Raw genomic sequence first — 55,482 nt, forward strand, 5'->3', positions numbered from 1 at the left:
ACGACCCGGCGATACTTCAAAAGCGGCTTGCGGGTCTTGGTCATCTTAGAGGTTCTCCTCGCCGAAGCCTTCACCAGCCTTGGCGGCGACGATGACGCTGCGCAGCGCCCTCAGCGCCTCGGTCATGCCCTTTCCGACGGCGGCGGAGAGCAGAAGGGGCTGTTCGCCACAGGCCTTTGCCAGCGCCTTGGCCTTCACCTTCAATTCGTCCTCGTCGAGCACGTCGATCTGCGACAGCGCGACGATCTGCGGCTTGTCCTCGAGGCCGCCGCCATAGGCTTCGAGCTCGTACTTCACCGTCTTATAGGCCTTGGCGACATCTTCTTCCTGGGCGGACACCAGATGCAGCAGCACGCGGGTGCGTTCGACATGGCCGAGGAAGCGGTCGCCGATGCCCACACCCTCATGCGCGCCTTCGATCAGACCCGGGATATCGGCGATGATGAATTCGTTGCCGTCAATGGTCGCGACGCCGAGATTGGGATGCAGCGTCGTGAAGGGGTAGTTGGCGATCTTCGGACGTGCGCGGGTGCAGGCGGCGAGGAAGGTCGATTTGCCGGCGTTCGGCAGGCCGACGAGACCGGCATCGGCGATCAGCTTCAGCCGCAGCCAGAGGGTCTTCTCATCGCCTTCGAGGCCTGGATTGGCCCAGTTCGGCGCCTGGTTGGTGGACGACTTGAAGCGGGCGTTGCCGAAGCCGCCATTGCCGCCAGCGGCCAGCCGGTAGCGCTGGCCCTCGGCCACCATGTCGACGATCAGCGTCTCGTTGTCTTCCTCGAAGATCTGGGTGCCGACCGGCACCTTCAGCGTCACGTCGTCGCCGCCGGCGCCGGTGCGGTTGCGGCCCATGCCGTGCTGGCCGGTCTTGGCCTTGAAGTGCTGCTGGTAGCGGAAGTCGATCAGGGTGTTGAGACCGTTGACGGCCTCCACCCAGACATCGCCGCCGCGGCCGCCATCGCCTCCGTCCGGTCCACCGAACTCGATGAACTTCTCGCGCCGGAACGAGACGGCGCCCGCGCCGCCGTCGCCGGAGCGGATATAGACTTTCGTTTCGTCGAGAAATTTCATTGGGCTGCCATCTGTTCGGTGTAGGTGCGCGGTCTTAATTTGCCGCCATCGATATAGGCGGTTTATTCGGAGGTCAAAGAATATCGTGCGGTTCGTCAGCTACAACATCCAATACGGTATCGGTCTCGACGGCCGCTTCGATCCCGAACGCATCGCGGCCTCGATCGGGGACGCCGACATCATTGCGCTGCAGGAAGTAACGCGCGGTTTTCATCGCAACGATCACGTCGATCTCGTCGCCCGCTTCGAAAAGTTGTTCCCGGCTCATTTCGCGGCCTTTCACGCGCCCTGCGATATCGACATCGGCTCGGCGGTCGAAGATGGCCGCGCCGTCAGCCGCCGTTTTCAGTTCGGCAACATGATCCTGTCGCGCTGGCCGATCCTTGCGACGCGGCTGATCCCCCTGCCACGCACCCGCACGATCAGCCCGATGAACCTGCAGCGCGGTGCGACCGAAGCGTTGATCGCGACACCTGATGGTCCGCTCCGGGTCTATTCCGTGCATCTCGATCATGCGTTTCCCGCCGAGCGCATCGCCCAGATCCGCTACCTGAAGGACCGGTTACTCGGCTATCCGCTCGAAGGCGGCGCGATTACAGGGGCGGCCGATTTCGGCCTTGCCGAGCCGCCGCACCCGGAGGATTTCGTCGTCATGGGCGATTTCAACATGGAGCCGGAGACGCTGGAATACAACGCCATGGTCGGTGCGCGTGACGCCTACTACGGTCGTTCGCTGCGGCTTGAGAATCCGGTCGACGCGCTTGCCCATCTCGAACGTCTGACGCCGGAAAGTTATAGCTGGATTCATCCCGAAAACCCCGAAAAACGCATGCATCTCGACTATTGCTTCTTAAGCGCCGGCCTCGTTCCGCGGTTGACGGACGCCTGGACGGATTATGAGGCCAAGGGCTCCGATCACATGCCGGTCGGCTTCACGCTTTCATGAAAAATCCCCCGCGAAGTCGAGCGTCGCGGGGGATGTCTTTCAATGCGGTCGGTGCAGATCCGCCGCCGTCAGTCGCGTTTCGATATGCGCGACCATCGCATTGCGGGCGAGCGCATAGACCTGGGTGCAACCGGTGACCTTAAAGCCGATCTTCTCCTGCACCTTCAACGACCCCGGATTGTCGGCAAAGACGCCGGAGTGCAGCGTCGTTTCCGGCATGCGGCGGAAGAAGCGTTCGACCGCGGCATAGACCGCCTCGGAGGCAAAACCCTTGCCCCAGTAGAAGCGGTTCAGCCAGTAGCCGACATGCCATTGGCCGTGCCTGAGCTCGATGCCAATGCAGCCGATGTGCACGTCGTCGCCTGACGTGATGGCGAGCGTCCAGTCGGGCGTCAGGCCTGAGGTCTGCGCCGTCAGCCAGTCGAGCGCGTCCTGCAGGTCGTAGGGCGCCGGCACGCGCGCAAGCATGCGCGCTACCTGGAAATCGCCGAGTGACTGGGCGATCGCCTCGGCGTCATTTCGCCGATGCGGGCGCAGCACAAGACGCTTGGTCTCGATGACCGGGCAGGGGCCGGGACCGGGGCGGGCGATGATCCGCTGGCGTTCGGAAACGAGCGCGTTCATCGCATGCCTCCCCAGCTTCTCAAGGACACCCAGGTCTTGCGGTCGAGCCGGTACCACTCGACGGCGATCGAGCCGCCGAGCGCCAGGCTGCCGACCATGCCGCTTCCCTGAAACTGGAAGCCGCACTTCTGGATGACCCGGCGGGATGCCAAGTTCATGACCCGGCAGCGCGCATCGATTTGGTCGATGTCGCGGGTGCGGAAGGCCATGTCGGTCAGGACCTGTGCGGCCTCGGTGGCATAACCCTGGTTCCAGTAAGGTTCGCCCAGCCAATAGCCGAGTTCCGCCGTCTTGCCGTCGGGATGCGGTTCGATACCGCAGCAACCGAGAAATGCGCCATTGTCCGCCTTGGTAATCGCGTAGACGCACTTGCCAATCGTGCCGGCTTTCGCGCGTCGCACGAAGTCGGCGGCATCGGCCGTCGTATACGGGTGCGGCATGCGCGAGACCATGGTCGCGACATTGGCATTGTTGGCAAGATGGGCAAGGGCGTCGATATCGTCTTCATGGGGGGCGCGCAGAACGAGCCGGGGTGACAACAATATCGGGCAATCGGTCCTTGACCGTTGGGGCCTCAGCCTCTGCTCGGGAGACCGGGATTGGTCTTCCCTCAACAATTCGGTTTGCATGGTTTCCTCCAGAAACGAAAAAGGGGAGTTGGGTATTGCCCCATCTCCCCTTTGAAGTCTGGCTTGGAACCATCAGGTGCGTCAGCCGGGTCGATGAGACGCCGGCTGTTTTAGAGCGCTACCGGCTTATTCCGCTGCTTCGGCTTTCGGCATTACAGACACGTACACGCGGCCATTGGCCTTCGTACGGAAGTCCACGTTGCCGGCCGTAAGTGCAAAAATCGTGTGGTCCTTACCGAGGCCGACATTGGCGCCCGGATGCCACTTCGTGCCGCGCTGGCGCACGATGATGTTGCCTGCAACGACGTTTTCGCCGCCGAACTTCTTCACGCCAAGGCGCTTGGACTCAGAATCGCGACCGTTACGCGACGAACCGCCAGCTTTTTTGTGTGCCATTGGTGTTCTCCTTTAAACCTTAGATCCCTGAACTCAGTTTGCAGCGGCTTCAGCGGCGGCTTCGGTCTTCTTCGAAGCCTTCTTCGCCTTGCCACCGGCAGCAGCGATGTCCAGGATGCGGACGGTCGTCTGGTGCTGGCGGTGACCGCGCGAGCGCTTGGAGTTCTGGCGGCGACGCTTCTTGAAGGCGATAACCTTCTTGGCGCGGCCCTGTTCCACAACTTCAGCGCTGACAACGGCGCCTTCGACAAACGGAGCACCGATGGTTGCATCGGCGCCAACGCCGACCATCAGGATCTCGGTGAATTCGATCTTGTCGCCTGCAACGCCTTCCAGCTTTTCGATGGTGAGGACGTCGTTGGCGGCCACGCGGTACTGCTTACCGCCGGTCTTGATGACTGCGAACATTTTTTATCCTTTCATGTTCGATCCGGCTCTCTGTCCGAGGACAAGGCCGTCTTTTTGTCAGTCGACAGTTGAGTGGAATTCCCAAAAGGATATCCACCGGTGAAAGGGCGCAAATCACACCCGATGCGGGATGGCCAGGCCACACCACTTCATTGCGCGGATTACAAGGAATCGCGCGGGTGTGTCAAGGCGAAAGCAACAGGGCCGTTACATATTCTTCAAACAGGCACTTGCCAGCACCCGAATCTGCCGCTATGAACCCGACCGCGCTAACCAAGCGCCGACCAGCAAAGCGGAGAGGTGGCTGAGTGGTCGAAAGCACCGCACTCGAAATGCGGCGTACGGGCAACCGTACCGTGGGTTCGAATCCCACCCTCTCCGCCATATCTTCTTCGACTCGATCGTCGCAATCATGCCGCAGTTCGTCAAACGGCCAGATGGCGGCGCGAATTTCGTAGTTCCGTCAAGTGCCCGTTGAACGACGGTCCTGTTCCGGCAGTGCCTGCGTCAGGCGACTTTCAGAGCTGCCGATATTTCCGACAAGGTGGCTTTCTCCGCGTCGCTCACCGCGACTCCACCGAATCCCATGAAGCCACCTTCCTTGGCGGCTTCCGCGACCTTCTGGCTGATCTGGTACAGCCATGCGGCGAATGCCCCGGCATCGCCGGGCGCCTTGGTCTCGACGGTGGTTCTCGCCTGTTGCAGTGTCTCTATGCATCTGGCCTTCATGTCCTCAGGCTTTGCGCCCTTGAGTTTTGCCTGCAGCCCGTCGCGCGCGGCGGTCCGCCCTTCCGAGGTCTCGAAGTCGGCGACCAGCGCTTTGACAAGCGGGCTTGCCGCCGCATCCGATTTTGCCTGCAGAAGCGCGCTGCTGTTGGCGATGCCCTCCTTCAGCATACCCCAAAGGCCGCTCGGCTCGGCGGCCGTCACGGCAATGCCGGCCATCATCACGCTCTCCAAGAGCAACGTCCATTCGTCCGGGGTGAATGTCGATTTGTCGGCCATGGCTGATCCTCCTTCGTTCGATTTTGTCGATGACAATTGCCGCCGGTCCGCGCAGCGCGCAAAAGGCCGGCGGTCTCTCTATCAAGTCGATCCGTCAGGCCGACAGGCCGGCGAGCTTGGCCTTCAATGCGTCGATCGTCGGCTTCAGGATGTCCGAAACGCCGGGGATGGCCAGCACTTTGTCGAACAGCCCGTTGAGCGTCGGCATCATCGGCCCGACCAGTGCCGAAAGCGCTGCCTTTTGCTCGGTAGACAGTTGCCCGGCCGTGCTGCTTACCTTGTCGAACCCGCCTGAGATCTCCTCCAGTTTCGGCAGCGCCGCCGTGGCTGACGCCGCGTCGGTAATGCCGGTCAGGGTTGTCTGCAGGCCGGCCATGCCGTCCTTGACCTGTTGGCCGATGTCGACCCCGCCGACTGTCAGTCCTTGCCCTGCCGTGCCGGCCTCGGGCGCGACCTCCCCGCTCGGCCTGCCGAACAGATAGAATAGCACGGCCGCAAGCGCGAGCACGGCAATCACCCAGTAGAGCCAGTTGCGCGACCCGGAAGGCGTGGCCGTCGCCGCGGTCCGCTGTGCCGCAGTGCCGACGGTTGCCGCTGCATCGCGCGCCGCCTGGCCGGCGGCGGTCGCGGTCGCCTGCGCAGAGCCGCCGAGCGCGCCAAGAAGGCCGCTGCCGCCCAAGAGCTCCCTGGCGCCGGCTGGCAATGCGGCCGCGATGTTGTCCTTCTGGCTCGCGAGCAGTCCGGCGATGCCGTTGGCGCTGAGATCCCCGCCGCTCTGCCGGGCAAGGCCGCCTATCACGAGGGGAGCGAGTGTTGCCAGCAGCGAACCGCTCGCCCGCTGGTCCATGCCGGAAACCCCGCCGATGGCGCTTGCAAGCGCACCGCCATCCTTGGCTCCGAACAGCGAGGAGATGATCTGCGCCCCGCTCTGGGCAAGCGACGCCTGATCGCCACCCGAAAGCATCCCGAGGAGATTGTCGAGTGATCCGCCCTGTTGCCTGGCGGTGTCGGCGATCCTTTGCGCGCCGCCTGGTTGCGCCGCAATACCTGTCAGTCCCGCCAGTACCGCAGGAATGGCAGCGCTGACGGCGCCTTGCACCTTGCTGCTATCGAGCCCGAGCGCCGAAGCGATGCGTGCGATCATGTCAGGGGTAAGCATCTGCGCGATATAGGAAACAAGATTGCTGGCCATTGGCTTTTCCTCCACGTTGATGTCGTCGAACATCGACAGCACTCATGGAGCGGTCGTCCGACGGCGCGGCAATTGGCTGCAAGCAATTCGCGTTTATCTGATTATCGTCTGCGAGACCGGTTCGTCTGGAACCCTCGGCGCAAAAATATTAGCACTTGTGGATGTATTTGCCCAGTTCACGGCAACTTGCGGAAACTGCGGCCCCGGCGGATGCATGGGACTCGACGCGATATGGGTTAGGGGCAGAAGCAGCCGCAGCGCGCCGGTGCTTCAAACGGGTTTGCGAACATCCTCGAACCTCAGGCCGAAGCGGGTCAGGTACTTGGACAGGCGGTCGGCGTCGTTGCTGCTCTTCTTTTCCAGACGCGAATGCGCAAACAGTGTCCGGCCGGCTGCGCTGGCAGTCGCGTGGCTGCGGCATGTCTCGATCACGGCGGCAAGCTGGGCCTTGTCGAAAAGATCGAGTTTTGCGGCAGCCGTGCTCCCCAGGCATTCGACGAGGAGATCATCGCTTTGGAACGCCAGGCGGGTCTCGCCCCATGCGGCCCGCAGGCGAATGATTTCCTGATCGACGACGTCGGTGGTGATGCGTCCCTGCGGGGCGAGCGTTGCCATACGGGTCACGGAGGCAGAAAGGTCGCGGAAGTTGGCGCTCCAGGCGGCGTCCGGGCCGGTCGCGAAGGCAAGGTAACGTTCTCGCGCTTCCTTGTTGAAGGTGATGTTCTGGCCCTCGCGCTCCAGAAAGCGGCGAAGCTCGAAATCCAGGTTGGGTTCGATATCCTCCTGGCGCTCGCGCAGCGCGGGAAGTTTAAAGGTCCACAGGTTGAGCCGCGCGAACAGGTCCTCGCGGAAGCGCCCGTTGCGTACGTCTTGCCGGAGGTCGCGATTGGTGCCGGCGAGAAGCTGGAAGTCTGCCGAGGCCTCCCTGTCGGCGCCCACAGGCAGGAAGCGCTTTTCTTCGATGGCGCGCAGGCACATCGCCTGTTCGTCGAGGCCAAGCTCGCCGATCTCATCGAGGAAGAGGACGCCCTTGTCGGCGGATTTCAAGAGGCCGGCCCTTTCACCGGCGGAGCCCGTGAAGGCGCCTCTGACGTGGCCAAAGAGCGCCGACATCGCCTGGTCGCCGCGAAGTGTCGCGCAGTTGACCTCGACAAAATCGCCACTCACTTTGCGCTGCGCCTTCTTCAGTTCGTAAATGCGCTTCGCAAGCTGCGACTTGCCGGCGCCTGTCGGTCCGGTCAGGAGCACCGGTGCGGTCGAGCGGATGATGACGCGCTCGATTTCGTCGATCATGCGGTTGAAGGCGGCGTTGCGTGTCGAAATCCCTGATTTCAGGAACGAGCGGGCGTCATCGCGTTCGGAGGCGAAGCGCTTGGCAATCTCATCATAGCGCGAGAGGTCGAGGTCGATGATCCGGTGGGTGCCTGCGAAATCCTGGCTGGGCTCGCGGTCCCGCGGTGGTGAAAGCTGCAGCAGGCGGCCGGGAATGATCCGGGCCTCGGCCAGCAGGAACCAGCAGATCTGGGCCACGTGGGTACCCGTGGTGATATTGACTAGATAGTCTTCCATATCCGGATCGAAGTCATAGGCGCGGGCGAAGTCCCGCAACTTTGTGTAGACTTCGGAGAAATCCCAGGGATCACCAAGATTGATGACGTGCTGGCGCACCTCGGTCGCCGGCGATACCGTTTCGATGTCCTTTATGATGGTGTTCGCCAGGTGGCTCGCGTGGTTGTCGTGAATGAGTTCCAGGCGATCGATGAACAGGCCCTGTTGCTGGGCGAGGCCGACATTGGGTCGCCATCGCCTCCATCGATCTTCGCGGCGCCCCGTGTCGAGCGTTGTGCCGAGGATGCTGATGGCGATACGACGCTTCATATTTATATTTTTCTATAAGTTCCTATAATCCTGGATAGACTACACGCTTTGCTTGCGGTGCGCAAATTCATGTCCGTATCGAGACATGAATTTTTTCTCTTTTTAAATTCAATCAGATACCGGAAAATTTCGCGAAAAATCGTGGAGCGCTGCGCGTTTGGCACGCGGCTTGAAATGTATCTGGCATGAACAACCATCGAGGTGCAGCCATTGTGAACAAGGCGATCTTCAAATCCTATTTCGGCAAGCTCATCGCGGGCACGAATGCCGTAAATCGCGAAGGGGCCGCAAGCTATCAGCTCACGGCGCGCGAAGCACTTGCTCAGTATGCCGTGACGGGCACCTTCAACGATACCTTCTACGCGGATGCCGGAGAGCAGCTGGAGGCCGTCGCAAAACTCGCTCTTGAGGTTGAGCCGGCGTTTCTGGCGAAAGTGGCGATCTACGCCGCCGAGAAGGGCCATATGAAGGATATGCCGGTCACGCTGCTGGCAATGCTCTCGGCCATCGAAAGCGATGCTTTTGCACGCGCCTTCCCGAAGGTGGTGAAGAGCGGCAAGATGCTGCGCGGCTTCGTGCAGGTGATGCGGTCCGGCGCGGCCGGGCGCAAGTCGCTTGGAACACGTCCGAAGAAGATGGTGCAGGCGTGGCTCGAGCGGCTCACCACCGAGCAGTTCCTGCAGGCGATGGTCGGCAACGATCCCTCGCTCGCCGACGTCATCAGGATGGTTCATCCGAAGCCTGCGGATGCCGAGCGCGCAGCGCTCTATGCCTGGACGATCGGCAGACCATACGACCTTGCTGCGCTGCCTGCGAAGGTCGCGGCTTTCGAAGCGTTCAAGCGGGACACGCGCCTGCCGTTGCCGGCGGTCCCGTTCCAGATGCTGACTTCGCTCGGCCTGAGCAAGGAACAGTGGGCGCAGGTTGCGCTCGCAGGATCCTGGCAGATGGTGCGCCAGAACCTCAACACGTTCGCACGAAAGGGTGTGTTCGAGGTTGACGGCGTCTCCGAGCGGCTGGCGGCGAAGCTCGCCGAGCCCGAAGCGGTACGGAAGGCCAGGGTCTTCCCGTACCAGCTGATGGTGGCGTGGCAGATGGCGGACCCGTCCGTTCCGGCGGTGGTTCGGGATGCCTTGCAGAACGCGATGGAGGTCGCGATCTCAGTGGTGCCGATGGTCGCCGGCAATGTCGTGGTCTGCCCGGATGTGTCCGGTTCCATGTCGTCGCCGGTTACCGGTTATCGCAAGGGTGCGACGTCGGTCGTGCGGTGCATAGACGTCGCCGCGCTTGTCGCCGCTTCGTTCCTGAGGAGCAACCGACACGCACGGGTTCTGCCGTTCGAAGAGGATGTGGTGAATGTTTTGTTGAACGGACGCGACAGCGTCATGACCAACGCCGCCAAACTCGCGGCGGTCGGTGGCGGCGGCACGAACTGCGCCGCGCCGCTCCGCCTGCTTGTCCAGGAGAAGGCCAAGGTCGATGTCGTGATCTTTGTCTCGGACAACCAGTCCTGGATGGATGCGCTAGGACAGGGGCAGGCAACGGCGATGATGGCCGAATGGTCGCGGATCAAGAGGGTGAACCCGGCCGCAAAGCTGGTCTGCCTCGACATCCAGCCGTATGTCGAGACACCGGCGACGGGCGAGGACGTGCTGAATATCGGCGGCTTCTCGGATGCCGTCTACGGCGCCATCGCCAGCTTCGCGGCCGGAAAGTCCGGCCCGGACGCATGGATCCGCAAGATCGAGGCGATCGATCTTTGAAAGACGTCTCGCGGCGCTCACAGGCGGCGCGAGACACCGTGACGAATGCCGGATGGAACTACAGACTGTTAATCTCCAGGTCGCGGGTTCAAATCCCGCCGGGTCCCCCAAAGGACCCGTAGCTCAGCGGACAGAGCGGGCGTTCCACCACCCTTGTCGTCACGGACGAATGACTGAGAATACCATGGCGAATGCCGGGGAAACTACATCGGTAACCCGAAAGGGGAGCGGGTTCAAAGCCCGCGCCGCCGGCGATCCCATAAGGGAGAACCAGCGGATGTTTCCCTCCTTTTGTCGCCATGGCCGGAATACAGCGGCGAATGCCGGACGGAACTACAGCCACCACTGGATGGCCTGGCAGGTTCGACTCCTGTCTTTGGCGACGCTCTCTGGCACGGGCGGGGCCATCTGCGTTTCGTCCAACCTCGTCGCCGCTGCTGAAATACACGACCGCCTGGCGAATACCGGCGGGACGACAGGATAGAGCGTCCCGCCAGAACGTCGTCGCCGGGCGACTTAGGCGAACCCGGGTGAACGTCGCCCTCCATGACTGCGACGTCGTCCGGGGTATGACAAGAGCAAAACACAGAAGGACTGCAGACGCAGAAAAGATGATGATACAGGTAGTTAGCGGACAGGATCTGATCGACGCCGGCATGCCGCAGGGCAAGTGGTTCCGTCCGGCGCTCGATGCCGCCAACAAGCTTCTGAGCGAGGGCCGGTCGATGGAAGAGGCGCTGGCGGCCGCACTGGCTCTTCAGCCCGGCCCGACGCTCGCACTCCAGATGGACAACGACGTCGAGATCTATTCGAACATCCGCGCTGAAGACGCTTTTGAGCAGGACAACGTCGCCAAGGTGAATGCCACGATGCGCGCGCTCGTTCGCACGCCGGTCGTCCGCGCTGCAGCGATCATGCCGGACGCCTGCCCTTCCGGGCCGGTCGGAACCATTCCCGTCGGTGGTGTGGTGGCGTCTGAGGCGATCCATCCGGGCATGCACTCGGCGGATATTTGCTGCTCCATGGCGATCTCCGTGTTTCCGGGGGTGGACCCGAAATCGCTGCTGGACGCCGTTCATGCGGTTACCCATTTCGGTCCCGGTGGACGTCCGCGCGGGGCGCAGATCAAGCCGTCGGAGGCGACGCTCGCTGCGTTCCAGCAGAACGCCTATCTGCAGGAGGGGCCGCTTAGCGCCTGCATCGAGCATTTCGGAACGCAAGGGGACGGCAACCACTTCGCCTATGTCGGAACGATGAAGTCGAGTGGCGAGACGGCGCTCGTTACCCATCATGGATCGCGGGCACCGGGCGCCCGGCTCTATGACCGGGGCATGAAGATCGCCAATCGTTTTCGCGAGTTGCTTTCTCCGGAAACGCTGCGGGACAACGCCTGGATTCCAGCCGAAAGCGAGGAGGGCGAGACCTATTGGTCGGCGCTCCAGATCGTGCGCCGGTGGACGAAGGAGAACCACTACGTCGTGCATGACATGGCGGCTGAAAAGTTGTCGGCGAAGGTTTCCGACCGCTTCTGGAACGAGCACAACTTCGTGTTCCGGAAGTCGGACGGCCTTTTCTACCACGGAAAGGGGGCGACGCCGGCCTTCGACAAATGGGCCGAGGATGCGACCGATCTGACGATCATTCCGCTCAACATGGCGGAACCGATCCTGATCGTGCGTGGTTCGAACGCTGTCCACGGTCTCGGCTTCTCGCCGCACGGTGCGGGCCGCAATTTCTCGCGCAGCGCCCACATGCGGCGTCTCGCCGAGGAATATGGTGCGGATGCCCGGGGTCTCAGCCCGAACAACATCGCCGACATCATGGCGAAGGAGACCGCGGGATTGGACGTCCGCTTCTTCTCCGGTGCTGCCGACGTCTCGGAGTTGCCGGGCGCCTACAAATCGGCCGCCAATGTGCGGGCGCTGATCGACCACTACGGCCTCGCCGAAGTGGTCGACGAGGTGATCCCCTATGGAAGCATCATGGCCGGCGATTGGCAGCGCGATGCGCCCTGGAGGAAGCGGCGCCGATAAAAGGAGGGAAGGCGGAGGTCCGCCTTCCCTCAACTCTTTGCAGGAGTGCGATCCGGGCTCTAACGTCCCGTGCCGAAGGTGAGTGTTTGCCCTTTCCCGGCCCTGGATGGTCGAGGACCAGGTCGGATCACGTCATTTCGTTGGCGATTTTTCCGCAGGTGCCGGGGCCTGCAGGTCGCCGAGTAGCGAGGAGATGGCGTTTTCGCCATTGAAGCCGGCCTCCTTCAGCAGCTGGTCGAGGACCGGCTTGTTGGCCTGGTAGGCGAGCAATTGGCCCGCAAGGCCGTCGCCGAGGCCGATGCCGTTCTTGGCGCCTTCGCCGCCTGCACCGCGGCCGAGCATGCCGCCGGTGTCGAAGATGCGGATATCCGAGATCTTCTCGATCGGCTTGACCGCTTCAGCCAGCGCTTCCGGAATGATGCGGATGCGTTCGCGCAGGATCTCGAACTCGATGATGGCGGAGCTCAGCTTGTTGCGGGCTTCGTTGAGCAGGGCCTCGCTTTCGGCTGCCGCCTTGCCGGTTTCGAGTACGCCCTTGGCCTTGATGATGGCCGCCTCGGCTTCGGCGGTTGCGAGCGTCTTGATCGCATCCGCCTGATCGAGGGCCGCCTGCTTTTCGGCTTCGGCGCCGACGGTCACGGCCGTCGCTTCGGTTTCGGCATTCTTGCGGGCGTCGATGACGGCGATCTGGCGTTCGCGTTCGGCGATTTCCACGGCCTTCGCGGTCTCGACCTTTTCTTCCGCCGCAATGGCGAGGGCGCGTGCGGTTTCAGCCTGGGCCTTGGCTTCCGATTCCTCACGGCTCTTGTTGGCGACGGCGATCGCGCTTTCCTGCGAAACGATCTGCAGGTCGCGGCGAGCCTCGGTGTCGCGCTGCTGGACGGCGCGGGTGGCGTCGATGTTGGCGCTTTCGCGCGCCTGCTTGGCAAGCGCCTCGCGTTCGGCGATCGCCTGTTCGGCGGCGATGCGGGCCTCTTCCTCGGCGCGCTTGGCCGCCTGTTCCTGCTGCGCGGTTTCGGCACGGGTGGCGGCCGACTTGTTGGCGATGTCGCGTTCCTGGTTCAGTTCCGCCTCGCGCTTGGTGCGCTCGATCGTCAGCGATTGCTGGCGGGCTTCCAGGTCCTTCTGGGCGATGGCGACTTCGGTGTCGCGGACGATCTCGTTGCGCTCCTTCTTGCGGCCCTCGGTGATGCGGGTCAGCGCCGCAAGGCCGTGGGCGTCGAAGAAGTTGTTGGCGTTGAAATGCTTGATATCCGTCTGGTCGAGACGGGTCAGCGAAACGGATTCGAGCTCGAGACCGTTCGACTGCAGGTCGGCGCCGACCGCCTCCTGCACCGCCTTGACGAAATCCATGCGCTGCTCCTGCAGCGCGTCGAGGCTCATGGTGGCGGCAACCGAGCGCAGGCCGTCGACGAACTTGGCCTCGATCAGCACGCGCAACTGTTCGGCGTCGTTGGTGCGGTCGCCGAGCGTCTGAGCCGCAAGCGCGATCGAGGAGGCATCGGGTTTCACGCGGACGTAGAACTCCGCGCCGATATCGACGCGCATACGGTCCTTGGTGATCAGCGCATCACCTTCGCCGCGGCGGACTTCGAGGCGGAGCGTCTTTAAGTTGACGCGGGCGATCGAGTGGAAGATCGGCAGCACGATGGAGCCTCCGTCGAGGACCACCTTCTGGCCGCCGAGGCCGGTGCGCACATAGGCCTCGTCGCGGCTCGAGCGGGTATAGAGCGATGCAAGTACAAAACCGATGCCGAGGATCAGGACAATGCCGATGCCGGCCGGCACCAAGAGGTCGTAAAACATGGTTGCTCCGATGAGGAAGGATTAAGGGTTTGGCGGCGTCAGCAGGTCCGACGGCGCGGATATCGCAATAAAAATGTCTGATGCGCGATCAACGATCAGCACCTGCGCGCCGATGGCGATCGGCTGCTCGTTGCGAGCGGCCCTTGCCCGCAGCACATGCCAGTTGCCGTGGCGATCCTTGAGACGGATGCGTCCCGGCAGGCCCTGGTCAAGCGGACCGACGGTGACTTCGCCGCTGCGGCCGACGAAATCGCCGAGGTCGACGACATAGCTTTCGTCACGCGGAACGATCTTCGCCACCCACCGGCTCGAAACGCGAACCGCGGGGAGCGAGAAGGCGAGCGCCGGCAGGGCTGCGGCAAGCGCCGGCAGCGGCGCCCACAGGGCTCCTGCCACCGCCTGAATGACAAAACCGGTCATGGCGAAAAGGCCAAGGAACAGCATCAGCAGAACAAGCAACGGCACGCCGCCGACATTGAACCAGGACATCAGTCCGCCCAGCGCGTTGTGGTCGTCCAGCCAGGCTTTGTCGATCGCCTCGCCCAGCGAGAAGCCGAGCAGCAGGCAGAGGATCTCGATGCCGGTGAAGGCGGCCAGCATCACCGCCGCAATCGCGAATGGCAGGGATTCCGGGGCGAGGAAGAACAGCATGGGCGTTAGTGCTGCTTTGCCTTGAACTCGGCCAGCCTTGCCTCGATCGCCCTGTCGCGATGCAGGCGATCGAGCTCATCCAGTTCGGCGCTGTCGCTGTGATCTCCGCTCGGAACTCCCGTAGCGCGGGAGACGGCGGCGGCGGCACGGGCCGCACCTTCCACGGGGCTGGCCTTTGCCAGGCCTGAAGCTTTGCTTTCGGGGAACTGGGCGATGCTGCGCTTGAGATCGGCGAGCCGCGCTTCGGCTTCGCGGCGGGTGGCGAGGACCGCCTGGAGCGCCTGCTGGCCCTCTTCGAGATCGGTGCGGGCGCCGGCCAGCGCCTTGTCCAGAGCGGCAAGCTGCGATTCCAGATCGATCTGGCGTGCGACGCCGGCCTTGGCGAGGTCCTCCCGGGCGGCGGAGATCGCGGTCCGGATCTTTTCGTCCAGCTTCTTGAGATCGGCGCCGATTTCGTCGTGGCGGCTGAGGATGCGGTATTCCTCGGCACGCGCCTGACCGATATCGACCCGGGCCTCTTCGGCGGCCGCGTCGATTTCGCGGAGCGCCTGTTCGACGATCACGATCTTGTTGCTGCCTTCCGCCTTGTCGACGGCGGCATTGGCGAGACCGGCGATCAAGCGGCCCATGCGGGATAGGATGCCTTCATTCGTCATCATTTTCTTCTCCGTTCGGTCGGAATGCGTGGTGACGCCGATGTGGATCTGATAGCCGCCGTCTTGTGCAACGAGCTGGGCGGCGAAGATATTCAAGGTGCCGGGCGAATAGCCGGCGACGTCGTAGGGGATGGCGACGCGACCGCGCACAGTGGCGACAGTCAGATCCGACGGTCCCTTGATGGCAAAAAGCTTGTCGTCCAGCGGCAGCCTTTCGGCGTTGGCCGCCTGTCCCCTGTTTGCCGCGAAGTCGCGCAGTCCCAGCGTGACCATCCGCGCCGGAAGTCCCGTGCGCTCCCGGACTGCTTCGTAGGCAAGCTCGTGCAGGGTTACGAGATTGGCGCCTGCCTTTTCACCGGCCAGTTCATCGAGCATCGCCAGCATGTTGGCATAGGCGACGAAGGTTTCCGCGAGCGCGTGTCTGGCCTCCTCGTCAGGCGCGAGGTCGTAGCACAAGATCGACGTGTGGTTGCTCTGAGCCATGATCAATTACATAAAGCACCGCTTTTGTGCTTTCAAGGATCGGCTCAGTTTTAGGTTGCAATTTTCTTACATTGAACGCGGCCGCGACCGTTGCGCTCGCAAAGCGCGTCGGAACCAGCGGAGGAGGGTGACGCCGGAGGTGCGAAATCGGCCGGAGGACTCAATCCACTGCGTTGTTGCGGAGCCAGGTTTCCAGTGCGGCGATGACGGACAGTCGCAGGCTTGCACCCTTGGACAAAGCGCGGGTGAGGGACATGTCGTCGCCTGCAAAACCCATCTCGGCCATGATGTCGTTTGCCCGCATACGACGGCGGTTCATGATGGTGCGGATTTCGGCGATCGTCTCGGGAAGCAGGTAGCGACCGCTGGCAATCGCCGCGGCTTGGTGCGCCACGAGCGGCGGATCGTTTTCAGCGTGTGTGGGCGCCATTTCCACGGCGCCATTGCTTCTCAGCCATTTCAGGAAAGTCTCACGCTCGGCGGGGCTTGCCTTGGTCCAGGAATTCTTGAGTTTGTCGAGGCGGGTGCGTTCGTCCTTGAGCCCTGCCGCGACAAGCGCCTTGCGCAGCGATGGGATGCGGCCGGCCAGCAGGTCCGCATGAATATCAGGGAAATCGAGCTTCAGGCGCTGCACGTCAACGGTTTCGTCGCGCTTGATTTTTTTCGACATGCTCGTTCCTGCGTCGTTCGTCCGCGACATGCTCTAGCGCGCTCGCGCGCCCGGCGCGAGCGAAATAGGTCGCTATCCTCTATCCTTTGCGGGTCGTTCCCGTTAGGGAGCACATGGAGAGTAACGCGAAGCAGCGCAGAGTGCCCTTCCTCGCACATCATGCGTCCAGCTTTACGCAAGTCCCTTCGCCTATCGTCACCTCAATGGCCGGGATGTGACACGGCGAATGAAGGACAATGATATGTCAAACGATATCGAGCATTACCGCGACCCATCCGATTCGATGGTCGCTCTCTATCTCGCGAACAACGACGGCGACGAACTGACGGATGCTCTGGTCGCCGCGCTCGAAGACGCGTTCCGCATTCTCCGCGACGAGATCTCCGGCGAGACGATGCACTGAAGCGGCTACCGGCTGTCGCGGCGGCATCGCGAACGGCGGCCGGCTGTGATGGGCATTCCTTGGCGCAGCCAGCCTCTTGGGTGCTCGACACCTAATCCGGGCGTCGCGTCACCTCTCCTGCAGCAGCGCTTCCACCGAGAGCGCCGCTGCTAGCACGGTTGCATCCGTTCCATTTCGCCCCACCAGCATCAGCCCGGCCGGTCGCATGAGGCCCGGCATGGGCAGGGTGATGGCGGTGAGATCGAACTGGTTGGCAACCTGGCAATTGCGCAGGAGCAGACCCTCGACGCGGTTGTATTCCGCCAGGTCCGTTTCGACGCTTGCGATCGGCACGGCGGCAATCGGTGTCGTCGGCAGCGCGATGAGATCGTAGGGCGAAAGCCGCTCGTCCATGGCGGCGGCGAGCTCGCGCCGCGTTTCCAGCAGGGCCGAGATGGCTGCATCCGGCACGGTGAGGCGGCGGCGAAGCGGGAGCTTGACCCTGTCATCGACGGGAGCAGCATCATCGTTTAGCCAGCCGGCATGGATGCGGCTTGCTTCCAGGCCGGCGATCGAGCCGATGCGCGTTGCATCGGCAAGCCGCTCAATCAAGTCATCGAGTGTACAGTCGACGATCTCGGCGCCCGCTTTGGCCAGCCGCTCGAGGCTTGCGGCGAAGGCATCGGCGATTTCGGGCGAGAGCTCTTCGAGCAGCCTCCCCTGGGGAATGCCGATGCGAAGTCCTGCAATGGGGCGGGCGACAGGCGGTATCGGTTGCTCGCCGGCCATCACGGCGTCCGCTATCGCGCAATCGGCAACGGTTCGGGCGAGCGGCCCGAGCGAATCGAGGACGGGCGACAGCGGAAAGGAACCATCGAGCGGAATGCGGCTGGCTGTCGGTTTGAAGCCGACGATGCCGTTCAGCGCTGCGGGGATTCGTATGGAGCCGCCGGTGTCGGAACCGATGGCGATGTCGCAGGTGCCTTCGGCCGCCGAAACCCCGGCACCGGACGACGAGCCGCCGGAGATGAGGCGCTGGTTGGTGGCGTTTCCGGGCACCGGATAGTGCGGGTTGAGGCCGACGGCGGTGAAGGCGAACTCGGTCATATGCGTCTTGCCGATGATCACGGCACCCGCGGCGCGCAGCCGCTGGACGACGAGCGCGTCTCTTTGGGCCGGTGCCGCATTGCGGCGGATGATGGAACCGGCAAGCGTTTGCTCACCCGCAACGTCGAAGAGATCCTTGATCGAAACGATCTTGCCGTCGAGCGCACCAAGGCCCGTGCCGCCTCGCCGCCGGCGGTCGGAGGCATCGGCTTCCGCGCGGGCACTTTCCGCATAGAGGCGCACGAACGCTTTTTCTTCGTGCTGGCGATCGTTGAGCCGGCTCAGGATCTGTTCCAGGCGATCGCGGGCGGGCGTGTTGGCGAAGTGAGACACGATGATGACCTGTCGATTTCGGTGTCGCCGTGCGGCGGCATCATTGCCCGGATTCGCGAATGCTGCCGGGCTATCTACTTTGATAGCAGCATTGGCGGCGAAAGCCATTGCTCCGATGCCGAGCGAAGTGCCCCTACTTTCACCGAACTGTCGCCAAACCGTTCAAATAGTTTCATGCCGTTGTTACGTCGCTGACATCGGCATGACCAAAGGTCCGGCACGCGCGATTGCGCTGCCGAATCGGAGGTCTGTTTGGCCGATATCCTCAAGACGCTTTCGCGGCGTTCTTTCCTACTTTCCGCCGGTGCCGCGGGCTTCGTGGCCTCATCCGGTCTCGCGACACCGTTCTATGCGAGAGGCTACGGCCGGCCGGAGTTCATTCACGGCGTGCAATCCGGTGATGTCGATACGTCCTCCGGCATGATCTGGACGCGGGTGGATCGGCCGTCGAAGGTGTCGGTCGAGTATTCGACCACCGAGAGCTTCTCCAATCCGGTTCGTCTCGCCGATCTCACGGCGACGGCGCAGACGGATTGTGCGATCAAGTGTTCGCTCGACGGACTGCTGCCGGACCAGGACATCTTCTACCGGTTCACCGCCACGGATCTCTACGACGTCAACCGTGTTTCCGAGCCGGTGATCGGACGGTTTCGCACAGCACCCTTGCGCAAGCGCTCGGTCCGTTTCGTCTGGTCCGGCGATACCGCCGGCCAGGGCTGGGGCATCGATGATGTCGGCATGAAGACCTATTCGACCATGCGGCTGCATGAACCGGATTTCTTCATCCATTCCGGCGATACGATCTATGCCGACAATCCTATTCCCGACGAGATCCAGCTGCGCGACGGCGGCGTCTGGAAGAACCGGGTGCTGACGCATGAGAAGCGCGACGTGGCGCGCACGCTCGAGGAATATCGCGGGCAATGGAAATACAATCTGCTCGACGATCATGTCCGGCAGCTGAATGCCGTCTGTCCCACCTTTTATCAATGGGACGATCATGAGGTGCTGAACAACTGGTCGGCCTCGACCGACCTTCGCGACGATGCCCGCTATCCGGAAAAGGACGTCGCCGTCTACGCGGAACGGGCAGCCCGGGCGTTTCACGAGATGACGCCGATCCGCAACGTCGCGACGCAGCCCGGCCGCATCTTCCGCAAGGTCGGCTATGGGCCGCTGCTCGACGTGTTCTTCGTCGACCTGCGCTCCTATCGCGGCGCCAACCAGGGCGAAGACGGCGGCGGCGCGCTGTTCGGCTGGCGGCAGGCGGATTGGCTGAAGCGCGAGCTTGCCGCCTCGCGCGCAGTCTGGAAGGTGATCGCCTGCGACATGCCGATCGGGCTCGTGGTCTGGGACGACTACACGAATAAACGCGGCTCCGACGCCATCGCCGATGGCGACAATGGTCTACCTGCAGGACGAGAACTGGAGTTCGCCGATCTCCTGCGTTTCATTCGCGACAACGGCATCGACAATCTCGTCTGGCTGACGGCGGACGTACATTATACCGCCGCACATCACTACGATCCCACGCGCGCCGCCTTCAAGGAATTCACGCCTTTCTGGGAGTTCGTGTCGGGGCCGCTTCATTCCGGCACCTATGGGCCGAAGGAACTCGACATGACCTTCGGGCCGGAGGTCCGCTTCATCAAGGCGTCGGGCGGCGGCATCGACAGCAACCTGCCGCCATCGGCCGGTCTGCAGTTCTTCGGCATCGTCGATATCAACGGTCAGACGCAGCAGATGACCGTGCGGCTGATGGACAGGCAGGACCAGGAACTGTGGCGCGTGACGCTCGATCCGGCCGCGATTGCATGACGAATCTGGTCGCGGCTAACAGCTTTCCAAACCCCTCACGCGAGACCCCCAGCGGTTGCAAACCCATGGCCTACCGGCATTTGACCGCGGCGCTGATGCGCGCGCCCCCTTTCGCAATCGCAAAAAAACCTGTATGAGCGCGACCATTGAAAAAGCGGCGTGGCCCATCGGGGCTTGCCCTGAACCTCCGAGACGAAAAATGAGCATTCGTAACATCGCGATTATCGCGCACGTTGACCATGGGAAAACGACCCTTGTTGACGAGCTCCTGAAGCAGTCGGGCTCGTTCCGCGAAAACCAGCGCGTTGCCGAACGCGTCATGGACTCCAACGATATCGAAAAAGAGCGCGGCATCACCATTCTCGCCAAGGCGACCTCGGTCGAGTGGAAGGGCGTGCGCATCAACATCGTCGACACCCCCGGCCACGCCGATTTCGGCGGTGAAGTCGAGCGCATCCTGTCGATGGTGGATGGTGCCATCGTTCTTGTCGATGCCTCCGAAGGCCCGATGCCGCAGACGAAGTTCGTCGTCGGCAAGGCGCTGAAGGTCGGCCTGAAGCCGATCGTCGCGATCAACAAGATCGACCGTCCGGATGGTCGCCACGAAGAAGTCATCAACGAAGTCTTCGACCTCTTCGCCAACCTCGACGCCTCCGACGAGCAGCTCGACTTCCCGATCCTCTACGGTTCGGGTCGTGATGGCTGGATGAACGTCGCCCCGGAAGGTCCGAAGGACCAGGGCATGGCGCCGCTGCTCGATCTCGTGCTCAAGCACGTGCCCGAGCCGACGGTTGCCGAAGGCCCGTTCCGCATGATCGGCACGATCCTCGAAGCCAACCCCTTCCTCGGCCGCATCATCACCGGCCGCGTTCATTCGGGTTCGCTGAAGCCGAACCAGGCCGTCAAGGTTCTGGGCCAGGACGGCAAGCTGCTGGAAAATGGCCGCATCTCGAAGATCCTCGCCTTCCGCGGCATCGAGCGTCAGCCGATCGAAGAAGCGCATGCCGGTGACATCGTTGCAATCGCCGGTCTCACCAAGGGCACCGTCGCCGACACGTTCTGTGATCCGTCCGTCGCCGAAGCGCTGACCGCCCAGCCGATCGACCCGCCGACCGTCACCATGTCGTTCATCGTCAACGACAGCCCGCTTGCCGGCACCGAAGGCGACAAGGTCACCAGCCGCGTCATCCGCGACCGCCTGTTCAAGGAAGCCGAAGGCAACGTTGCGCTGAAGATCGAAGAATCCTCCGAGAAGGATTCGTTCTTCGTGTCCGGCCGCGGCGAACTGCAGCTCGCCGTTCTGATCGAAACCATGCGCCGCGAAGGCTTCGAGCTTGCCGTGTCGCGTCCGCGCGTCGTCATGCACAAGGACGACAACGGCCAGATGCTCGAGCCGATCGAAGAAGTCGTCATCGACGTTGACGAAGAGCATTCCGGCGTCGTCGTGCAGAAGATGTCGGAGCGCAAGGCCGAGATGGTCGAGCTGCGTCCGTCCGGCGGCAACCGCGTCCGCCTGGTGTTCTTCGCTCCGACCCGCGGCCTCATCGGCTACCAGTCGGAACTTCTGACCGACACCCGCGGCACGGCGATCATGAACCGCCTGTTCCACGCCTACCAGCCCTACAAGGGCGAGATCGGTGGCCGCGTCAACGGCGTTCTCTTGTCGAACGATGCCGGTGAATCGGTTGCCTATGCGATGTTCAACCTGGAAGACCGCGGCCCGATGATCATCGATGCTGGCGAGAAGGTCTATGCCGGCATGATCATCGGCATCCACACCCGCGACAACGATCTCGAAGTGAACGTGCTGAAGGGCAAGAAGCTCACCAACATGCGCGCCGCCGGCAAGGACGAAGCTGTTCGCCTGACGCCGCCGATCCGCATGACGCTGGAGCGCGCGCTCTCCTGGATCCAGGACGACGAGCTCGTCGAAGTGACGCCGAAGTCGATCCGTCTGCGCAAGATGCATCTCGACCCGAACGACCGCAAGCGCTTCGAGAAGGCCCGCACTGCCGGCGCGGCTTAAGCATTCTGAACTTACCGGGCCTGAAAAAACCCCGGAGCGATCCGGGGTTTTTTGCTGTGTGTGCCACGGATGGGCGACTTGCGGATAAAGTTAAAAAGGCGTTAACCTTCCATAGGGTGCCGTTAAAGTTGCCTGTGGGTTAACGCTGGCCGGCAACCGGGCGGGATTCCTGTTCGCCTTGTGTGCGTTTAGAGTCGCGAGTCATGAAGACTGTTTCGATAGAGATTCGGCCCGGAGAGCCGCAGGAAGCATCGGCGATTGCCGATGTGCACCGCGTTTCGTGGCTGCAGGCCTATGGCGGTCTCATCCCCCACCGTCCGCTGGTTCAGATGGTCAACCGCCGCGACGAGGTCTGGTGGCGCAAGGCGACGCGCGGTCCTGCAACGCTGCTCGTCGTCGACGTGGCCGGAACCATTGCCGGCTATGCAACGCTCGGCCTCAGCCGCGCCAAGGCCCTGCCGCAGGAAGGCGAGATCTACGAGATCTATCTCAGGCCGGAATATCAGGGCATAGGTCTCGGGCGCATCCTCTTCGGCGAGGCCAAGAGCCTGTTGCGTTCGCTCGGCTGCCGCGGCCTCGTCGTCTGGTGCCTCGAGGATAGCGAGCATGCCTACCAGTTCTTCCAGGGCGCCGGCGGCAGCGATATCGCCGAAGGCATGGAAGATTTCGGCGACAAGCATCTGAAGAAGGTCGGCTTCGCCTGGAACTAAAGCGCGTCGCGATCTTTCAGATTCGCTCCTTGCGCTTTAAGTTCTTGATATTTCGCATGTCGTTGTCGCAAAACCGCTGCGCACTTTTGCGCGACAGGCTTTAGGCTTTCCCGCTTCCGGTTGAGATCAGCCGCTATTCCGGTAGTTCGTTGCGCGGTGCGCTTGCCTTGTCGCCTTGCGTGCCATGGTAGACCGCCTTGTCGACGCCACAGCGGAAGGTCGGCGCCACCTCGTCGGCGATCTTGCGGGCGAGCGCGTTGGGATCGGGATTTGCGAGCGCATCGACATAGCCGGCGACGCAGCCCTTGCCGTCGTCCTTCTGGGCTACCGTGGAGACGACGAGAACCTGCCCTTCAAGCGCCGGTGCCGATCCTCCTGTCTCCGGGTCGGGGTCTTCGATGAACCAGCGCAGGATCGTCGCGACCGGGGTGCCGCCTTTGGCGATGCGCCATTCCACCGTGGCGCCGGCGTGGTTGAAGGGGATGAAGGTTTCGAACGCCTCGTTGCGGTAGCGCTCGTTGAGGTGACCGAAGGAGAAGCTCTGGCGGATATCCATCTCCTTGAAATGAGCCGGATAATCGCCATGGCCCGGGCAGGTCATCAGGGAGTACCTGCCCGGCTCCTCTTTAATCGTCTGGCACTTTTCTCGGCTGACGTTGACATAGACGCTCTCATTGGCCACCGCGGGTCCGGCGGACAACAGGACCAGCGACAGGCATGCAACCTTTCCGTTCATCGTGATCTCCCTCGAACGAGATTTTGACGATCATGAGGGTCGTTCGGTGATGACAAAACGACCGGTTGAATCTGCATTTCGGACGAAAGTTATGTTGCATCGCGGCATGTTTCCCTTTATCCGACGGGCAAACTCAACTGACCCTGGAGTAGATCCATGCGCATCGACGCGATTTCCATCGGAAAGAATCCACCAGAAGATGTCAACGTCATCGTTGAAGTTCCCGTCGGCGGCCATCCGATCAAGTACGAGATGGACAAGGAAGCCGGCACGCTGGTCGTCGACCGCTTCCTCTACACGCCGATGACCTATCCGGGTAACTACGGCTTCGTGCCGCATACGCTTTCGGACGACGGCGACCCGATCGACGTTCTGATCTGCAACACCCGTCCGCTGGTTCCGGGCTGCGTCATCAACGTCCGCCCGATCGGCGTGATGATGATGGAGGACAATTCCGGCCAGGACGAAAAGATCATCGCGGTTCCGTCGGCTCACCTGACGCAGCGCTACGACAAGGTGCACGAATACACCGACCTGCCGGAAATCACGCTCAAGCAGATCGAGCACTTCTTCGAGCACTACAAGGATCTGGAGCCCGGCAAGTGGGTGAAGATTTTTGGTTGGAAGGATGCTTCCGTCGCCAGGCAGCTGATCAAGGAAGCCGTCGAGCGCGCCAAGGGCGCCAAGTAAGCTTCGAGCGGCGCAGTTCGGGAAAGGAAACTGCTTCAGAGTTTCCCTGGGACCGCGCTATTGACCGACAAGCTCTGCAAGTCGTTTGACTATGTCCTCCGGGTCGCCATCGATCCGGAGGATTTTTTTGCGCTGCGTCTCGCCTGAGATGAGAGAAAGCTTGCTCTTGGCAAGCCCGAACTTCTTCGAAAGAAGGGCAATCAGCGCCTGGTTGGCCTTGCCTTTTTCCGGGACTGCGCTGACGCGCACTTTCAGATGTTCTTCTCCGTCGGCAGCCGCTTCCAAGCCGTCAATGGCGTCGCGGCCGCCGTGCGGCGTCAAGCGTACCGTCAGGCGAACGTGGTCGCCATGCGCGGTGAAGGCCGGATGGCCATCATCAGCCAAGCAGCGCCTGCGCGATCGTCGTATTCAGGAAGAGCTGGATGAAATAGAGGATCACCAGCACCACCAGCGGCGACAGATCCACGCCGCCCATGTCTGGCAGAACGCGGCGGATCGGGCGATAGAGCGGCTCCGTCAGCTGATAGAGCGAGCGGCCGATCATGTTGATCGCCTGGTTGTTCACGTTGATGACGTTGAACGCGTAGAGCCAGGAAAAGATGGCCGACGCGATAACCAGAAACCACGCGATGTTGATGATGAAGTTCAAGGTGCCGATGACAGCAAGCATGCCGGTCTCCAAATCGTTATTGACAGACATGTAGACATTGAGACCTAAACGAGCAAGTACGCCGGTTTATCGGGCGCGATCATGTTTAACATGGGGTCGCACGATAACCGAGCCTCAGCAGGAGCCCCTTCCGCATGTCCGCCGTTCATGCCTCGCATCGTTTTGCCGCCTTTCGGCATGTCGGCTATCGCCGCTATTTCTTCTCGCGCTTCCTGGCGTACTTCGCAATCCAGATCATTTCTGTCGCAGTCGGCTGGCAGATCTATGACCTCACGCGTGACCCGTTCGATCTCGGCTTGATCGGCCTCTTCCAGTTTCTGCCGTCGCTGGTGCTGATCCTCGTCACCGGCGCGGCTGCGGACCGCTACAACCGGCGCATGATCATGGGGATCTGCATGGTCATCAGCACGCTCTGCGCGACGGCATTGCTGCTTCTGACGGTATCCGGATTGTTTTCACCCTGGCCGGTCTATGCGATCCTCGTTGTCTTCGGCATCGAACGCGCCTTCCTGGCGCCGGCGTCTCAGTCACTGGCGCCCAACCTCGTACCGCCCGAAGACCTGCCCAATGCGATCGCCTGGAATTCCACGTCCTGGCAGACGGCGATGATCGTCGGTCCGGTCGCGGGCGGCCTGATCTATGCGCTCGGCGCCGTCGTTCCCTATGCCGTCGGCGTCTGCTTCTTCCTGGCATCCGCGCTCATGGTCTTTGCCATCCCGAAACCGGCGACCCGCACGCAAGCCTCCGCCCAGAGCTGGGAGACGATCACCGCCGGTTTCCGCTACATCAAGGCCGAAAAGGTGGTTCTGGGCGCGATATCGCTCGATCTGTTCGCGGTACTGCTCGGCGGTGCGGTGGCGCTGATGCCGGTCTTTGCTCGCGACGTTCTCGATCTCGGTCCGTGGGGTCTCGGCCTCTTGCGCGCCGCTCCGGGTATCGGTGCCGTCAGTATGGCGGTCTGGCTCGCGGCGCATCCGATCCGCCACCGTGCCGGTTTCTACATGTTCACCGGTGTCGCGCTCTTCGGACTCGGTACCGTTGTCTTCGGTCTCTCGGCGACGCCCTGGATCTCGATCGCCGCGCTCGTCGTCATGGGCGCCGCCGACATGATCTCGGTTTATGTGCGTGAAATCCTGATCACGCTCTGGACGCCGGACGAGCTGCGCGGCCGGGTCAACGCCGTCAACATGGTGTTCATCGGCGCGTCGAACGAGCTTGGTGAATTCCGCGCGGGCATGATGGCTTCCGGCTTCGGCGCCGTCTTTGCAGTGGTCTTCGGCGGCATGGGCACGCTGCTCGTGTCAGGGCTCTGGGCGCTCGGCTTCCCGCAATTGCGCAAGATCGACACGCTCGACGTGCCTGAACATCACAGGTAAGGGCGCGCGCCCCAGGGGTGTTCCAATGGGGTCTTACACTTTTCCTGGAATTGCTTTCTCGTCGCGCAGGAAGATCAGTTCCAGGAAGTTTTCCATCCAGGTGCGCAGCGGCCCGTCATGCTGCATGCGGCCATCGAGATGCGCCTTTCCCACCTGGGCGCCGGGCATCTCGAACCGGTGCGCGCCGTGTACGACCCAACGGTGCATCATCGCGCGTGTCAGCTCGCCGTGAAACTGGATGCCCCAGGCATTGTCGCCATAGCGGAAGGCCTGATTGGGGTAGGTGTCACCGGTTGCGAGCAGCTCGGCGCCGGCAGGCAGGTCGAAGCCTTCGCGGTGAAAATGGTAGACCATATCAGGCCAATCCATCAGTGCCTTGCCGGCATCGGTTGCGATCAGCGGATACCAGCCGATCTCGGTCATGCCCTCGTGATGCGGCGCCACGGAGCCGCCGAGATTGCGCGCCAGCATCTGCGCGCCGAGGCAGATGCCGAGATAGGGCTTGTTCTCCTTGAGCGGCACGGACAGCCAGTCGATCTCGCGGCGGACAAACTCTTCCTCGTCATTGGCGCTCATCGGGCCGCCAAAAATGATCGTGCCGCTATGATGCTTCAGGGTCGGCGGCAGGTCATCGCCAAGTGCCGGCCGGCGGATATCGAGCCGAAAGCCCTTCTGCTCCAGAATCTGGCCGACACGGCCGGCACTCGACCGCTCCTGATGCAGGATGATCAGGACTGGTTTTCGCGCGCTTGTGTCCGGCATCGGCATTTCAGCTTTCCTGTTGCGGCTCGGCGTCCTCGACGGTGTCGCTTCTCGCGGCGGCCTCCTGCCGCTGCAACACCCGGTCGCGCCCGGAGACGGCGAGCAGATCAGCGATGCGCCAGATCACGTGGTCTTCCATTTCGCTGCGTTTGCCGTCGGCATAGACGATATCCCAGAGCATGCCGACGAGTTCGATGCGCTGTTCCTCCGAGAGGTGGCGCTTGAGCTCGGCGGTGAACTGGTAGTAATCGATCGCCTCGCTTTCGGCAGTCTTGCCCGCTTCGATCAGCGCGGCAAGCGAGGCATCGTCGAGCTTGTAGTTTTGCTTGATGACCGATCGCATCTTGCGCCGTTCGGACGCAAGAATCCGGCCGTCGGCTTCCATGACCTGGAAACAGAGGGCGATGACGGCCACGCGTGGATCGCCGTGCTCTATCCGCGTCGCCGGGCCGGTCAGGCCGTCGAGAAACGTCCGTAAGCGTTCAAACATGTATTTTGCCACAGCCCCTTGAGAGTTCAGAACAGTCGGAAACTAGCCTTTTCCGGCGCCTTCTCGCCGGTGGCTGGATCGCGCACGCCGGGATCATCCGGCGGACGGCCGAAAAAGGGATCAGGCATGTGCTCGCCGTTGGTAACCTCTTCCTTCTCTGTCTTCTTGACCGGAGACTTGTCGGCGATCGGCTCGGGCGGTTTGCGCTCCGTGACCTTGATCGGCAGCGGTTCCGGGCGCGGCTCCTCCCGTTCGGCCTCGAGTATGACGGGCGCTTCGCTGCGGCGGGTTGCGGGTGCCGGTTCATGCGCATGCGGCTCCGTGGCCACCGGCGGCAGACTGCGGATCGCTTCGTCGGCATTCGACTGGTCGTGGTCGACGGTCGCCGAAAGCGCGTGCGGCGGCGCTTTCCATTCGAACGCATCGAGCCGTCCGCTGACGGGCGAGACCGGCAGCCAGGTCGGCGACGTCACGCCGTCGGCAGTCCAGGCCGGGTCCCGTGGGCTGCGCAGGGCCTGCGCCATCCAGTGGCGGATGCGGCCCTCGTCGGCGGTGTCGGCTTCTTCTATGTCGGCGAGCAACAGGAAGACGCTCTCGGTCGGATCGAGCCTGGCGGCGGCTTCCGCCTTGGTGCGGGCCAGTAGCAGTTCGCGCGCTTCGAGCGCGGCCTCGGCGACAGCTGCCATCGCCGCGGCATTGTTGGGCCTGAGGGCTTCAAGCTTGCGCGCCCGCTTCAACCGGTCGACGGCGGTGTCGCCGCCGCGGGCACGCACGTAGAGCCGCGCCACGTCCGGGTGAGGCTCGTGCTTCCAGTTTTTCTCCAGGATCGAGGTCCCCTTGCGCAGGTTGTCCTCGCGAAACAGCGCCTTGGCGGCCGTCAGCGCCGCCGGCACCAGGTGTTCGTCGAGCTTCAATGCCGCAAGCGCATCGTCTCGGGCACCCTTCACGTCGCCGTCGAGCTTTGTGACCGCCCGGGCGGTCAAAAGCACGGCCTTCTTACGGTCGGCCTCCTTGCGTTCGACCACATGGGCGGCGCGGCTCTTGTCGAGAAGACGCAGAGCATCGTCCCACTGTCCGGCCTGGCTCTGGCTGTCGAGCGTCGCGAGAGCCGCCCAGGGCAGATGCGGTGCTTTCTCGGCGGCGCGTTCGGCATATTGCCGGGCGGCCTCGTGGGCACCGAGGCGCTTGGTTTCGAGGTAGAGGCCGCGAAGCCCGAGTTCGCGGGTCTCCGGATCGTCGGCCATCAGCTCGAACTTGCGGCGCGCATCGTCGTACTTGCCTTCGATGAGGGCGGTTTGCGCTTCGAGTAGGTGGATCAAAGGCTCCTGGTCGGCGCTGATCAATCCGCGGGTACGGGCGGTCATCTTGCGGGCAAGATTGGCGTCGCCAGCCCCGGCAGCGATCAGGCCGGTCGAAAGCGCCTGGTAGCCACGGTCGCGCTTACGAGCGCGGAAGTAACGGGTGACGGTGTGGGGAGAGAGCCAGATGGTGCGCACCACCCAGACGGCGATCAGCACGGCCGCGATCAGCGAGATCAGTAGTGATGCGGCCCGCATCAGGCTCATCTCGATGAGCTGACCTTGCCAGACGAGCGAGAGCTCACCCGGCCGGTCCGCGAGCCACGCGAAGCCGAGGCCGAGGCCAAGCACGATCAGGATGAAAATCAGAATGCGGATCATATCTGGTACCCTCAGCCCTCTGTGCCGGGCTTTGCCATTGTCGCGGCGACGGCGGCATCGATCGCGGCTTCGACACGCAGACGCTGGTCGAGCTTGGCCTTGAAGGCCTCGCCCGCCGGTTTGGCGGCATCCGGCAGCCCCTCCCACTCCAGAGCAGCGCCCTTGAGATCGCCATTGTTCAGCTTGTCCTCGATACGGGCGATGACGGCTTCGGGCGTCTCACCCTCGACGCTGCCGACGGGGCGCACGCGAATGCCGGACATGGCGCTGGACACCAGCCGGTCGAAGATGCCCTCGTTCGGATCGGGCTGATTGAGGGCGTCGAGCATGGCGTCGGCGGTTTTCGGAAATTCGCGGCGCAGGTCGGTGCGGGTCGGCACGCCAACCTGGGCATCCTGGGCCAGAGCAGCGACGGCCTGTTCGTCCGGTGCGATGCTGCGCAGCGCGTCGAGTTCGGCGAGGAAGGGTCCGCCGCGATCGATTGCCGACTTCAGCGCCGTGACCGCGACCGCCTTGGCCATCTGGATGTCGTTGACCGGCTCGTTGAGCTTCTGCTCGGCGGATTCGATGCGGCTCGTCAGTTCCGCCTTCTCCGTTGTCGCCGTCTGTTGGGCGTCGGCGAGTGCCGTCTTCAGCCCTGCAAGTTCCTTGGTAAGGTTGTCGATCTCCGCCTTCAGCGTTTCGACCTCGGCACTCGGCGCGCCGTTCGTGCCCGGTTGGGCGGCTGATTGTTCGAGGGCGGCGATGCGGCCTTCGAGCGCCGTATTGTCGACGACTGCGGCAGGCGTGGGCAATGCTGCGATCTGATCGCGCAGTGCCTGCAGTTCGCCGGAGATGTTCTGCTCGACGCCACGCTCAGGGCCAAGTCCGGGAACGATGCCGGCATATTGCAGGCCGCCAAAGCCGAGCAGCGTTACGAGGCCACCGAGGATACCGGCGGCAAGCGCGCCAGAGTTGGACACTGGCTTTTGCCGCGGCGCCGGTTCCGGCTCCTGTGCCGCGTGCGGCGGTTCTTCGGCGAAGACGGCTGCGGCCGCGTCGGCGCGCTGCTCCTCGATCTCTTCTTCCAGGCGCGATCCGGCGGCGCTGTCGTCGCTGCTGTCCGTTGTCGTCTCATCCGCCTTGGCGTCGCTTGCCGGGCTTTCGCTTGCCACGTCCGTCACCGTCTCGCGGGTTGTTTCGGCCTCGGCCGGTTCCGCAACGGTTTTTTCCGCTTCGAGGTCGATCGTCAGCGGTTCCTTCTCGGACTTCGAGCGGCGCGGCGGGTTTTCCGATACCATGGTGACCTCTTACCGTTGTTCCTGTCGGCTCTTCTCTCAAACCTAGTCAGCCCGAACGGTGAGGGAAAGCCCCTCCGTTTCGATTTTGGCTGAATCGGCCCTGGCGTGACGTGGAATGCGGGCGGAAAACCGCCAACATTTTTCTTCATCCCATTTTAGATCAAACTAAAAAGGTTTTCTTCGTCGGGCTTAGCGGCGATCTGCGCCATGACGTTGCTTGGCAGCGCCTCGGCGACGGCAGCGCTCAGGCAGAGATAGCGCGGGCTGAAGGACGCAGCGTCCAGGCTGGCCTCCTGCAGCAATGCCGCCAGGCGTCGAGCCGTCTCCCGGGAATAGAGCAGAACGGCGTCGGGCCGGTCGGTTCGCGCGAGATCTTTCAGCGCACCGGGCGGCTGCACCGTCGGTTCCATGCGATAGCATTCGACCGTCCTATACTCGACGCCATGTTGCCGGAGCGTGCTTTCGAGGCCGTCGGAGCGCGGAGAGCCGGTCAGATAGATCAGCGGCTGTTTCGGCAAGGTGCCGACGGCCGAAACAATCAGCCCGGCCAGCGCTTCGCCGGTGCCATCGCCGATGCGGAGATCGGTGAAGCCAAGTTCTCGTGCTGCCCGCGCAGTCGCCTCGCCGACGCAGAAGCATGGGGTTTTCAGATGCTTTTCCATTTCACCGCCCAGAGCGGCGAGGACCCGAACCGCTTCGGCGCTGGTCAGGACAATGGCTGCAAACGGGATGTCTAGCGCTGCTTCGGCAATGGCGGTGAGATGCATGGCCTGCATCAATGGCAGGAGGATCGGCTGGTGGCCGGCCGCCTCCAGCCGGCGTGCCGTCGCCTCGGCGGCGGGAAGCGGCCGGGTGACGAGCACGCGCATCGGCTCAGGTCCAGCTCGCAAAGAAGCCCGGGCCGGCCTTGGCACGGATTTCCTCGCCCGCCTTCTTGCCGAGCGCTTCGGCGTCGGTGGCCTTGCCTTCGATCGTGACGCGATGATGGGTCTGGCCGTCGGGCGTGAGGATCATGCCGGAAAAACGGAGATGGGTGCCATCCGAGATGGCGAGGCCGGCGATCGGCGTGCGGCAGGAACCGTCGAGCGTCGCGAGGAAGCCGCGCTCGCAGGCGACCGCCTCATGGGTGCGCTGGTCGTCGATGGCCGCGAGCAGGTCGTTGATGCGGCTGTCGCCCACCCGGCTTTCGATGCAGATCGCGCCTTGCGCCGGGGCCGGGGGGAAGTCCGTCGGGTCCAGCAGTTCGGTCGGAACGTCGGTCATGCCGAGCCGCTTCAGGCCGGCATAGGCGAGCAGCGTCGCGTCCACCTGGCCCTCGGCGAGCTTTCTCAGCCGCGTTTCCACTTGGCCGCGATAGGTGATGACGTGGAGATCCGGCCGCAGCCGGCGGATCAACGCCTGGCGGCGCAGCGACGAGGAACCGACAGTGGCGCCTTCAGGCAGTTCCATCAGCTTGCGCGCCGAGCGGCCGATGAAGGCGTCGCGAATGTCCTCACGCGGCAGGAAGGCGGAAAGACAGAGCCCATCGGGCAGCTTCGTCGGCATGTCCTTGGACGAATGCACGGCGAAATCGAGTTTGCCCGACAGCAATTGCTGCTCGATCTCTTCGGTGAACAGGCCCTTGCCGCCGATCTCGGCGAGCGAGCGGTCGGTGATCCGGTCGCCCTTGGTCGAGAGAATGACGACCTCGAACATTTCCGGCGCCAGACCATGCGCCGCTGCGAGCCGGTCGCGCGTTTCATGGGCTTGAGCGAGCGCCAGCGGGCTGCCGCGCGTGCCGATCCGGAAAGGTTTTGTTTGCATCAAAGGCTATCCATTGTTACCGGAGTTCCGTGTACCCACCTTTCGGTGCGACCGCAATCTTTGAGTATACTCTGATGTCTCCGCCCCTGCGCATCCTCGGCATAGAAACAAGCTGCGACGAAACCGCCGCTTCCGTTATTTTGCGCGATTCCGACGGCAAGGGCCACATTCTCGGCGACGTCGTTCTGAGCCAGCTGGAAGAGCATAGCGCCTATGGCGGCGTGGTTCCCGAGATCGCAGCGCGCGCCCATGTGGAAGCGCTCGATACGCTGATCGAGGAGGCGCTTCTGCGCGCCGGCGTCACGCTTGCCGACATCGATGCGATCGCTGCGACAAGTGGTCCCGGTCTGATTGGCGGCCTGATCGTCGGGCTGATGACCGGCAAGGCGATCGCGCGCGCAACCGGCAAGCCGCTCTACGCCGTCAACCATCTCGAAGGCCACGCGCTGACGGCGCGGCTGACCGACGGGCTCTCCTTCCCCTATCTGATGCTGCTCGTTTCCGGCGGCCATACGCAGCTTATCCTCGTCAAGGGCGTTGGTGACTACGAGCGCTGGGGCACGACGATCGACGATGCGCTTGGCGAGGCCTTCGACAAGACGGCGAAACTGCTCGGTCTTCCCTATCCGGGTGGCCCGGCGGTCGAGCGCGCGGCGCTCGCCGGTAATCCCCAGCGTTTCGATTTTCCGCGCCCGCTCGTCGGCGACGCCCGGCTCGATTTCTCCTTTTCCGGGCTGAAGACGGCGGTGCGCCAGGCGGCGCAATCGCTGGAGCCGGTGACGGAGCAGGACATCGCCGATATCTGCGCTTCCTTCCAGCGTGCGATCTCGCGCACGCTCAAGGATCGCGTCGGGCGCGGGCTGAAGCGCTTCAAGGCGGAACATGCCGGCGTGGCGCGTCCGGCCCTGGTGGTTGCCGGCGGCGTTGCCGCGAACCAGGTGCTGCGTTCGACACTGCAGACCCTGTGCGCACAATCCGGTTTCGACTTTATCGCGCCGCCGCTTTCGCTCTGCACTGACAATGCCGCGATGATCGCCTGGGCCGGTGCGGAGCGCCTGGCGGCGGGCATGGTGGCCGATGGCCTCGACGTTGCGCCGCGCTCGCGCTGGCCGCTCGACGCCCAAGCGCAGGCACTGCTCGGCTCCGGCAAACGCGGCGCCAAGGCATGAGGGGCTCAGCCAGGGCATGATGCCAGAATGTGACGGATAGAGAATGAACGACAATTCCAAGATCGGGCCGAAAATCGTCGTGGTTGGCGCTGGCGCCTTTGGCACTGCCTTGGCTGCGGTTGCGGCCTCGGCGGCAGGCAGCGACGTGACGCTGCTCGCCCGTCGGCAGGAGATTGCCGAAGCGTGCCGCAATACCGGCCGCAACGAGGATGCCCTGCCGGGCATCGATCTGCCGCCGGCGCTGAAACATACGGCGGATGTCTCCGTTCTCGCCGAAGCCGAAGTCGTGCTGTTCGCCATGCCGTCCCAGGCGCACCGTGATGCGGCGCGGCAATATGGCCCGCAGATCAATGCCGCCGCCACGATCGTCACCTGTGCCAAGGGCATGGAGCAAGCGACCGGCCGGTTGCTGACCGACGTTCTGGCGGAGGAATTGCCCGGCCGTTCGATCGGCGTGCTCTCGGGTCCAGGTTTCGCCGCCGATATCGCCAAGGGCCTGCCGACTGCGATGGTAATCGCTGCCGCCGATGCGGAGACGGCGACGATGCTGGCAGAGGTGCTTTCAGGCCCGACCTTCCGGCTCTACCCGTCGCAGGATCGCATCGGGGTGCAACTCGGCGGCGCGCTCAAGAACGTGCTGGCGATTGCCTGCGGCATTGTCGAGGGCGCGGGTCTCGGCGATTCCGCCCGCGCAGCGCTGATCTCGCGCGGCCTTGCCGAGATGTCGCGCTTCATCGCCGCCGAGGGTGGCGAAGCCGACACGGTGCGTGGTCTCTCCGGCCTCGGCGATCTCGTGCTGACGGCCACCAGCCACCAGTCGCGCAATCTGCGCTTCGGCATCGCGCTCGGCCGGAACGGCCGCGCCGATGGGGGCAAGGGCGAGCTGGTCGAAGGCGCCTTTGCCGCGTCGGTCGCCGCGCGCGTCGCCCATGATCTCGGCGTCGAGATGCCGATCACCGAGGCGGTGGCGGCGATCATCGACGGCAAGCTCGATGTCCGCACCGCACTCGAACAATTGATGACACGCCCGATCACCCAGGAATAATCCGGCAGCGGGGTGCGGAAAAGTGTAAAGCGGTCTTCCGCTCGCATCCCTCGCCAACGACAACTTCAGGAGGAAGCATGCTCTTCGCACTTCATTGCACCGACAAACTCGGCGCGCTGCAGCTTCGGCTCGATACCCGCCCCGATCATGTCGCCTATCTCAATGATCTCAACGCCAAGGGCATTCTGAAGATGGCGGGCCCGTTCCTGGGGGACGACGGCAAGCCGACCGGCAGCCTGGTGATCGTCAAGGCCGAGACCATCGACGAAGCCCGCGCGTTCGCCGAAGCGGATCCCTATGCCAAGGCAGGTCTGTTCTCCAATGTCGAGATCAAGGCCTTCAACTGGGTCTTCAACAATCCGGAGGCTTGAGACGCGATGGCGCATTGGCTCTACAAATCCGAACCCTTCAAATGGTCCTGGCAGATGCAGAAGGATGCCGGCGCCAAGGGCACCGAATGGACCGGCGTTCGCAACTACCTTGCACGCAACAACATGCGGGCGATGCAGATCGGCGACAAGGGTTTCTTCTACCACTCGAATGAGGGGCTGGAGATCGTCGGCATCACCGAGGTCTGCGCACTTTCATATCCGGATTCGACTGCCGAGGGCGATGCCCGCTGGGACTGCGTCGACATCCGTGCAGTGATGGACGTGCCGCGTCCGGTGACGCTGAAGGAGATCAAGGAGAACCCCAAGCTCGCCAACATGGCACTGGTCACCAGTATGCGCCTGTCGGTGCAGCCGGTGACCGAGGACGAATGGATCGAGGTCTGCCGCATGGCCGGGTTCGATAACCCGCCGCGGTAGTTTTGTTTTTCCGCCTATCCGGAAACCGCCTTCGCCTTTCGGATAGGCTCGGAGAGTTTTCGTGAAGACCGATCCGGAAAGTTTCATCCTCGCCAATACCGGCGTGCTTTCGCCGCCGCATGTGCCGGAGGTGCGCCTGCATCTGGCAACCGAGGCGCATGAGCTCTGGTTGAAGACCGAGGAGGAATTGCAGGAGATCGGCCTGCCGCCGCCGTTCTGGGCCTTTGCCTGGGCCGGCGGGCAGGGGCTTGCCCGCTACATCCTTGATCATCCCGAGACGGTGCGCGGCAGGCAGGTCGTCGACTTCGCCTCCGGTTCGGGCCTAGTGGCAATCGCCGCGATGAAGGCGGGGGCGGCTTCGGTTCTTGCCGCCGATATCGATCCCTGGGCGAAAACGGCAGTCCGGCTCAATGCCGCACTCAACGGCGTCGCCCTTTCCTATACGGACGAGGACGTGACCGGTCGCGATCTTGGGGCCGATGTCTACCTCGCCGGCGACGTCTTCTACGACAAGGCTTTTGCCTACCGGCTGAAACCGTGGTTTTCGGATCTGGCGGCGAAGGGGGCGACGGTGATCGTCGGCGACCCCGGCCGTTCCTATTGCCCGCGCGAGTTGATGACGGCCCTTGCCACCTACGAGGTTCCCGTGACCCGCGCGCTGGAGGACAGCGAGGTCAAGCGTACGACCGTCTGGCGTTTCGGGGGCACTGCGAACACGGACAGTTGACAGCCCAAAGGCCTTCGATTCCAATCCCCGCAAAAACGGGGGAACGAACATGGCATTTGCGGGCATGAACTATCTGGCGGTGCTGATCGCCGCCATCGCAGCCTTCGTCATCGGCGCCATCTATTACGGCGTTCTCGGCAGACCCTGGATGAAGGCGGCGCGCATCGATCCCGCGGCTGCGCAAATGTCGCCGGTTCTCTTTGCCATTTCCTTCGTCTCTGAACTGGTGATGGCGACCATGGTCGCCGGCGTCGTCGGCCACCTCGGGCCGGGCGAGGTCACGCTCGCCAACGGCGTCGTCTCGGCCTTCTTCCTCTGGCTCGGCTTCGTCGCGACGACGCTCATCGTCAACCATCGCTACCAGGGTTTCGGCTGGGACCTGTCGCTGATCGACGGCGGACACTGGTTGCTGGTGCTTCTGGCAATGGGCGCCATCATCGGCACCATGGGCGTGTGACGGCGCTGTGCCGGCTGGCAGCGCCGTGACTATCGCCGGATCACGCAGACGCCGTGTTCATAGGCGCAGGAGCCGTTCATCGTCTGCGGTGTGACGTTGATGATCTTGCCGCGTTTTGTCTGCGGCGGCGCCGCGTACGCACTGTCATCGGCATAACCGTAGTCGCCTTCCTGGTTGAAGTAGATGCCGTTGCCGAGATCCACATAGGCGGAAATGCCGCCGACATAGGTGCCGATGCCCGGAATGATGTCTGGATATGCATCGCCGCCATAGTAGCTCTGGCGATAGTCGCGGCCCTGGCCGCCGGACGTCCAGATCTCGCGGCCAGCCCTGTCGCGAACCCATCCGCCGCCGCTTCCCCAACGTTCGACATAGGGGCCGGAATATGGGCGATACTGCGGGAGGCGAACATGCCGCGTACGTGTCTCGACTTCCGGCAGTCCGTTGGCGATGCGGCGACCATCGTGGCGGCGGCCTCCGGATGTCCAGATGTCGTTGCCTGCCCTGTCACGAACCCATCCGCCGCGATGCTCCCAGCGCCCGGCGTAGGAGCCGGGATAGGGGCGGTATCGGGGAAGGCGAACGTGCCGGGTGCGGGTGTTCACGTCCGGCAGACCGTTGTTGGCCATCCAGTCGCGACGGGGCATGCGATTGCGGTTCCAGCCGTTGCGGTAGCCCATGCCGCCGAACTCGTAGCGCGGACCGGGGCGACCTTGATATATGCGGACATGGTTGGTTCGCGTCTGAACGCCGCGTGCTCCGCCCCAGTCGCGGGCCTCCAAGGGGATGCAGGTCGTGGCGATGACCAGGCCGGCGAGCGCTAGCACTTTGGTCGCATGGATTGCCTTGAACAAAGTCATTCTGTTCGCCCTCCGGATGACGCTTAACAATTGGTTAAGATCACTCTCGCCCACTTTCGCGGGAAAGTCACGGAATTGCTTGGCTTTTTGCGGCTATCGTTAACGGATGCGCATGTCTCCGGCAGGCTGGAAAATGGCGCAATTCGTCTAATCGATTAAATTGATTTTGCACTGCAAACACACTTGTCGTTAAGCAATATGGTGATTAAAGGTCCGAAGGACTGAATTGCGCACAATCAGGTGCGATACCGGACTAAAATCGTCCAGTTTTTTGGGCGTAAATCCGGGCATTTCCGTGAGGTTCCGATGACGGATGTCACAAGAAGCCGGCCGCTGTCGCCGCATCTTCAAATCTATAAGCCGATCCCGACAATGGTGATGTCCATTGTGCACCGCATCACCGGCGGCGCGCTCTACTTCGGCACCATCCTCGTTGCCTGGTGGCTGATCGCAGCCGCATCGGGTGCGGCCTACTACGACTGGGTCAGCTGGCTGTTCGGCACGCTGATCGGCAAGCTGGTGCTCTTTGGTTATACCTGGGCGCTGGTGCACCACATGCTCGGCGGCTTGCGCCACTTCATGTGGGACCTCGGCTATGGCTACGAGAAGCACTTCGCCACCAAAATGGCCAAGGCGACGATCGTCTGTTCGGTGGCGCTGACGCTGCTGATCTGGGTGGTCGGCTATCTCGTCCGCTAACTGAGAGGAAAGACATCCATGGATATGCGCACACCTCTCGGCAAGGTTCGCGGCCTCGGTTCGGCCAAGGAAGGCACGGACCACTTCTGGCGCCAGCGCCTGACGGCGGTCGCCAACGTTCCGCTGTTGATCTTCTTCGTTATCTTCCTCGTTCGCTACGCCGGCGCCCCGCACGCGGATGTCGTCGCCGCGCTTGCGAACCCCTTCGTTGCGGTCGTCATGGCGCTCGTCGTGCTCTCGGGCCTCATCCACATGCGGCTCGGCATGCAGGTGATCATCGAGGACTACGTGCACGGCGAAGGCATGAAGATCGTCCTTCTCATGCTCAACACATTTTTCACGATCGCGGTTGGCGGGCTCTGTCTTTTCGCCATCCTGAAGATCGCTTTTGCAGGGTAATTTCGCCATGGCATCGAACAGTTCACCCGCTGCAAACGGCAAGGCCTATCAATATGTCGACCACGCCTTCGACGTCGTTGTCGTAGGCGCCGGCGGCGCGGGCTTGCGTGCGACCCTCGGCATGGCGGAGCAAGGTCTGAAGACCGCCTGCATCACCAAGGTCTTCCCGACGCGCTCGCACACGGTTGCCGCCCAGGGCGGCATCGCCGCCTCGCTGCAGAACATGACGCCGGACAGCTGGCAGTGGCACCTCTACGACACCGTCAAGGGTTCCGACTGGCTCGGCGACGTCGACGCCATGCAGTACCTCGCCATGGAAGCGCCGAAGGCGGTCTATGAGCTCGAGCACTACGGCGTGCCCTTCTCGCGCAACGCGGAAGGCAAGATCTACCAGCGGCCGTTCGGCGGCCACATGCAGAATTACGGCGAAGGCCCGCCGGTGCAGCGCACCTGTGCGGCTGCCGACCGTACCGGCCACGCGATCCTGCACACGCTCTATGGCCAGTCGCTCAAGAACAACGCCGAGTTCTTCATCGAGTATTTCGCACTTGACCTGATCATGTCGGATGACGGCCGCTGCACCGGCGTCGTCGCCTGGAACCTCGACGACGGCACGATCCATCGCTTCTCCGCCAAGATGGTGGTGCTGGCGACCGGCGGTTACGGCCGCGCCTATTTCTCGGCAACCTCGGCGCACACCTGCACCGGCGACGGCGGCGGCATGATCGCCCGCGCCGGCCTGCCGCTGCAGGACATGGAATTCGTCCAGTTCCACCCGACCGGCATCTACGGCGCGGGCTGCCTGATCACCGAAGGCGCGCGCGGCGAAGGCGGTTACCTCGTCAACTCCGAAGGCGAGCGCTTCATGGAGCGTTACGCGCCGTCGGCCAAGGACCTTGCCTCGCGTGACGTCGTTTCGCGCTGCATGACGATGGAAATCCGCGAAGGCCGCGGCGTCGGCAAGAACAAGGACCACATCTTCCTGCACCTCGACCACCTGGATCCGGCCGTCCTGCACGAGCGTCTGCCGGGCATCTCGGAATCGGCGAAGATCTTTGCCGGCGTCGACGTGACGCGCGAGCCGATCCCGGTTCTGCCGACGGTGCACTACAACATGGGCGGCGTGCCGACCAACTACTGGGGCGAAGTGCTGAACGCCGATGCCCAAAACCCGGAACGCATCGCGCCCGGCCTGATGGCGGTGGGCGAAGCCGGCTGCGCCTCGGTGCACGGCGCCAACCGTCTCGGTTCCAACTCGCTGATCGACCTCGTGGTCTTCGGCCGCGCCGCTGCCATCCGCGCCGGTCAGGTGATCGACCGCAACGAGGCGATGCCGGAGCTCAACAAGGCCGCCTGCGACCGGATCATGGACCGCTTCGACCGCCTGCGGAACGCCAACGGCAGCACGCCGACGGCGGTGCTGCGCGAAAAGATGCAGCGCGCCATGCAGGACGACGCGGCCGTGTTCCGCACCCAGGAATCGCTGGAATCGGGCTGCAAGCGCATCTCGGCGATCTGGAAGGAACTGCCCGACATCAAGGTCACCGACCGCTCGATGATCTGGAACTCCGACCTCGTCGAGACGCTGGAACTCGAAAACCTCATGGCCAACGCTATCACGACGATCTATGGCGCCGAAGCGCGTAAGGAGAGCCGTGGTTCGCACGCCCGCGAGGACTTCACCGAAGGCCCGCTCGGCGGCCGCGACGACGTCAACTGGCGCAAGCACACGCTCGCCTGGGTCAACGAGGCCGGCGACGTCAAGCTCGACTACCGCCCTGTCCATACCGACCTGATTGCCGACGGCATCGATCCCAAGAAGATCGAGCCAAAGGCTCGTGTGTACTGACGATGAGAACACGTTTCGGCTTCACTCTCATCGTTGGCAGCTTTCTGGTCGCCTCGTCCGCCTTGGCGGCCGAGCGCTATGAATTGCGTGCTCCCGGTGGCGTGGGTGCTGCGACGAGCAACGAGGTCGGCGTCTGGAAGACGGTCAAGGCGGCTCGTGGTGCTCGTTCGTCGCTCGTGATTGGCAATCAGTTCATGTCGCCGAATTTGGAATGCATTGTTCGGCCGGGTACCAAGGCCGAAGTCATAAAGCGCGAAGGATCGGTCGCCTATGTGCGCGCGAGCAACGCGGCTTTCGGTGGTTGCAAGGGTTTCGTGAAAACGGAATTCCTGTCGGCAAGCTAGGATTTTATCATGGTTGAACTCGCTCTCCCCAAGAATTCGCAGATGACGGAAGGCAAGGTCTGGCCGAAGCCGCAGGGCGCGACCAACGTTCGCGAATACCGCATCTACCGCTGGAACCCGGATGACGGTGCCAATCCGCGCATCGACACCTTCTACATTGATGTCGACGATTGCGGCCCGATGGTGCTTGATGGTCTGCTCTACATCAAGAACAAGATCGACCCGACGCTGACGCTGCGCCGCTCCTGCCGCGAAGGCATCTGCGGTTCCTGCGCCATGAACATCGACGGCACCAACACGCTCGCCTGCACCAAGGGCATGGACGAGGTGAAGGGCGCGGTGAAGGTCTATCCGCTGCCGCACATGCCCGTCGTCAAGGACCTGGTGCCGGACCTCACCAACTTCTACGCCCAGCACCGTTCGATCGAGCCGTGGCTGAAGACGGTGTCGCCGACACCGGCCAAGGAATGGAAGCAGAGCCACGAGGACCGCCTGAAACTCGACGGCCTCTACGAGTGCATTCTGTGCGCCTGCTGCTCGACCTCCTGTCCGAGCTACTGGTGGAACGGCGACCGCTACCTCGGTCCGGCCGTGCTGCTGCAGGCCTATCGCTGGCTGATCGACAGCCGCGACGAAGCGACCGGCGAGCGTCTCGACAATCTCGAGGACCCCTTCCGCCTCTACCGCTGCCACACGATCATGAACTGCGCCCAGGCCTGTCCGAAGGGCCTGAACCCGGCGAAGGCGATCGGCGAAATCAAGAAGATGCTGGTCGAGCGCCGCGTCTGATAGGCCGGATTGGAAACGAAGTTCAGGAGACGGCGAGCCTTGGCTCGCCGTTTTCTTTTTGAAGTCATCGGTGAAACTGCGATCGACAATTCGTGATTGTGCCGCGGCGACAGGGGATAGGTGATTGGCAATGTGGCGATGACCGCGCCGAGCATGCGTCTTGTCAGGACGTTTCAATCCTGCAACAGGTCGCAAGGAATCGTCGTCGCTTGATTTGTCAGGTGGATTTGCTGTATTTCGGCCTATATTATCGCGTTGCATCATGGTTCGCGGACACGAACAGGAGTAGGGATATGCGGGTTATTCATGCGGCGGCGGGGCTGGCGGTTGTGCTTGCGCTGACCGGATGCCAAAGAACATCGATGGGCGGTTTCGGTTCCCAGGATGTTTCACCCGCTCCCATCCAGGCCGCACCGGTTCCCTCGGTTTCGTCGAACCAGCTTCCGGCGCCGAGCGGCAACACCTCGCAATTCCCGGCTGCACCGGCGAGCGGCACGGCGGTAGCCGGTGGCGCTGTTCAGCAGCCCGGCACGCAGGTCGCTGCGGCGGCAGGCGGCGGCCTTGACGTCACCAAGGAATCGATGGTCGGCAACTGGCGCGTATCGAGCGCCGGCAGCTCCTGCGACATGTTCCTGACGCTTACCAATCTCGGCTCCGGCTCGCGCGGCGGCACCCGCGGCTGCGCCGGCGAGCTGACGACCATGGGATCCTGGGAAGTGGCCGGCAAGCAGGTGGTTCTCAAGGACCGCAGCGGCAACGCCATCGCCCGCCTTTACAAGACGGCCGATGCCCGCTTCGACGGCTCGACCAATGGCGGCCAGCCGGTCAGCCTCAGCCGCTGACGCTTTTCCAGCCCGGTCTCGCGCCGGGCTTTTGTTTTCCGGCTCCTCTCGGGTGAGACGTGCTCAATCCTGACGACAGTATCTACCGCAAGCTCGAAGCGCTCGTTACGAGTGGCGAGCGCAAGCGCGACCCCGCACAGTTTACGATTGCGCGGCGTTTCGATCATCTTTCCGCCGAGCTGCTCGCCAGCCGTCCGTCGCGCAAGACCAATGCGCTCGGTTGGCTGTTCGCCTCGCGCAAGAAGGACCATCCGCCGGTAAAGGGTCTCTACATCCATGGTGGCGTCGGGCGTGGCAAGACCATGCTGATGGACCTGTTCTTCGACACGGTGCCGATCCAGCGCAAGCGTCGGGCGCATTTCCACGAATTCATGGCCGATGTGCACGAGCGCATCTACAAGCACCGCCAGAAGCTGAAGAACGGCGAGACGAAACAGGCCGATCCGATCCCGCCCGTCGCCTCGGAGCTTTTCGGCGAGGCCCGGCTGCTCTGCTTCGACGAGTTTTCGGTGACCGATATTGCCGACGCGATGATCCTTGGGCGGCTCTTCGGCGAGCTTTTCGCAAAGGGCTGCGTGCTGATCGCGACGTCGAACGTGGCGCCTGACGATCTCTACCGCGACGGTCTCAATCGCGGCCTGTTCCTGCCCTTCATCGATCTGCTCAAGGCGAATGCCGAGGTCATTTCCCTGGATACGGACACGGACTATCGCCTGACGAAGACGGATGGCAGCCCGGTGTGGCTCTCGCCGCTCGGCCCGGAGGCGGATGCGGCGATGGCGCGCGCCTGGATGCGGGAAACCCGCAACGAGGCTGTTGCTCCGGCCGAAGTGCCGCGCAAGGGCCGCAAGATCCATGTGCCGGCCGCCGCCGGGCAGAGCGCCCGCTTTGCGTTCGCCGATCTCTGCCAGCAGCCACTGGGTGCCGCCGATTATCTGGCGATCCTCGAACGTTACTCGACGATCTTCGTCGATCACGTGCCGCATCTCGGTCCGCATATGCGCAACGAGACCAAGCGCTTCATCCTCCTGGTTGACACGCTCTACGACAATGGCGCCCGATTGTTTGCTTCGGCCGCGGCCGAGCCGCAGGATCTCCTGACCCAGAAGAAGGGTACGGAAGGCTTCGAGTTCGACCGTACGGTTTCGCGTCTGATCGAGATGCAAAGTGAGGAATATGCCGCCGAGCACCCCGCCAATCGCGTTGTTTCGTGACGCGGTCGTGACGGAAAGTCTTACGTTTACGTAAGACTTTTATGATCTAACCGATTGAAATTGCTTCATCCAAAAGTATCGTTTGATATTTTACCATTTGCCGTTTAATGGCTTTCGGCGAAGGTTTGGCGTTTGCCGCGTTTCAGGCCTTGATCATATTGGGATCACAAAGGAAGCACTTTCATGGCTCGCAACAAGATCGCACTTATCGGTTCAGGGATGATTGGTGGCACGCTGGCGCATCTCGCCGGTCTGAAGGAACTGGGCGACATCGTCCTCTTCGACATCGCTGACGGCATCCCCCAGGGCAAGGGTCTCGACATCGGCCAGTCCTCCCCGGTCGAAGGTTTCGACGTGAACCTGACCGGTGCCAGCGACTACGCCGCCATCGAAGGCGCCGATGTCTGCATCGTCACTGCCGGCGTTGCCCGCAAGCCCGGCATGAGCCGCGACGATCTGCTCGGCATCAACCTCAAAGTCATGGAACAGGTCGGCGCCGGCATCAAGAAATACGCTCCGAACGCCTTCGTCATCTGCATCACCAACCCGCTCGACGCCATGGTCTGGGCGCTGCAGAAGTTCTCGGGCCTGCCGAAGAACAAGGTCGTCGGCATGGCCGGCGTTCTCGACAGCGCGCGCTTCCGCCTGTTCCTCTCCCAGGAATTCAACGTTTCGGTCCAGGATGTCACCGCCTTCGTTCTCGGCGGCCACGGCGACACCATGGTGCCGCTCGCCCGCTACTCGACCGTTGCCGGCATCCCGCTGACCGACCTCGTGCAGATGGGCTGGGTCACCAAGGAGCGCCTTGAAGAAATCGTCCAGCGCACCCGTGACGGCGGCGCCGAAATCGTCGGCCTGCTCAAGACCGGTTCGGCCTACTACGCTCCGGCCGCCTCGGCGATCGAAATGGCGGAAGCCTACCTCAAGGACAAGAAGCGTGTTCTGCCCTGCGCCGCGCACCTGACCGGCCAGTACGGCGTCAAGGACATGTATGTCGGCGTTCCCACGGTCATCGGTGCCGGTGGCGTCGAGCGCATCATCGAGATCGATCTCAACAAGGCCGAGAAGGAAGCGTTCGACAAGTCGGTCGCTTCGGTCGCCGGTCTTTGCGAAGCCTGCATCGGCATTGCGCCGAGCCTGAAGCAGTAATCGCGTCCCGTTGAGCGGATGCTGGCATCCGCTCAACCTCTTTGTTTTTGCCGCATTTGTGCGACGGCAGGTGTCTCACCTGTCTGCAGAATGCTCCAGACAGGAAAAACACCATGAACATTCATGAATATCAGGCCAAGGCTCTGCTGAAGAGCTATGGCGCACCGGTTGCGGAAGGCGTTGCGATCTTCTCCGCCGATGAAGCTGAAGCCGCTGCCAGGAAGCTCCCGGGCCCGCTCTACGTCGTCAAGAGCCAGATCCATGCCGGCGGCCGCGGCAAGGGCAAGTTCAAGGAACTTTCCGCCGACGCCAAGGGTGGCGTTCGTCTTGCCTTCTCGATCGATGAAGCCAAGTCTCATGCCAAGGAAATGCTCGGCAATACGCTCGTCACCGCGCAGACCGGCCCTGCCGGCAAGCAGGTGAACCGCCTCTACATCGAGGACGGCGCCGACATCGATCGCGAACTCTATCTGTCGCTGCTCGTCGACCGCTCGGTCGGCCAGGTTGCCTTCGTCGTTTCGACGGAAGGCGGCATGGACATCGAGGCTGTTGCGCACGACACGCCGGAAAAGATCGTCAACGTCGCGATCAACCCGGAAGCTGGCGTCACCGCCGCTGATCTCGCCAAGCTCACCTCGGCCCTGAAGCTCGAAGGCGAAGCCAAGGCTGACGCCGAAAAGCTCTTCCCGATCCTCTACAAGGCCTTTGTCGAGAAGGACATGAGCCTGCTCGAGATCAACCCGCTGATCGTCATGAAGAACGGCCGCGTGCGCGTTCTCGATGCCAAGGTCTCGTTCGACGGCAACGCCCTGTTCCGCCACGACGACATCAAGGCACTGCGCGACGAAACCGAAGAAGACGCCAAGGAAATCGAAGCCTCCAAGTGGGACCTCGCCTATGTGGCGCTCGACGGCAACATCGGCTGCATGGTCAACGGCGCGGGTCTTGCCATGGCGACGATGGACATCATCAAGCTCTACGGCAAGGAGCCGGCGAACTTCTGCGACGTCGGCGGCGGCGCCGGCAAGGAGAAGGTCGCGGCAGCCTTCAAGATCATCACCGCCGACCCGAAGGTCGAGGGTATCCTCGTCAACATCTTCGGCGGCATCATGAAGTGCGATGTCATCGCTGAAGGTGTCGTTGCGGCCGTGCAGGAAGTCGGCCTCAAGGTTCCGCTGGTCGTTCGTCTCGAAGGCACGAATGTCGAGCTTGGCAAGAAGATCCTGAACGAATCCGGCCTGGCGATCACCGCCGCCGACGATCTGGATGACGCTGCCAAGAAGATCGTCGCCGCGATCAACGGCTAACTGAAGGACCAGACCTCATGTCGATTCTCGTCAATAAGAACACCAAGGTCCTCGTACAGGGCCTGACCGGCAAGACCGGCACCTTCCACACCGAACAGGCGCTTGCCTATTATGGCACGCAGATGGTCGGCGGCATTCACCCGAAGAAGGGCGGCGAAACCTGGACCGGCTCCAAGGGCGAAACCCTGCCGATCTTCGCGTCGGTTGCCGAAGGCCGTGAAAAGACCGGTGCGGACGCATCCGTGATCTATGTTCCGCCGGCAGGCGCCGCGGACGCGATCATCGAAGCGATCGACGCGGAAATCCCGTTCATCACCTGCATCACCGAAGGCATCCCGGTTGCCGACATGGTGCGCGTCAAGGCTCGTCTCGACCGCTCCAAGTCGCGCCTGCTCGGCCCGAACTGCCCCGGTATCCTGACGCCGGAAGAATGCAAGATCGGCATCATGCCGGGCTCGATCTTCCGCAAGGGTTCGGTCGGCATCGTCTCGCGTTCCGGCACGCTGACCTATGAAGCCGTGTTCCAGACCTCCAACGAAGGTCTCGGCCAGACGACGGCCGTCGGCATCGGCGGCGACCCCGTCAAGGGCACCGAGTTCATCGACGTGCTGGAGATGTTCCTGGCGGATGAGGCCACGACCTCGATCATCATGATCGGCGAAATCGGCGGCTCGGCCGAAGAGGACGCGGCGCAGTTCCTCATCGACGAGGCCAAGAAGGGCCGCAAGAAGCCGATGGCCGGCTTCATCGCGGGCCGTACCGCGCCGAAGGGCCGCACCATGGGTCACGCCGGCGCCGTCGTTTCCGGCGGCAAGGGCGATGCGGAATCCAAGATCGCTGCGATGGAGCAGGCAGGCATCCGCGTGTCGCCGTCGCCGGCCCGTCTCGGCAAGACGCTGGTCGAAGTCCTCAAGGGCTGATGATCGAATGACGACCGGGGCCGGAACGATCCGGCCCTGGCAAGCCTGCCTACCGCGTATTTCCTTGGCTGATTGAAGATCAGGATACGCGGCAGATTGTAGTGCCACGGTGCTTTTAGCGCGTCCTTTCGATGCGCGGCGCCGTAGGAACACCAGGCGCCAACGCGCCGAACGAACATGAACGACCGGGATACCCGGCAACCCAACTTCAGTCAGGAGGCGGACAGAACAGTCCGCGTGAGACCATGACAAGGCAAGAGGCCAACGAGCAATTCCAGCTCACTTCGTTTCTGGACGGCGCCAACGCCGCCTATATCGAGCAGCTCCAAGCACGCTATGAAACGGACCCGGCGTCCGTCTCGGCCGAATGGCAGGCCTTCTTCAAGGTGCTCGCCGACCGGCCGGAAGATGTGGTGAAGGCAGCCAAGGGCGCCTCCTGGAAAAAGAACAACTGGCCGATCCCGGCCAATGGCGAACTCGTCTCCGCGCTCGACGGCGACTGGGGCACGGTCGAAAAGGTCATCGAGAAGAAGGTCAAGGCGAAGGCTGAGGAAGCCGCCGTCGCCACCGGCACTGCCGTGAGCGAGGCAGATATCCTTCAGGCGACGCGCGATTCCGTCCGCGCCATCATGATGATCCGCGCCTATCGCGCCCGTGGCCACCTGCATGCCAAGCTCGATCCGCTCGGCCTTGCTGCCCCGGTCGAGGACTACAACGAGCTTTCGCCCTCGAACTACGGGTTTGAGGAGAAGGATCTCGACCGCAAGATCTTCATCGACAACGTGCTTGGCCTCGAATACGCGAGCATTCGCGAAATGGTCGAAATCCTCGAGCGCACCTACTGCTCGACGATCGGCGTCGAATTCATGCACATGTCCAACCCGGAAGAGAAGGCCTGGATCCAGGAGCGCATCGAAGGACCGGACAAGGGCGTCGAGTTCACGCCCGAGGGCAAGAAGGCGATCCTGCAGAAGCTGATCGAGTCGGAAGGCTTCGAGCAGTTCATCGACGTCAAGTACAAGGGCACCAAGCGCTTTGGTCTCGACGGCGGCGAATCGCTGATCCCGGCACTTGAGCAGATCATCAAGCGCGGCGGCCAGGAAGGCCTCAAGGAAATCGTGCTCGGCATGGCCCACCGCGGCCGCTTGAACGTGCTGTCCCAGGTGATGGCCAAGCCGCACCGCGCCATCTTCCACGAGTTCAAGGGCGGCTCCTACGCGCCTGACGAGGTCGAAGGTTCGGGCGACGTGAAGTACCACCTCGGCGCTTCCTCGGACCGCGAATTCGATGGCAACAAGGTTCACCTGTCGCTGACCGCGAACCCCTCGCACCTCGAAATCGTCAACCCTGTTGTCATGGGCAAGGCCCGCGCCAAGCAGGACCAGATGGCGACAGTCTTCGAAGGCGACATCATTCCGCTGCGTGAACGCTCGAAGGTCATGCCGCTCTTGCTGCATGGCGACGCCGCCTTTGCCGGCCAGGGCGTGATTGCTGAAATCCTCGGCCTCTCCGGCCTGCGCGGTCACCGCGTTGCCGGCACCGTCCACTTCATCATCAACAACCAGATCGGCTTCACCACCAATCCGGCCTTCTCGCGTTCGTCGCCCTATCCGTCCGACGTCGCCAAGATGATCGAAGCGCCGATCTTCCACGTCAACGGCGACGACCCGGAAGGCGTCGTCTATGCGGCCAAGATCGCGACCGAATTCCGGATGAAGTTCCACAAGCCGGTCGTCATCGACATGTTCTGCTACCGCCGCTTCGGCCATAACGAAGGCGACGAGCCTGCGTTCACGCAGCCGAAGATGTACAAGGTCATCCGCGCCCACAAGACCGTCGTTCAGCTCTACTCCGACCGCCTGGTCGCCGAAGGCCTGATGTCGGAAGGCGAAGTCGAGAAGATGAAGGCCGATTGGCGCGCCCATCTCGAGCAGGAGTTCGAGGCTGGCCAGTCCTACAAGCCCAACAAGGCCGACTGGCTGGATGGTGTCTGGTCGGGTCTTCGCTCGGCCGACAACCAGGACGAACAGCGTCGCGGCAAGACCTCGGTGCCGATGAAGCAGCTCAAGGAAGTCGGCCGCAAGATCTCCGAGATCCCGGCAGGCTTCAACGCGCACCGCACGATCCAGCGCTTCATGGAAAGCCGCGCCAACATGATCCAGACCGGCGAAGGCGTCGACTGGGCCATGGCCGAGGCACTCGCCTTCGGCACGCTGGTCACGGAAGGCACCAAGATCCGTCTGTCGGGTCAGGACTGCGAACGCGGCACCTTCTCGCAACGCCATTCGGTGCTCTACGATCAGCAGAGCGAAGAGCGCTATATCCCGCTCGCGAACCTGTCGCCGACCCAGGCCCGCTACGAAGTCATCAACTCGATGCTCTCGGAAGAAGCGGTCCTCGGCTTCGAATACGGCTATTCGCTTGCCCGTCCGAACGCGCTGACGCTTTGGGAAGCTCAGTTCGGCGACTTCGCCAACGGTGCACAGGTCGTCTTCGACCAGTTCATCTCGTCGGGCGAACGCAAGTGGCTGCGCATGTCGGGTCTCGTCTGCCTGCTGCCGCACGGCTATGAAGGTCAGGGTCCGGAGCACTCGTCCGCCCGCCTCGAACGCTTCCTGCAGCTCTGCGCGGAAGACAACATGCAGGTCGCCAACGTCACGACGCCGGCGAACTACTTCCACATCCTGCGCCGCCAGGTAAAGCGCGACTTCCGCAAGCCGCTGATCCTGATGACGCCGAAGTCGCTGCTGCGTCACAAGCGTGCGGTCTCCAGCCTGTCGGAAATGGCTGGCGAAAGCTCGTTCCACCGCCTGCTGTGGGATGACGCCGAAGTGATCAAGGATGGCCCGATCAAGCTGCAGAAGGATTCGAAGATCCGTCGCGTCGTGCTCTGCTCCGGCAAGGTCTACTACGATCTGCTCGAAGAGCGCGAGAAGCGCGGTATCGACGACGTCTACCTGCTGCGCGTCGAACAGCTCTATCCGTTCCCGGCCAAGGCGCTGATCAACGAACTCAGCCGCTTCCGCAACGCGGAGATGGTCTGGTGCCAGGAAGAGCCGAAAAACATGGGCGCCTGGTCGTTCATCGATCCCTACCTCGAATGGGTTCTCGCCCATATCGACGCCAAGTATCAGCGCGTGCGCTACACCGGCCGTCCGGCTGCCGCCTCGCCGGCAACGGGTCTGATGTCGAAGCACCAGGCGCAGCTTGCCGCCTTCCTCGAGGACGCGCTGGGGGGCTGACGCTCCCCACGCTCTGAGCCAATAGAAACAGATATCTGATCAACGGAACAAAAATCATGGCAACAGAAATCCGCGTTCCCACCCTCGGCGAATCCGTCAGCGAAGCGACCGTCGGCACCTGGTTCAAGAAGGTCGGCGATGCCATCAAGGTCGATGAGCCCCTGCTCGAACTCGAAACCGACAAGGTGACGATCGAAGTGCCGGCGCCAGCCGCTGGCACGCTTTCCGAAATCGTCGCACAGGCCGGCGAGACCGTCGGTCTCGGCGCGCTGCTCGGCCAGATCGCCGCTGGTGCTGCTGGCGCTGCTGCGGCCGCTCCGGCCGCTGCTGCCGAAAAGAAGGCCGAGCCGGCCGCTGCCGCTCCGGCTGCCCCGGCTGCCGCTGCCTCGTCGATGCCGCCGGCACCGGCTGCCGCGAAGCTGCTTGCCGAAAACAACCTGTCGGCCGATCAGCTCGATGGCTCCGGCAAGCGTGGCCAGGTGCTGAAGGGTGATGTGCTTGCTGCCGTCGCCAAGGGCATCTCGACCCCTGCCGCCGCAGAGCCGGCGAAGGTCCAGGCCCGTGCGCCGTCGACGGCAGAAGATGTCGTGCGCGAAGAGCGCGTCAAGATGACCCGCCTGCGCCAGACGATCGCCAAGCGCCTCAAGGATGCGCAGAACACCGCCGCCATGCTCACCACCTACAACGAGGTGGACATGAGCGCCGTCATGTCGCTGCGCAACAAGTACAAGGACATCTTCGAGAAGAAGCATGGCGTGAAGCTCGGCTTCATGGGCTTTTTCACCAAGGCCGTGACCCACGCGCTGAAGGAAATCCCGGCTGTTAACGCCGAGATCGACGGCACCGATATTATCTACAAGAACTACTGCCACATCGGCGTCGCTGTCGGCACGGACAAGGGTCTTGTCGTTCCGATCGTGCGCGATGCCGACCAGATGTCGATCGCCGAGATCGAGAAGGACATCGGCCGTCTCGGCAAGGCTGCGCGTGATGGCGCGCTGTCGATGGCCGACATGCAGGGCGGTACCTTCACCATCTCCAACGGCGGCGTCTACGGTTCGCTGATGTCCTCGCCGATCCTGAATGCGCCGCAGTCGGGCATTCTCGGCATGCACAAGATCCAGGACCGTCCGGTCGCCATCGGCGGCCAGGTCGTCATCCGCCCGATGATGTACCTCGCGCTTTCGTACGATCACCGCATCGTCGACGGCAAGGAAGCCGTCACCTTCCTCGTCCGCGTCAAGGAAAGCCTCGAGGATCCGGAGCGTCTGGTCCTCGATCTCTAAGAGTTGGGCGGGGGCGATTGCAGCCCCCGCTTCTTTCTGCGCCGCGCTTCTCCGGATCGCATCGATGTCGTTCGAACTGACCTATCTGCTCTGGAGTGCCGTTCTCGCCTTCGCCTATATGATGGCGCAGGCGGGCGCCTACCGCCTGCAGCACGGCGTCATCGAAGCTGATACCAATCGCGACGTCGTGCCGGAGCCTAATGTCTTTACCGGGCGGGCGGGAAGGGCGCTGCGCAATTTTCACGAGACCTATCCGGTCTTCATCGCCCTTGCGGTCGTGATAGAATTCTCCGGACGGAGCGGACCGCTCACCCAATGGGGCGTGGGGATCTGGTTCTGGGCAAGAGCCGCCTACCTGCCGATTTATATTGGCGGCCTCGGATTGGTTCGCTCCGCTGTCTGGACCGTTTCGGCGGTCGGGCTCCTGCTGATGTTTGCGGGTATTCTGATCTGAACGGAGGAACTGGCATGGCATCCGAACCAAATGTTCCGCCGATCCAGGTGCATCTCTGCGTCAAGGACGGCATGGCAGCGATCGCCTTCTACGAGAAGGCCTTCGGTGCCCAACACACCTTTTGCCAGCTGGCGGAGGATCGCAAGCGCGTGATGCATTCCAATCTCGCGCTTTTCGGCGGCGAGATCATGCTGCACGACGAATTTCCCGAATTCGGCTCGAGCGTTCTTTCGCCGAAGACGGTCGGTGGCGCGAGCGTCGCCATCAACATCAATCTGCCTGATGCCGCTGACGTCGATGCAGCCTATGACCGGGCGATCGCCGCCGGGGCATCGACAGTTCTGGAGCCGCAGGATACCTTCTGGCACGCACGCTACGCGCGCATCCAGGATCCCTTCGGCCACGTCTGGGCCTTCAACGCACCGGTCGCACAATCATGAGCCAATATCTCCTAGAACTCGCATCGCTGATGGCGATCTTTGCCTTCGCCATCGTCTCTCCCGGCGCCGATCTGGCCATGGTCATGCGCCAGTCGATCGTGCACGGCCGCCGTCCTGCCATCATCACGTCCTTCGGTATCGGCACGTCGCTGATGTTCCATGTGACTTACACGATCCTCGGTCTGGGGCTGATCATTTCGCAGTCGATCTACCTCTTCAACATCGTCAAATGGTGCGGCGTCGCTTACCTGATCTATATCGGCATCAAGGCGCTGCGCGCCGGCCAGACGGAGATCAAGGTCGAGCGGACGCAAGGCAATGAGCCGGCCAAGGGGCAGTCGGCCGCCAAGGCTTTCGGCCTCGGCTTTGCAGCCAATGCGCTCAACCCCAAGCCGGTATTCTTCTTCCTGTCGATCTTCTCGACCGTCGTCAGCGCCCACACGCCGATCCTCATCAAGTTCGGTTATGGCCTCGTCATGGCCTCGTGCCTGATCCTCTGGTTCGTCGGCGTCAGCCTGTTCATGACGACGCCGCGCATGCGCGCCGCCTTCACCCGCGCCAGCAAGTGGATCGACCGCGCCAGCGGCGTCGTTTTCATTGCGCTCGGCCTGAAGCTCGCGACGGAGAAGGCCGCCTGATCATGGTTCTTGGTCGCCTCGCCTTGATGCTGTTCTGCACTGCGCTTGCCGCGCCGGCGATCGCTGCCGACTGCAAGCAGTCGCACGCGATTTACGCCGATCGTGACGGCGGCTATGAGCTGCGCTTCGAGCCGGTGGGCTCGGCAAGTGCGGCGACCAGCAACCACTTCAAGGTGGCGGTGCTCAAACCCGGGCTTCTGCTCGACGGCGTCGTGATGCCGGCGGGCGAGCCGGAACGCGCCACGGGGCTGATCATGCACAATTGCCCGGAGGGTGACGCGACCGGCGAGGAATTGCGCGCCTGCACGGTGTGGCAGGGCGTCGTCTATGCGCTCGACAAGGCCGGTGCGATCAGCGAGATCCCTGGTGAAGCCGAGCCAGCGGCCGAGCAGGTGCTGCTTCCCGATTTCGGGCCTTCCCTCAGAGCGTCGAGCGCCTGGGGCAAGGGCAAGGCCGAGGCCGACAGCTGGGATTCTTTCACCCTCAAGGGATGCGCCGCATGAGCGCAGGCCCCGTTCTTCTCGTGACAGGCGGTAGCCGCGGCATCGGCGCGGCTGTTTGTGTCGCCGCGGCGAAAGCCGGCTGGCGTGTCGCAGTCAACTACGCGACGAACCGTGATGCGGCAGATGCGGTTGTCAGCGCGATCGAAGCGGTCGGCGGCACGGCGATCGCGGTTCAGGGTGACGTCGGCTCCGAGGCGGATATCCAGGCGATGTTTACCGCCGTCGATGCGGCCTTCGGCCGGCTGGATGGCCTCGTCAACAATGCCGGAATCGTCGGGCCGACCGCACGGATCGACGAGATGTCGGTCGATCGGCTGGAGCGGATGTTCCGCATCAACGTCACCGGCTCCATCCGCTGCGCCGCGGAAGCTGTTCGGCGCATGTCCACGCGGTACGGCGGCTACGGCGGCGCCATCGTCAACATCTCCTCGGCCGCAGCCGTGCTCGGCTCGCCGGCGCAATATGTCGACTACGCCGCCTCGAAGGGTGCGATCGACACCTTCACCATCGGCCTAGCGCGCGAGGTTGCGACCGAGGGCATTCGCGTCAATGCGATCCGTCCCGGCGTCATCGATACCGAGATCCATGCCTCCGGCGGCCTGCCGGACCGGGCGCGCGATCTCGCCCCCACCATTCCCGTTCAGCGACCCGGCACGGCCGAGGAAGTCGCTGACGCGGTTCTCTACCTCCTGTCAGACAAGGCGACTTATGTGACGGGGGCAATTCTCAATGTCAGCGGCGGGCGGTAACCGCCCTGAAAGAAGGATATTCTAATGGCTTATGATCTCATCGTTATCGGCAGCGGCCCCGGCGGCTATGTCTGCGCCATCAAGGCGGCTCAGCTTGGTCTGAAAGTGGCTGTCGTCGAGAAGCGCGCCACCTATGGCGGTACCTGCCTCAACATCGGCTGCATCCCGTCCAAGGCACTGCTGCATGCGTCCGAGGTGTTCCATCAGGTCGCCCATGGCGTCGACGCGCTTGGCGTCGAAGTCGCAGCACCGAAGCTGAACCTCGAAAAGATGATGGCCCACAAGGACGCGACCGTTAAGTCCAACGTCGAGGGCGTCTCGTTTCTGTTCAAGAAGAACAAGATCGACGGCATCCAGGGCACCGGCAAGGTGCTCGGCCAGGGCAAGGTCTCGGTCACCAACGACAAGGGCGAGGAGCAGATCCTCGAAACCAAGAACATCGTGATCGCCACCGGCTCCGACGTCGCCGGCATTCCGGGCGTTCAGGTCGACATCGACGAGAAGGTGATCATCTCGTCGACCGGCGGCATCGCGCTCGAAAAGGTCCCGGCCAACATGATCGTCGTTGGCGGCGGTGTCATCGGCCTCGAGCTCGGCTCGGTCTGGGCCCGGCTCGGCGCCAAGGTCACGGTCGTCGAATATCTCGATAGCATCCTCGGCGGCATGGACGGTGAAGTTGCCAAGCAGTTCCAGCGCATGCTCGCCAAGCAAGGCATGGACTTCAAGCTCGGCGCCAAGGTGACGGGTGTCGTCAAGGACGGCAAGGGCGCCAAGGTGACCTTCGAGCCGGTCAAGGGCGGCGACGCCGTGACGCTCGATGCCGACGTGGTGCTGATCGCCACCGGCCGCAAGCCTTACACCGACGGCCTTGGCCTCGATAAGGCCGGCGTCGTCATGGACCAGCGCGGCTGCGTCGAGATCGACCATCACTACCAGACGAGCGTTACCGGCATCTACGCGATCGGTGACGTCGTGCGCGGCCCGATGCTCGCCCACAAGGCGGAGGACGAGGGTGTCGCGGTTGCCGAAATCCTCGCCGGTCAGGCCGGGCATGTGAATTACGACGTCATCCCGAGCGTCGTCTACACCCAGCCGGAAATCGCCTCCGTCGGAAAGACCGAGGAAGAGCTGAAGGCTGCAGGCGTCGCCTACAAGGTCGGCAAGTTCCCCTTCACAGCCAATGGCCGCGCGCGCGCCATGCTTGCCACCGACGGCTTCGTCAAGATCCTCGCCGACAAGGAAACCGACCGGGTTCTCGGCGGCCACATCGTCGGCTTCGGCGCCGGCGAGATGATCCACGAAATCGCCGTGCTGATGGAGTTCGGCGGTTCGTCGGAAGACCTCGGCCGCACCTGCCATGCGCACCCGACCATGTCGGAAGCGGTCAAGGAAGCGGCTCTTTCGACCTTCTTCAAGCCGATCCACATGTAAGAATCCTGCGAGGGGGCTGCGGCAAGCGGCCCCCTCGTTCCAGCCGTGTGCTGTTGTCGCAGCCTGTCGGCTGCCTGTCTTGTGTCAGCG

General features: G+C 63.0%; 57 protein-coding genes and 1 tRNA gene (1 of these 58 cut by a window edge). 34 read left to right on the forward strand and 24 right to left on the reverse strand.

What is annotated here, in order from left to right:
• Nucleotides 1–44 carry the 5' end (the start) of a glutamate 5-kinase gene (proB, locus tag V7S54_RS13385; protein ID WP_065374136.1) on the reverse strand. The gene continues 1,126 nt to the left of window position 1, outside the view, so only the first 44 of its 1,170 coding nucleotides appear in the window; its start codon is at nt 42–44; the stop codon falls past the left edge of the window.
• A gap of 1 nt (nt 45) precedes the next feature.
• A complete protein-coding gene (gene obgE, locus V7S54_RS13390) occupies nt 46–1,068 on the reverse strand; it encodes a GTPase ObgE (protein WP_057254966.1) in 1,023 nt (340 codons plus the stop codon).
• A gap of 85 nt (nt 1,069–1,153) precedes the next feature.
• Between obgE and V7S54_RS13395 the strand changes: the two genes are divergently transcribed.
• Entirely contained in the window at nt 1,154–2,014 is an 861-nt protein-coding gene (locus V7S54_RS13395; protein ID WP_065374137.1) for an endonuclease/exonuclease/phosphatase family protein, read from the forward strand.
• Between the two features lie 39 nt (nt 2,015–2,053).
• On the opposite strand, the gene V7S54_RS13400 is transcribed toward V7S54_RS13395, so the two are convergent.
• The 4 genes from V7S54_RS13400 to rplU all read right to left on the reverse strand — a co-directional run bounded on the left by V7S54_RS13400 (nt 2,054) and on the right by rplU (nt 4,071).
• Nucleotides 2,054–2,638, reverse strand: coding sequence for a GNAT family N-acetyltransferase (locus V7S54_RS13400; protein ID WP_065374138.1), 585 nt, complete (start codon nt 2,636–2,638; stop codon nt 2,054–2,056).
• On the reverse strand, nt 2,635–3,267 hold the full coding sequence (locus V7S54_RS13405) for a GNAT family N-acetyltransferase (RefSeq protein WP_034802649.1): 633 nt from the start codon (nt 3,265–3,267) through the stop codon (nt 2,635–2,637). Before V7S54_RS13405 ends, V7S54_RS13400 begins: the two co-directional genes overlap by 4 nt.
• 126 nt (nt 3,268–3,393) lie before the next feature.
• Nucleotides 3,394–3,663 (reverse strand): 50S ribosomal protein L27, encoded by a 270-nt coding sequence (rpmA, locus tag V7S54_RS13410; protein WP_037470908.1) that lies wholly within the window; start codon nt 3,661–3,663, stop codon nt 3,394–3,396.
• A 33-nt stretch (nt 3,664–3,696) separates the two neighbouring features.
• Nucleotides 3,697–4,071 (reverse strand): 50S ribosomal protein L21, encoded by a 375-nt coding sequence (rplU, locus tag V7S54_RS13415; protein WP_057254969.1) that lies wholly within the window; start codon nt 4,069–4,071, stop codon nt 3,697–3,699.
• A 294-nt stretch (nt 4,072–4,365) separates the two neighbouring features.
• Between rplU and V7S54_RS13420 the strand changes: the two genes are divergently transcribed.
• Nucleotides 4,366–4,455, forward strand: a tRNA-Ser gene (locus tag V7S54_RS13420).
• A gap of 123 nt (nt 4,456–4,578) precedes the next feature.
• Here the strand turns inward: V7S54_RS13420 and V7S54_RS13425 are convergent.
• From V7S54_RS13425 to rtcR, 3 genes are all read right to left on the reverse strand, one after another.
• Nucleotides 4,579–5,016, reverse strand: a complete 438-nt coding sequence (locus V7S54_RS13425) for a hypothetical protein (protein ID WP_336556964.1) — start codon at nt 5,014–5,016, stop codon at nt 4,579–4,581.
• 154 nt (nt 5,017–5,170) lie between these two features.
• On the reverse strand, nt 5,171–6,268 hold the full coding sequence (locus V7S54_RS13430; protein ID WP_336408446.1) for a DUF937 domain-containing protein: 1,098 nt from the start codon (nt 6,266–6,268) through the stop codon (nt 5,171–5,173).
• A 270-nt stretch (nt 6,269–6,538) separates the two neighbouring features.
• On the reverse strand, nt 6,539–8,146 hold the full coding sequence (gene rtcR / locus V7S54_RS13435) for an RNA repair transcriptional activator RtcR (protein WP_065374141.1): 1,608 nt from the start codon (nt 8,144–8,146) through the stop codon (nt 6,539–6,541).
• 209 nt (nt 8,147–8,355) lie between these two features.
• Here rtcR and V7S54_RS13440 point away from each other — a divergent pair, with 209 nt between their 5' ends.
• Both V7S54_RS13440 and V7S54_RS13445 read left to right on the forward strand, forming a co-directional pair.
• Entirely contained in the window at nt 8,356–9,909 is a 1,554-nt protein-coding gene (locus tag V7S54_RS13440; RefSeq protein ID WP_065374238.1) for a TROVE domain-containing protein, read from the forward strand.
• Between the two features lie 614 nt (nt 9,910–10,523).
• Nucleotides 10,524–11,942, forward strand: a complete 1,419-nt coding sequence (locus tag V7S54_RS13445; RefSeq protein WP_065374239.1) for an RtcB family protein — start codon at nt 10,524–10,526, stop codon at nt 11,940–11,942.
• Nucleotides 11,943–12,074: 132 nt separating this feature from the next.
• Here V7S54_RS13445 and V7S54_RS13450 read toward each other — a convergent pair whose 3' ends face one another.
• The 4 genes from V7S54_RS13450 to V7S54_RS13465 all read right to left on the reverse strand — a co-directional run bounded on the left by V7S54_RS13450 (nt 12,075) and on the right by V7S54_RS13465 (nt 16,208).
• Nucleotides 12,075–13,748 (reverse strand): flotillin family protein, encoded by a 1,674-nt coding sequence (locus V7S54_RS13450; RefSeq protein ID WP_065374143.1) that lies wholly within the window; start codon nt 13,746–13,748, stop codon nt 12,075–12,077.
• 21 nt (nt 13,749–13,769) lie between these two features.
• Nucleotides 13,770–14,399: an OB-fold-containig protein gene (locus V7S54_RS13455; protein ID WP_065374144.1), complete on the reverse strand. Its 630-nt coding sequence runs from the start codon at nt 14,397–14,399 to the stop codon at nt 13,770–13,772.
• Between the two features lie 5 nt (nt 14,400–14,404).
• On the reverse strand, nt 14,405–15,538 hold the full coding sequence (locus tag V7S54_RS13460; protein WP_065374145.1) for a PspA/IM30 family protein: 1,134 nt from the start codon (nt 15,536–15,538) through the stop codon (nt 14,405–14,407).
• Nucleotides 15,539–15,698: 160 nt separating this feature from the next.
• Entirely contained in the window at nt 15,699–16,208 is a 510-nt protein-coding gene (locus V7S54_RS13465) for a hypothetical protein (RefSeq protein ID WP_065374146.1), read from the reverse strand.
• Between the two features lie 241 nt (nt 16,209–16,449).
• Here V7S54_RS13465 and V7S54_RS13470 point away from each other — a divergent pair, with 241 nt between their 5' ends.
• Nucleotides 16,450–16,611 carry a hypothetical protein gene (locus tag V7S54_RS13470; protein ID WP_093233178.1) on the forward strand — a complete coding sequence of 54 codons (162 nt, stop codon included), beginning with the start codon at nt 16,450–16,452 and terminating at the stop codon, nt 16,609–16,611.
• A 108-nt stretch (nt 16,612–16,719) separates the two neighbouring features.
• Here the strand turns inward: V7S54_RS13470 and V7S54_RS13475 are convergent, their stop codons facing one another.
• Nucleotides 16,720–18,030 (reverse strand): amidase, encoded by a 1,311-nt coding sequence (locus V7S54_RS13475; protein WP_065374240.1) that lies wholly within the window; start codon nt 18,028–18,030, stop codon nt 16,720–16,722.
• Nucleotides 18,031–18,282: 252 nt separating this feature from the next.
• Between V7S54_RS13475 and V7S54_RS13480 the strand changes: the two genes are divergently transcribed.
• The 3 genes from V7S54_RS13480 to V7S54_RS13490 all read left to right on the forward strand — a co-directional run bounded on the left by V7S54_RS13480 (nt 18,283) and on the right by V7S54_RS13490 (nt 22,584).
• Nucleotides 18,283–19,848 (forward strand): alkaline phosphatase D family protein, encoded by a 1,566-nt coding sequence (locus V7S54_RS13480; protein WP_065374147.1) that lies wholly within the window; start codon nt 18,283–18,285, stop codon nt 19,846–19,848.
• 199 nt (nt 19,849–20,047) lie between these two features.
• Nucleotides 20,048–21,874: a translational GTPase TypA gene (gene typA / locus V7S54_RS13485; protein WP_057254976.1), complete on the forward strand. Its 1,827-nt coding sequence runs from the start codon at nt 20,048–20,050 to the stop codon at nt 21,872–21,874.
• 203 nt (nt 21,875–22,077) lie between these two features.
• Nucleotides 22,078–22,584, forward strand: a complete 507-nt coding sequence (locus V7S54_RS13490; protein WP_065374148.1) for a GNAT family N-acetyltransferase — start codon at nt 22,078–22,080, stop codon at nt 22,582–22,584.
• Between the two features lie 133 nt (nt 22,585–22,717).
• Here the strand turns inward: V7S54_RS13490 and V7S54_RS13495 are convergent, their stop codons facing one another.
• Nucleotides 22,718–23,320: a hypothetical protein gene (locus V7S54_RS13495; RefSeq protein WP_065374149.1), complete on the reverse strand. Its 603-nt coding sequence runs from the start codon at nt 23,318–23,320 to the stop codon at nt 22,718–22,720.
• Between the two features lie 156 nt (nt 23,321–23,476).
• Between V7S54_RS13495 and ppa the strand changes: the two genes are divergently transcribed.
• A complete protein-coding gene (gene ppa, locus V7S54_RS13500; protein ID WP_057254979.1) occupies nt 23,477–24,010 on the forward strand; it encodes an inorganic diphosphatase in 534 nt (177 codons plus the stop codon).
• Nucleotides 24,011–24,067: 57 nt separating this feature from the next.
• On the opposite strand, the gene V7S54_RS13505 is transcribed toward ppa, so the two are convergent.
• Entirely contained in the window at nt 24,068–24,394 is a 327-nt protein-coding gene (locus tag V7S54_RS13505; protein ID WP_065374150.1) for a DUF167 domain-containing protein, read from the reverse strand.
• The gene (locus tag V7S54_RS13510) at nt 24,387–24,680 is read right to left on the reverse strand and encodes a YggT family protein (protein ID WP_113535285.1); all 294 of its coding nucleotides are present in this window, start codon (nt 24,678–24,680) and stop codon (nt 24,387–24,389) included. Before V7S54_RS13510 ends, V7S54_RS13505 begins: the two co-directional genes overlap by 8 nt.
• 134 nt (nt 24,681–24,814) lie before the next feature.
• Between V7S54_RS13510 and V7S54_RS13515 the strand changes: the two genes are divergently transcribed.
• Nucleotides 24,815–26,056, forward strand: coding sequence for an MFS transporter (locus V7S54_RS13515; RefSeq protein ID WP_065374152.1), 1,242 nt, complete (start codon nt 24,815–24,817; stop codon nt 26,054–26,056).
• Nucleotides 26,057–26,089: 33 nt separating this feature from the next.
• On the opposite strand, the gene V7S54_RS13520 is transcribed toward V7S54_RS13515, so the two are convergent.
• From V7S54_RS13520 to hemC, 6 genes are all read right to left on the reverse strand, one after another.
• The gene (locus V7S54_RS13520) at nt 26,090–26,824 is read right to left on the reverse strand and encodes a glutamine amidotransferase (protein WP_065374153.1); all 735 of its coding nucleotides are present in this window, start codon (nt 26,822–26,824) and stop codon (nt 26,090–26,092) included.
• A 1-nt stretch (nt 26,825) separates the two neighbouring features.
• A complete protein-coding gene (locus V7S54_RS13525; protein WP_065374154.1) occupies nt 26,826–27,308 on the reverse strand; it encodes a tellurite resistance TerB family protein in 483 nt (160 codons plus the stop codon).
• A 26-nt stretch (nt 27,309–27,334) separates the two neighbouring features.
• Nucleotides 27,335–28,987 carry a heme biosynthesis protein HemY gene (locus V7S54_RS13530; protein WP_336408445.1) on the reverse strand — a complete coding sequence of 551 codons (1,653 nt, stop codon included), beginning with the start codon at nt 28,985–28,987 and terminating at the stop codon, nt 27,335–27,337.
• An 11-nt stretch (nt 28,988–28,998) separates the two neighbouring features.
• On the reverse strand, nt 28,999–30,267 hold the full coding sequence (locus V7S54_RS13535) for a COG4223 family protein (RefSeq protein ID WP_065374156.1): 1,269 nt from the start codon (nt 30,265–30,267) through the stop codon (nt 28,999–29,001).
• Nucleotides 30,268–30,422: 155 nt separating this feature from the next.
• Nucleotides 30,423–31,136 carry a uroporphyrinogen-III synthase gene (locus V7S54_RS13540; protein WP_065374157.1) on the reverse strand — a complete coding sequence of 238 codons (714 nt, stop codon included), beginning with the start codon at nt 31,134–31,136 and terminating at the stop codon, nt 30,423–30,425.
• A 4-nt stretch (nt 31,137–31,140) separates the two neighbouring features.
• Entirely contained in the window at nt 31,141–32,070 is a 930-nt protein-coding gene (hemC, locus tag V7S54_RS13545) for a hydroxymethylbilane synthase (protein ID WP_065374158.1), read from the reverse strand.
• Nucleotides 32,071–32,144: 74 nt separating this feature from the next.
• Between hemC and tsaD the strand changes: the two genes are divergently transcribed.
• From tsaD to V7S54_RS13575, 6 genes are all read left to right on the forward strand, one after another.
• Entirely contained in the window at nt 32,145–33,239 is a 1,095-nt protein-coding gene (gene tsaD, locus V7S54_RS13550; protein WP_065374159.1) for a tRNA (adenosine(37)-N6)-threonylcarbamoyltransferase complex transferase subunit TsaD, read from the forward strand.
• A gap of 43 nt (nt 33,240–33,282) precedes the next feature.
• Nucleotides 33,283–34,284, forward strand: a complete 1,002-nt coding sequence (locus V7S54_RS13555) for an NAD(P)H-dependent glycerol-3-phosphate dehydrogenase (protein WP_065374160.1) — start codon at nt 33,283–33,285, stop codon at nt 34,282–34,284.
• Between the two features lie 77 nt (nt 34,285–34,361).
• A complete protein-coding gene (locus tag V7S54_RS13560; protein WP_065374161.1) occupies nt 34,362–34,655 on the forward strand; it encodes a YciI-like protein in 294 nt (97 codons plus the stop codon).
• Nucleotides 34,656–34,661: 6 nt separating this feature from the next.
• The gene (locus tag V7S54_RS13565) at nt 34,662–35,093 is read left to right on the forward strand and encodes an EVE domain-containing protein (protein WP_065374162.1); all 432 of its coding nucleotides are present in this window, start codon (nt 34,662–34,664) and stop codon (nt 35,091–35,093) included.
• A gap of 61 nt (nt 35,094–35,154) precedes the next feature.
• Nucleotides 35,155–35,820, forward strand: coding sequence for a class I SAM-dependent methyltransferase (locus V7S54_RS13570; RefSeq protein ID WP_336408444.1), 666 nt, complete (start codon nt 35,155–35,157; stop codon nt 35,818–35,820).
• A 49-nt stretch (nt 35,821–35,869) separates the two neighbouring features.
• The gene (locus V7S54_RS13575; protein ID WP_065374164.1) at nt 35,870–36,277 is read left to right on the forward strand and encodes a DUF1761 domain-containing protein; all 408 of its coding nucleotides are present in this window, start codon (nt 35,870–35,872) and stop codon (nt 36,275–36,277) included.
• 29 nt (nt 36,278–36,306) lie between these two features.
• Here the strand turns inward: V7S54_RS13575 and V7S54_RS13580 are convergent, their stop codons facing one another.
• On the reverse strand, nt 36,307–37,137 hold the full coding sequence (locus V7S54_RS13580) for a hypothetical protein (protein WP_065374165.1): 831 nt from the start codon (nt 37,135–37,137) through the stop codon (nt 36,307–36,309).
• Nucleotides 37,138–37,443: 306 nt separating this feature from the next.
• Between V7S54_RS13580 and sdhC the strand changes: the two genes are divergently transcribed.
• From sdhC to lpdA, 18 genes are all read left to right on the forward strand, one after another.
• The gene (gene sdhC, locus V7S54_RS13585) at nt 37,444–37,836 is read left to right on the forward strand and encodes a succinate dehydrogenase, cytochrome b556 subunit (protein ID WP_065374166.1); all 393 of its coding nucleotides are present in this window, start codon (nt 37,444–37,446) and stop codon (nt 37,834–37,836) included.
• 18 nt (nt 37,837–37,854) lie between these two features.
• A complete protein-coding gene (gene sdhD, locus V7S54_RS13590) occupies nt 37,855–38,235 on the forward strand; it encodes a succinate dehydrogenase, hydrophobic membrane anchor protein (protein WP_058321723.1) in 381 nt (126 codons plus the stop codon).
• Nucleotides 38,236–38,242: 7 nt separating this feature from the next.
• Nucleotides 38,243–40,084 (forward strand): succinate dehydrogenase flavoprotein subunit, encoded by a 1,842-nt coding sequence (gene sdhA / locus V7S54_RS13595; RefSeq protein WP_065374167.1) that lies wholly within the window; start codon nt 38,243–38,245, stop codon nt 40,082–40,084.
• Between the two features lie 2 nt (nt 40,085–40,086).
• A complete protein-coding gene (locus V7S54_RS13600; protein ID WP_065374168.1) occupies nt 40,087–40,428 on the forward strand; it encodes a succinate dehydrogenase in 342 nt (113 codons plus the stop codon).
• 9 nt (nt 40,429–40,437) lie between these two features.
• A complete protein-coding gene (locus V7S54_RS13605) occupies nt 40,438–41,217 on the forward strand; it encodes a succinate dehydrogenase iron-sulfur subunit (protein ID WP_065374169.1) in 780 nt (259 codons plus the stop codon).
• Nucleotides 41,218–41,510: 293 nt separating this feature from the next.
• A complete protein-coding gene (locus tag V7S54_RS13610) occupies nt 41,511–42,059 on the forward strand; it encodes a protease inhibitor Inh/omp19 family protein (protein WP_065374170.1) in 549 nt (182 codons plus the stop codon).
• A gap of 59 nt (nt 42,060–42,118) precedes the next feature.
• The gene (gene zapE, locus V7S54_RS13615) at nt 42,119–43,273 is read left to right on the forward strand and encodes a cell division protein ZapE (protein WP_065374171.1); all 1,155 of its coding nucleotides are present in this window, start codon (nt 42,119–42,121) and stop codon (nt 43,271–43,273) included.
• Nucleotides 43,274–43,456: 183 nt separating this feature from the next.
• A complete protein-coding gene (mdh, locus tag V7S54_RS13620) occupies nt 43,457–44,422 on the forward strand; it encodes a malate dehydrogenase (protein WP_065374172.1) in 966 nt (321 codons plus the stop codon).
• A 113-nt stretch (nt 44,423–44,535) separates the two neighbouring features.
• Nucleotides 44,536–45,729 (forward strand): ADP-forming succinate--CoA ligase subunit beta, encoded by a 1,194-nt coding sequence (gene sucC / locus V7S54_RS13625; RefSeq protein WP_065374173.1) that lies wholly within the window; start codon nt 44,536–44,538, stop codon nt 45,727–45,729.
• 17 nt (nt 45,730–45,746) lie between these two features.
• Nucleotides 45,747–46,649 carry a succinate--CoA ligase subunit alpha gene (sucD, locus tag V7S54_RS13630; RefSeq protein ID WP_058321727.1) on the forward strand — a complete coding sequence of 301 codons (903 nt, stop codon included), beginning with the start codon at nt 45,747–45,749 and terminating at the stop codon, nt 46,647–46,649.
• A gap of 245 nt (nt 46,650–46,894) precedes the next feature.
• On the forward strand, nt 46,895–49,891 hold the full coding sequence (locus tag V7S54_RS13635) for a 2-oxoglutarate dehydrogenase E1 component (protein WP_065374174.1): 2,997 nt from the start codon (nt 46,895–46,897) through the stop codon (nt 49,889–49,891).
• Nucleotides 49,892–49,947: 56 nt separating this feature from the next.
• Complete coding sequence (odhB, locus tag V7S54_RS13640) at nt 49,948–51,177, forward strand: 2-oxoglutarate dehydrogenase complex dihydrolipoyllysine-residue succinyltransferase (protein WP_065374175.1); 1,230 nt, start codon at nt 49,948–49,950, stop codon at nt 51,175–51,177.
• 64 nt (nt 51,178–51,241) lie between these two features.
• Entirely contained in the window at nt 51,242–51,631 is a 390-nt protein-coding gene (locus V7S54_RS13645) for an MAPEG family protein (protein ID WP_065374176.1), read from the forward strand.
• 14 nt (nt 51,632–51,645) lie between these two features.
• Nucleotides 51,646–52,071, forward strand: coding sequence for a VOC family protein (locus V7S54_RS13650; protein WP_065374177.1), 426 nt, complete (start codon nt 51,646–51,648; stop codon nt 52,069–52,071).
• Complete coding sequence (locus V7S54_RS13655; RefSeq protein ID WP_065374178.1) at nt 52,068–52,709, forward strand: LysE family translocator; 642 nt, start codon at nt 52,068–52,070, stop codon at nt 52,707–52,709. Before V7S54_RS13650 ends, V7S54_RS13655 begins: the two co-directional genes overlap by 4 nt.
• Before the next feature lie 2 nt (nt 52,710–52,711).
• On the forward strand, nt 52,712–53,212 hold the full coding sequence (locus V7S54_RS13660) for a hypothetical protein (protein WP_336408443.1): 501 nt from the start codon (nt 52,712–52,714) through the stop codon (nt 53,210–53,212).
• A complete protein-coding gene (locus tag V7S54_RS13665; RefSeq protein WP_065374180.1) occupies nt 53,209–53,961 on the forward strand; it encodes an SDR family oxidoreductase in 753 nt (250 codons plus the stop codon). Before V7S54_RS13660 ends, V7S54_RS13665 begins: the two co-directional genes overlap by 4 nt.
• Before the next feature lie 24 nt (nt 53,962–53,985).
• Nucleotides 53,986–55,392: a dihydrolipoyl dehydrogenase gene (gene lpdA, locus V7S54_RS13670; protein WP_065374181.1), complete on the forward strand. Its 1,407-nt coding sequence runs from the start codon at nt 53,986–53,988 to the stop codon at nt 55,390–55,392.
• The last annotated feature ends 90 nt before the right edge of the window (nt 55,393–55,482 follow it).

The organism is Ensifer sp. CCNWLY38, assembly GCF_037120565.1.
GTDB classification, from domain to species: domain Bacteria; phylum Pseudomonadota; class Alphaproteobacteria; order Rhizobiales; family Rhizobiaceae; genus Ensifer; species Ensifer adhaerens_H.

Coding starts and splice junctions, on each gene's coding strand:
- obgE (WP_057254966.1), bottom strand. CDS start 1,068: ATGAAATTTCTCGACGAAACGAAAGTCTATATCCGCTCCGGCGACGGC.
- V7S54_RS13400 (WP_065374138.1), bottom strand. CDS start 2,638: ATGAACGCGCTCGTTTCCGAACGCCAGCGGATCATCGCCCGCCCCGGT.
- V7S54_RS13405 (WP_034802649.1), bottom strand. CDS start 3,267: ATGCAAACCGAATTGTTGAGGGAAGACCAATCCCGGTCTCCCGAGCAG.
- rpmA (WP_037470908.1), bottom strand. CDS start 3,663: ATGGCACACAAAAAAGCTGGCGGTTCGTCGCGTAACGGTCGCGATTCT.
- rplU (WP_057254969.1), bottom strand. CDS start 4,071: ATGTTCGCAGTCATCAAGACCGGCGGTAAGCAGTACCGCGTGGCCGCC.
- V7S54_RS13425 (WP_336556964.1), bottom strand. CDS start 5,016: ATGGCCGGCATTGCCGTGACGGCCGCCGAGCCGAGCGGCCTTTGGGGT.
- V7S54_RS13430 (WP_336408446.1), bottom strand. CDS start 6,268: ATGGCCAGCAATCTTGTTTCCTATATCGCGCAGATGCTTACCCCTGAC.
- rtcR (WP_065374141.1), bottom strand. CDS start 8,146: ATGAAGCGTCGTATCGCCATCAGCATCCTCGGCACAACGCTCGACACG.
- V7S54_RS13445 (WP_065374239.1), top strand. CDS start 10,524: ATGATACAGGTAGTTAGCGGACAGGATCTGATCGACGCCGGCATGCCG.
- V7S54_RS13450 (WP_065374143.1), bottom strand. CDS start 13,748: ATGTTTTACGACCTCTTGGTGCCGGCCGGCATCGGCATTGTCCTGATC.
- V7S54_RS13455 (WP_065374144.1), bottom strand. CDS start 14,399: ATGCTGTTCTTCCTCGCCCCGGAATCCCTGCCATTCGCGATTGCGGCG.
- V7S54_RS13460 (WP_065374145.1), bottom strand. CDS start 15,538: ATGGCTCAGAGCAACCACACGTCGATCTTGTGCTACGACCTCGCGCCT.
- V7S54_RS13465 (WP_065374146.1), bottom strand. CDS start 16,208: ATGTCGAAAAAAATCAAGCGCGACGAAACCGTTGACGTGCAGCGCCTG.
- V7S54_RS13470 (WP_093233178.1), top strand. CDS start 16,450: ATGTCAAACGATATCGAGCATTACCGCGACCCATCCGATTCGATGGTC.
- typA (WP_057254976.1), top strand. CDS start 20,048: ATGAGCATTCGTAACATCGCGATTATCGCGCACGTTGACCATGGGAAA.
- V7S54_RS13490 (WP_065374148.1), top strand. CDS start 22,078: ATGAAGACTGTTTCGATAGAGATTCGGCCCGGAGAGCCGCAGGAAGCA.
- V7S54_RS13495 (WP_065374149.1), bottom strand. CDS start 23,320: ATGAACGGAAAGGTTGCATGCCTGTCGCTGGTCCTGTTGTCCGCCGGA.
- ppa (WP_057254979.1), top strand. CDS start 23,477: ATGCGCATCGACGCGATTTCCATCGGAAAGAATCCACCAGAAGATGTC.
- V7S54_RS13510 (WP_113535285.1), bottom strand. CDS start 24,680: ATGCTTGCTGTCATCGGCACCTTGAACTTCATCATCAACATCGCGTGG.
- V7S54_RS13515 (WP_065374152.1), top strand. CDS start 24,815: ATGTCCGCCGTTCATGCCTCGCATCGTTTTGCCGCCTTTCGGCATGTC.
- V7S54_RS13520 (WP_065374153.1), bottom strand. CDS start 26,824: ATGCCGATGCCGGACACAAGCGCGCGAAAACCAGTCCTGATCATCCTG.
- V7S54_RS13525 (WP_065374154.1), bottom strand. CDS start 27,308: ATGTTTGAACGCTTACGGACGTTTCTCGACGGCCTGACCGGCCCGGCG.
- V7S54_RS13530 (WP_336408445.1), bottom strand. CDS start 28,987: ATGATCCGCATTCTGATTTTCATCCTGATCGTGCTTGGCCTCGGCCTC.
- V7S54_RS13535 (WP_065374156.1), bottom strand. CDS start 30,267: ATGGTATCGGAAAACCCGCCGCGCCGCTCGAAGTCCGAGAAGGAACCG.
- V7S54_RS13540 (WP_065374157.1), bottom strand. CDS start 31,136: ATGCGCGTGCTCGTCACCCGGCCGCTTCCCGCCGCCGAGGCGACGGCA.
- hemC (WP_065374158.1), bottom strand. CDS start 32,070: ATGCAAACAAAACCTTTCCGGATCGGCACGCGCGGCAGCCCGCTGGCG.
- tsaD (WP_065374159.1), top strand. CDS start 32,145: ATGTCTCCGCCCCTGCGCATCCTCGGCATAGAAACAAGCTGCGACGAA.
- V7S54_RS13555 (WP_065374160.1), top strand. CDS start 33,283: ATGAACGACAATTCCAAGATCGGGCCGAAAATCGTCGTGGTTGGCGCT.
- V7S54_RS13560 (WP_065374161.1), top strand. CDS start 34,362: ATGCTCTTCGCACTTCATTGCACCGACAAACTCGGCGCGCTGCAGCTT.
- V7S54_RS13565 (WP_065374162.1), top strand. CDS start 34,662: ATGGCGCATTGGCTCTACAAATCCGAACCCTTCAAATGGTCCTGGCAG.
- V7S54_RS13575 (WP_065374164.1), top strand. CDS start 35,870: ATGGCATTTGCGGGCATGAACTATCTGGCGGTGCTGATCGCCGCCATC.
- V7S54_RS13580 (WP_065374165.1), bottom strand. CDS start 37,137: ATGACTTTGTTCAAGGCAATCCATGCGACCAAAGTGCTAGCGCTCGCC.
- sdhC (WP_065374166.1), top strand. CDS start 37,444: ATGACGGATGTCACAAGAAGCCGGCCGCTGTCGCCGCATCTTCAAATC.
- sdhD (WP_058321723.1), top strand. CDS start 37,855: ATGGATATGCGCACACCTCTCGGCAAGGTTCGCGGCCTCGGTTCGGCC.
- sdhA (WP_065374167.1), top strand. CDS start 38,243: ATGGCATCGAACAGTTCACCCGCTGCAAACGGCAAGGCCTATCAATAT.
- V7S54_RS13600 (WP_065374168.1), top strand. CDS start 40,087: ATGAGAACACGTTTCGGCTTCACTCTCATCGTTGGCAGCTTTCTGGTC.
- V7S54_RS13605 (WP_065374169.1), top strand. CDS start 40,438: ATGGTTGAACTCGCTCTCCCCAAGAATTCGCAGATGACGGAAGGCAAG.
- V7S54_RS13610 (WP_065374170.1), top strand. CDS start 41,511: ATGCGGGTTATTCATGCGGCGGCGGGGCTGGCGGTTGTGCTTGCGCTG.
- mdh (WP_065374172.1), top strand. CDS start 43,457: ATGGCTCGCAACAAGATCGCACTTATCGGTTCAGGGATGATTGGTGGC.
- sucC (WP_065374173.1), top strand. CDS start 44,536: ATGAACATTCATGAATATCAGGCCAAGGCTCTGCTGAAGAGCTATGGC.
- sucD (WP_058321727.1), top strand. CDS start 45,747: ATGTCGATTCTCGTCAATAAGAACACCAAGGTCCTCGTACAGGGCCTG.
- V7S54_RS13635 (WP_065374174.1), top strand. CDS start 46,895: ATGACAAGGCAAGAGGCCAACGAGCAATTCCAGCTCACTTCGTTTCTG.
- odhB (WP_065374175.1), top strand. CDS start 49,948: ATGGCAACAGAAATCCGCGTTCCCACCCTCGGCGAATCCGTCAGCGAA.
- V7S54_RS13645 (WP_065374176.1), top strand. CDS start 51,242: ATGTCGTTCGAACTGACCTATCTGCTCTGGAGTGCCGTTCTCGCCTTC.
- V7S54_RS13650 (WP_065374177.1), top strand. CDS start 51,646: ATGGCATCCGAACCAAATGTTCCGCCGATCCAGGTGCATCTCTGCGTC.
- V7S54_RS13655 (WP_065374178.1), top strand. CDS start 52,068: ATGAGCCAATATCTCCTAGAACTCGCATCGCTGATGGCGATCTTTGCC.
- V7S54_RS13660 (WP_336408443.1), top strand. CDS start 52,712: ATGGTTCTTGGTCGCCTCGCCTTGATGCTGTTCTGCACTGCGCTTGCC.
- V7S54_RS13665 (WP_065374180.1), top strand. CDS start 53,209: ATGAGCGCAGGCCCCGTTCTTCTCGTGACAGGCGGTAGCCGCGGCATC.
- lpdA (WP_065374181.1), top strand. CDS start 53,986: ATGGCTTATGATCTCATCGTTATCGGCAGCGGCCCCGGCGGCTATGTC.